The organism is Pseudoduganella violaceinigra DSM 15887, assembly GCF_000425385.1.
Lineage (GTDB): Bacteria > Pseudomonadota > Gammaproteobacteria > Burkholderiales > Burkholderiaceae_D > Rugamonas > Rugamonas violaceinigra.
This window is the reverse complement of record NZ_AUDI01000009.1, coordinates 114,255-171,153: the sequence shown is the minus strand read 5'-3', so window position 1 is coordinate 171,153 and position 56,899 is coordinate 114,255. Positions and strand designations below refer to the sequence as shown.

Below are 56,899 nucleotides of genomic sequence, written 5' to 3'. Positions count from 1 at the left end.
TGACGATCGTTTCCCTTTTCCGCCACCGCCGCCGCATCCTTGCCGTACTTGCCGCCACCGTGGCCCTGCATTTGGTGACGATCAACTGGGTCAGCGGCCGCATTGGCGTGGCCGAAGGTGAACGCGCGGACGCGAAAAACGTCATCACGGCGGAATTGCGCCTGGCGCCGCCGGCACCGGCTTCAGTGCCGCCGCCGGCGCCGCCGAAACCCAAAGCGCGCAAGCCCAAGCCAGCCCCGCCGGCGGAGGAGGCGCCGCCCGCCGCCCCGGCGCCGGCGGCATCGGCACCGCTCGCCGCGGACGGGACGCAAGTCCCCGCAGCCGATCAACGCAGCCAAACGGACGCGCCCACCACGCCGGCCGGCGTAGAATCTGCCCAGGCCGAACCCGCCCCGCCGGCGCCGGCGCCGGCGCCCGCCAGCCTGCCGCAATGGAAAGTCGCACTGCCGCCATCGGCCAGGTTCGAGTTCGATGTCAAACGCAAGGATGCCAATGGCAGCAACTGGAGCGGTTCGGCCACGATCGGCTGGCAGCTGGACGGCGCCAGCTATAAGGCGACGCAGGAAGTGAGCGTGAGCCTGCTGATAGCGAGTGTGAACGTGATGACGGTGAGCAGCGAAGGGACGGTGGGCGAATTCGGCATTGCGCCGGCGACCTTCAACCAGAAGCTGCGCAACCGCTCCGCCACCGCCACCCACTTCAACCAGCAGGAGCAAAAGATCACCTTCTCCGCCAGCGAACGCACGGTGCCGCTGGTCGCGGGCGCCCAGGACCGCGCCACGCTGCTGTTCCAGCTGGCGGGCATCGGGCGCGCCGACGTCAACCAGTACGGCCAGTCCATCGAGATGCTGGTTGGCGAAGACCGCAACGCCCAGGTCTACACCTTCCAACTGGTGGGGGAGGAAGAAGTGGACACCAAAATGGGCAAGCTGCTGACCTGGCACCTGGCCCGCCCGCCGAAGCCGGGCAGCTACAACGCCCGCCTGGATATCTGGCTGGCGCCGAACCTGGACTGGTATCCGGTGCAGATCAGGAATACCGAGGCCAACGGCGCCATCACCACCCAAACAGTCACCCGCATTATCAAGTAAGGAAGCAAGCATGCGCAGTATCCTGATTTCCCTGGCATTCATGGCCGCCGCCAGCGCCTCCGCGGCCGACTACCCGGTCGCCAAGCGCGCCAGCAGCCTGCCGCCGCAGGCCGACCTGTCCTACAGCGTCAAAGGCAGCAACCACGGCCTCCCGCTGATGGGTACCGGCACCATCAGCTGGCGCCACGGCGACGGCCAGTACGCGCTGCTGACCGAAGCGCGTTCCAGCCTGTTCGGCAAAGTGATCGAGCAGCGCAGCGAAGGCACGCTGGACGACTACGGCCTGGCGCCCGGCCTGTACTATGAAAAACGCATCCGCAAGGACCCGACCACCACCCGTTTCGACCGCGAAGCGCACCGCATCGAGTTCGAAGACGGCAAGAACAGCCACGCCATCCGCGGCGGCGAGCAGGACCGCAGCAGCATCACCTGGCAGCTGACGGTGCTGGCCCGCGCCGCGCCGGACAAGTTCACCCCGGGCAGCGAATGGACCTTCTACGTGGCCGGCCGGCGCGACGGCGCGCCCTGGACCTTCCGCGTGGTGGGCCAGGAAACCATGGAAAGCGGCGGCCTGGGCGACCTCAAGGTGCTGCACTTCGTCCGCAAGCCGGTGGCCGGCAACGACCAGGACGTCGATATCTGGCTGGCGCCGGGCCTTGACTGGTACCCGGCGCGCATCCTGTTCAAGGAAGAGAACGGTGATTCCTTCGAGCAAGTCCTGGAGAAAGTCAACCGAAAATAGCCACACCCGGCCTGTTATACTTGCACCCTCAAAGTCGGGGTCAGCTCTGGCAAACGGACATTTTCATCATGGAAATGTCCGTTTGCCAGAGCTGACCCCGGTTTAATTACTGGAGCGCAATGATTGATTTGATGGCAAGTTCGGCCCAGGCAGCCGACACCAATCCGACTGTGCAAGAGCAGCAGGATGCCCTGCAGGCCCATTTCCAGCCCCATATTTCCGCCGACGAGATCGAGCAGGTCTACCACCTGAAGCGTGCCCAGCCGCTGTTGCAGGTGTTTACCGCCCTGTTCCACGGCGGTTTCGAGGGCGTGCTGGTGCGCCTGCTCGTCCTGCGTGAACTTGCTAATGAGACAACTTCGTCCGCGTTTTCGCGGGCCGATATCAACACGCGCCTGGCCTACCTGCTGCCGGAAAGCCTGGAAACCGTCCTGAACCGCCTGCGCACGAACGGCCTGCTGGCCTGGGATGCGCAGCAAGCCGTCTACCGCGTCACGCCGATGGCGCGCAATGTGCTGGCCTCGATCGACAGCCTGCTGGCCCTGGCCGCGCCCGACGACGATGCGGAAATGGGCTTCCTGCTGTCGCAGGTGGCCGGCGCCCAGGCCGTGGGCGGCGTCACCACCGAGCAGCTGCAGCATTTGCTGGGCCGCCTGGTCGACCTGACCGAGGAATTCCGCGACGCCATCGCCTCCGGTTCCGAATTCCGCCTGCGCGAGTCGCAGGCCAAGTGGCACCAGGCCTGCGACTGGGTCGAGAAGGGCTCGGTCATCCTGCGCGCCATCACCACCGACGAAAATGCGGACAGCGCCACGCACCGCGCCGCGCAAGCGATCGGCCGCGCCCAGTCGCAGCTGCTGAACATGCAGGGCATGTTCTCGCGCGCCTTGAACCAGATCGAGCGCCAGCGCGTGCACCTGGGCCAGTCCGGCCTTTCCACCACCGACATCAAACGCTGGCTGCTGGCCCATGAGGACCTGTCTTCGCTGGCGCACGATGCGATCGACCAACCGGTGAAACCGCTGTTCATCACGCCTGCCGAGATGATCGACGTCGCCGAAACAGAATTAATGACAGAACGTGTGAATAACAATGGGCTCAACAGCCTGCCTGCCGGCCAGGATGCGCCGACCACGATCAACGACAGCCCTGCCATGCAAAAGGAGCTGGACGACTGGCTGGCGCGCCTGTCCGACTTCGCCCTGCTGAACAACTTCCCGTCCTTGGCCGAGGACTCGCCGCGCGAGGTCAAGGTGCACGAGGCGCTGCTGCCGGCCTCCTTTGCGCTGGCCTCCTACCGCGCGTCCATGCTGCCGCTGCTGGGCGATGAGGCCGAGGCGTCGATGCAGGGCACCACCGCCGACCTGGCGCGCCTGCCGGTGCGCTTTGCGCCGCAGGATGAAATGGTGCAGCTGCCCGACCTGGAGGTCGCCGCCATGTCCCTGGCCGCGCTGACCCTTGAATTAGACAAGAAAGAAGAGGGCAAGTCCGATGAGTGACGATTCCCAGATCCTGATTGCGCGCCTGGTGGCGCACCAGACCCTGCGCCGCGACGACAAGATGGTCAAGCGCGCGCTGTCGGACGAGTTGTTCCGCGCCGAAGTCGACGCGCGCCTGGCCGCCTGCGGCATGAAGCTGCTCGATAATGTCTATGCCGACCACGTCACCCTGGCCCTGCAGCGCGCCATCGAGCCCAAGGTGTTCGGTGCCAAGGACATCTGGCAGAACAATAATTTCGGCCTGGCGCGCGATGGCGTGGCCCTGCTGGTGGTGTTGTGGGCGCTGATCATCCTGCCCAAGCGCGAGCGCCAGGAGACGCACCAACAAGCGGACGATGACCAGAACGATATGTTCGGCACTGACAAGCCGGTGCCGCGCGCGGAAGACACCTCGATCGGTATCCCGTACAAGGCACTGCTGGCCGACTTCGGCGACAAGCTGGGCAAGAAGACGCGCATGGACATGAACCTGGGCACCCTGGGCAAGCTCGGTTTCATCGAGCGCCGCAACGACATCATCGTCGAAGGCCCGCTGCTGGACCTGCTGATGGATACCGACCTGCTCAAGGAGCGCATCATCAACGGCGCCCTGGCCGACGTATTCAAGCGCGCCCCGGCGCAGATCGTGCACATTCCGCGCGAAGTGCTGGCCGCCGCCAACGACGCCGAGCCGGAACAGGCCGCGGCTGAAGAAACTCCAACGGAAGAATAAGCGATGTTCCAAATCAAATCCCTTGAGCTGGTCCACTGGGACTACTGGCAGCGCATCAAGAATATTCCGCTGGATGCCAAGATCATCACCATCGCCGGCCAGAACGGCTCCGGCAAGACCACCCTGCTCGATGCGCTGCGCACGCTGTTCGGCCTCGATTGCTCGATGGGCCGCACCTACAAGCACTACGCGCGCCACAGCGGCCAGCAGACCGCCTGGCTGCGCGCCGTGGTGGACAACAAACCGCAGGGCAAGCAGCTGTCCAACCGACCTTTCCGCTCCAGCGGTTTCTTCGCCGAAGACGAAGTGACCCTGTTCTGCCAGGTGCAGAAGAACGGCGGCGACTGGAAGCGCCAGTACCTGATGCGTCCCGGTAACGTGGACATCGAGGAAGTCACCGAAGCGAGCGACTGGCTGGGCGTGGAAAACTACCGCAAGCGCCTGGCCAATGCCGGCCTGTCGCAAGCCATGTCCAAAGTGCTGGCGCTGGAGCAGGGCGAAACCGACAAGCTGTGCGAATACGCGCCGCGCCAGCTGCTGGACCTGGTGTTCCAGGTGTTCGGCGACAAGGAGGTGCTGGACGCCTACGACGAGGCCAAGCGCCACCAGCGCGACACCGAAGAAGAACTGAAGCGCTTCGAAGCCGAACTGGAAGGCTCCAAGACCAACCTGGAAGGCCTGCGCCTGCGCGTGGCCAACTACCACCAGTGGGAAACGCTGCACAAGGAACGCCGCAACCTGCAGGAAGAAGTGCTGCCGTCGCTCGAATACCACGAGGCGCGCGAAAAGGCCGGCAACATCAGCCGCCAGCTGCGCGAAGCGCGCAAGCCGCTGGCCCAGGCCGACCAGGTGCTGGCCGACAAGCGCAACGAGGTGGCGAAACAGGCCAAGGCCCTGCAGGACGCCCAGCAGCAGGAAACCCTGCTGGAGCAGGAGCAGACCGCCCTGACGTCGCGCCTGAACCACATCAACGGCAAACTGAAGCCGCTGGAATCGCTGGCGGAGCAGAAGTCGCGCCTGCAGAAGCTGGCCGCCGAATCCGGCGCCGACGTGGCCGATGCCGCCGCCCAGCTGGAAGGCAAGGAAAGCGAGCTGCAGAAGCTGCGCGCGCAGCGCGACGCCGTGTCCAACCGCATCGCGCAGGACAAGGCCACCATCAATGCGCTGTCGGGCAAGAGCGCCATGCCGGAGCCGGACAATGTGCGCGCCATGCGCCGCGCCCTGAACGACGCCGGCATCGCGCACGCGATGCTGTCGGACATCGTCGAAGTGACCGATCCGAAATGGCAGGGCGCGGTGGAGGGCGTGCTGGGCGGCTACGCGTCCGTGGTGCTGCTGGAGCGCGCTTCCGACGCTTCTTCGGCCTACCGCCTGGCGGAGAAGGAGCGCTATCGCCACTTCATCGTGCCCGACTGCGTCAAGGCGCACGAGCCGAAGAACCAGAGCCTGCTGTCGGTGGTGAAGTTCAGCGGCCTGGCGCCGGAATGGCTGATCGACCAGCTCTCGCGCATCACCCGCGTGGAGTCGGTGGAAGAAGGCGCGAAGCTGGGCAATATCGAAGAATGGATCACGCCCGAGGCCTACCACAAGGAACGCCGCGGCGGCCGCTCGCTGTTCGTGGAAGCCTCGCGCTACCGCTTCGGCTCGGCCGGCAAGACCTCGCGTATGGACGCGATCCAGAAGAACCTGCCGAACCTGGAAGCCGAGGAAGACAAGTACACCCTGCAGATTTCCAAGCTGGCCTCGGAAACCTCGGCCCTGAAAGCCCGCCTGGCCGGCGTCGATGCGGTGAAGGAGCTGTCGGCCCGCACCGAGGAATTCGACGAAGCCGCGCGCTCCGCCGTGCCGCTGCGCGCCGAGCGCCTGGAGGTCGGTTCGCGCCTGGGCGAGCTGCAAGGCCTGATGAAGAACGCCACCGTGGCGCGCACCAAGGCCGACACCGCCTGGCAAAGCGCCCGCATGGCGCTGTCCGAAGCGGAAGCGGGCCTGCGCCTGAACTTCAAGCGCCAGATGGAGCAGCGCTCCGACCACGCGCGCGCCATGCAGGCCATGCGCCGCCAGTGGCGCCACCTGCCGGGCGCATGGCGCCGTCCGGCGCGCCGCCTGGCGCTGGTGCAGCAGCACCAGAACGCGCACCAGGTCGACCTGCGCATCGCCAGCCTGCAATCGTCGCTGGCGCGCGACGACTGGGAACTCGACGCCACCGTGATCGACCAGTACGCCCGCCTGAACGAGCAGCTGTCGAACCGCAAGTCGGAGACCGAAGAGCGCCGCTACCAGAACAACCGCGCCATCGAAGCGACCGCCAATGCGCGCGGCGCCTATATCGAGCGCCTGCGCTACACCATCAAGACCTACTCCGCGAACATCAAGGAACTGGGCGCGCTGGCCAATATCGACGTGCACGTTGAACCGGTCAAGCTGGAGAACGACGACCTGCTGCTGGCGCAAGCCGGCCTGCAGGTGCGCTTCAAGTTCGACGGCAAGGGCCCGATCGGCATGAACGACGGCGAAGCGTCGGGCGGCCAGCAGGTGATGAAATCGCTGGTGCTGCTGATTGGCCTGCTGAAGTCGGAAGACGGCTCCGGCGGCTTCGTCTTCATCGACGAACCGTTCGCCCACCTGGACATCCGCAACATCCAGCTGGTCGGCGAGTTCCTGAAGAACACCGATGCGCAATACCTGATGACGACGCCGCTCACCCACAACACGGACGTCTACGATCCTTCCGACCTGACGCTCATCACGAGCAAGAAGAAGAAGGATACCCAGTGGGCGCAGCCGATCTTCGTACTGCAGCGGCGCCAGGCCGCCGCCGCGTAATGGCGCGAGGTCCTTCGCGCTGGACCAGCGGCGAGGCGCCGGCGCTGCTGATCATGCTATCGCTGCTGTGGTGCCTGGGCCTGGTTGTCACGGGGCTGTACAACCCGGTGCGGCAATGGCTGGACCTGGGCGCAGCGCAAGGCTATGTCGCCGTCCCGGTGGCGTTGCGCCGCCTGGAGCTCGAAGCGTATCCGGTCGGCTCGGAGCAGCACCATCGCCTGCACGTCGATTATGAATACCAGCTGGCGGGCGCCAGTTTCCGCTCGCAGGCCATGTTCCTGGTCGATGGATTTCCGTCTGAGGGGCAGTACGCGGCGCTGTACGAACGGCTGCGCGCAATGCGCGACCAGGGAAAGCCGGTCGTGGCCTGGGCCGATCCGCGGCAGCCGGGACGCGCCGTGCTCGATCGCACGCCGGTCGATTGCGCCGGCAACTACTTCATTGCCGGCGTCGGCATGCTGTTCTTCCTGCTGACGGCGGGCTTCGCCTTCCTGCCGCGCCGCCAGGAAGCGCTGCGCGAGGCATAGCGCCGTCCGATGCCTTAATCGCCGCTGGTCCGGATGCCGACCGCCCGGTACAGGGGGCAATGCTTGACCGTGCCCGTCAGCAGCGGCACGACGCCGATCCAGCCCCAAGGCCCCACCAATCCCAGCAACACGGCGGCGATCAGGCCCATTCCGACGGCAACACGCAAGGCACGGTCCACCGTGCCGATATTTTCAATCATGGTCATCGCTTTCTCCTGTGAACTGGCAGCCAGTATGGGAAAGCCCGGCTCAGCCGGGAATGACCTGGATCAAATTCCTGCGCGGCCTCAGGCGGCTTCTTTGCTGCAGACGCCGAGGATGGCGTCCAGTTCCTTTTTCAGCGCCAGCGCGACCGGCCGGCCGCGCACGCGGTTCACCATCTCGAAGAAGGTGATGCGCATCGCTTTCAAGTCCTCCAGCGTGGCAGCGGCATCGAGCTTGGCTTGGAAGACCTGTCCACGCAAGCCCAGCGTAGGCTCGATGGTGCGCTCGTAGAACGAACGTGCTTGCGCGAATTGCGCGGCGAGTTCCTGTTCGGTAGGCAGTACCGGAGGCGGCGGTGGCGGCGCCACGTACTCGCCTTCCTCGATGAAACCCTGCGCCAGCAGCTCGGACACGGCGCTGGCATCCAGCCCGATTCCGATGACCTTCGGCAACAACTCTTCCATCGGATGGCGGCCATCAATCATCACCAGCAGGGTGCGCATACGCGACTGGAGTCCGTAAGTGCGCGCCGAGATCTCTTCCCGGCCCTTGTCGGTCTTATTGTAAGTCGTCATAAGAAAATTTCCTCACGGCAATCATTTTTGTGTGATTTTAGAATACACGACCTTTAAGGAATTGACATCATTAGATTTATGGTCTTTAATTTCTGTAACAACAGAAAAAAAGGAAAAATAACTTAAAACAATAATTGTTCATTGTGGGAGTAAGCGAACGGGCATGCGGAAGCGACTTCCGGCATGTGTCCCCTCACCTTGTAGCTTGTAGTTTTTTAGCCACACACATAGGAAAAACAGATGAATGCGCTGACCTTGTATTTCGATAGTGCCTGCCCGTTCTGCCGGCACGAAATGGCGCGCCTGGAGCGTTGGGACCGGCATGGGCGGCTGGCCTTTGTTGATATTGCGGCAACTGGCTTCGATCCCTCGCCCCTGGGCGTGAGCTTGGCGGCGATGAACATGGAACTGCACGGCGTGCGCGCCGACGGCGCCATGCTGGTCGGCACCGACGCCATCCTCGCGGCCTATACCCTGGCCGGACGCAGCTGGCTGGTCTGGCCGCTGCGCCTGCGCTTCCTGCGGCCGGTGCTGGCGTGGGCCTACCGCGGCTTCGCCCGCCGGCGCTACGCCATCTCGCGCTGGCTCGGGCTTGGCGGCCCGGGAGGCGCCTGCGACGGCGCCGCCTGCGCCATCTACGTCGGAGACCGGCATGGAACGTAAATGGCTGGTGCGCTGGCTGTACGCCAGCGCCGCCGCCCACCTGCTGGTGGGGCTGCTGCTGCCCTGGGCTGCCGATGCCAGGGCGCTGGACTGGTACCACGCCTGGCTGGGCGGTCCGCTGGCGCGCCCGCGCGACGCCTGGTGGATGGCCCTGTTCGGAGCGACCCTGCAGTGCGTTGGCCTGTGGATGCTGGCGCTGGTGTGGTTCGGCGACCAGCGCCGCGAACGCGCGGCCTGGCTGTGGATCGCGGCCGGCCTGCTGCTGTGGGGGCCGCAGGACATCCTGGTCTCGCTGCGCGGCAGCGTGTGGCCCAACGTATGGGTCGATTGCGCCACCCTGGCCTTGCTGCTGCCGGCCCTCTGGCGCCTGTACCGGATCGACGCCGTCCATGCCGCGCGCGCAGCGGCGCCCGTGGTCGGCGAGGGCGAGCTGTTCCGCAAGATCCTGGGCGCCGAGTGGGGCAAGCTGCATCCGGACATCCAGCAGCGTTTCGCGAAGAACCCGGCGCCCGGCAAACCGCTGCTGTACTACGGCCGGTTGGCGGAACTGTCGTCGTCGCGGCTGGGCAAATTTGTGGGCTTCGTCAGCCGTCCCTTCATCCAGGGCGCCCTGATTCCTTATGACGACGGCGATTTTCCGGTCGACATCCAGGTCTACGGCAAAGAAGGGTCGCCCCATATCTACAAGCAGCGCCTGTACAGGCTGAACGGCCGCCAAGCGGTGCGCTTCACCTCCTACATGGCCGAAAGCGAGCAGGGCGAGGTGCTGGAGTATGTCGGCCTGGGCCTGGGCATGAAACTCAAGCTGCACGTGGCGGACGGCAACCTGCACTTCACCAGCGACGGCTATTTCTGGGACCTCCTGGGCTGGCGCATCCCACTGCCGGACGTCCTCACCCCGGGCAAGACCTTTCTGCGCCACTGCAACGAGGCACCCAACCGATTCAACATCCGTATCGAAATCCGCCATGTGTGGTTCGGGACGACGTTCGTGCAAGCGGGCGTCTTCCAGGAACGGCGCGCGGCGGGCAAGGAGACCGCATGAATACGCATTTACTCGCCCTGCAACTGATGGCCGCCCAAGGCTGCCTGGGCGCATTCGACACCATCTACCACCATGAGCTGACGGAAGCGCTGCCGCAGCGGGCCACGGCGCGGCGCGAACTGGCCATCCATGCGGTGCGCGCGACGATCTATGGCGTATTGTTCGCCGGCCTGTCGGCCTGGAAATGGCAGGGCGCCTGGGCTTGGGCGCTGCTGGCGCTGTTCGGCGTCGAAATCGTTCTCACGCTGTGGGACTTCGTGGTGGAAGACCAGACCCGCCTGCTGCCCGCAAGCGAGCGCGTAACGCATACGGTATTGGCGATCAACGGCGGCGCCTTCATCTGCCTGCTGGTGCTTGGCCTGCCGGAAGCGCTGGCCGCGCCGACCGGATTCCAATACGCGCCGCAAGGCTGGCTCAGCGTCTTCCTCGCCTTATGCGGCGCGGGGGTCTTCGTATCCGGCATGCGTGACGCATTCGCCGCGCGTGCGAAACCCAAGGCCGCATCGGACAAGGTGCACTTTGACGGCGCACCGCAAACAGTGCTGGTCACGGGCGCCACGGGCTTTATCGGCCGCGCGCTGCTGCCCGCGCTGTTGGAGAGCGGCCATCGCGTGATCGTACTGTCGCGCGAACCGAAAAAAGCCGCCTGGGAATTCAACGGCGCCGTCCGGGCGGTGGCCAGCATGGCCGACCTGGCACCGACGGAACACATCGACGTCATCATCAACCTGGCCGGGGCCCGCATCCTCGGCCTGCCCTGGAGCGCGCGCCGCAAGGCCGTGCTGCAAAGCAGCCGCGCCGGGCTGACCCAGGGCGTGGTGGACTGGATCGCCGACGCGGTGCGCAAACCGCGCCTGCTGGTCAACGCCTCCGCCATCGGCTATTACGGCAATCAGCCGCATGGCAGCGAGCAGGTATTGAACGAAGCCAGCCCGCCGCAAGCGATCTTCATGTCACGCCTGTGCCAGGAATGGGAAGCGGCCGCTGTCCGGGCGCGCGAATACGGCGTTCCTGTCGCACTCACACGTTTTGGCCTGGTGTATGGAAACGGCGGCGCGCTGCCCCCGATGCTGATGCCGTTCAGGATGGGATTGGGAGGACGGCTGGGCAGCGGGCGGCAGCGCAGCTCGTGGATCCACCTGCATGACCTGCTGCGCGGGCTGGCGCATGTCTGGCGCCTGGGCGCGCACGCCGACGGCGCCTGGAACTTCACCGCCCCGCAGCACCCGACGCAGCTGGAATTCGCCCAGGCCGCCGCCGCCGAACTGCATCGGCCATGCCTGCTGCCCACGCCGGCCTGGCCGATCCGCCTGCTGCTGGGCGAACAAGCGGACCTGCTGCTGGAAGGCGCCGCCATCGCCCCCGCCCGCCTGCTCGCCACCGGCTTCACCTTCCGCTACCCGACGGTAAAGGAAGCGCTAGTCGATCTCATTTAAAAAGTCAGGGTCAGCCGTGGCTTTAATCCTGCAACTTGTTTGCCTTGCGCCAGCGCAGCAGGCCGATCGAGTAGGCGGCCAGGTAGCCGAGCACCAGGCCGAAGGGGATCACGCTCAGCGGGTCCTGCAGCACTTCCATCTGCTGGATCACGCGCGGGTGTTCGGATTGGCGGTTGATGTAGAACTCGACGCCAATCTGCAGCACGCGCGCGGCGAACAGCATGCAGACCAGGATGGCGGTGCGGCTCGGTGGCGTGAAGTACAGCTTGACGCCCGTGTTTTCGAACCGGGTCTTGCGCAGCGCGAAGAAGGCCAGCCAGGCGCCCGCGATCACGGCCCCGGCCATCATGGACAGCGCGGGCAGGTTGCCCAGCATGGATTGGGCGGCTGCCAGCAACAGGATGGGCAGGCCGGCCGCGCCGATCCCATGCCGCCATGCGACCGATTCCTGGCGGCGGAACACCAGTTTCAGGCGCGAATAGATGCGCCAGACCAGCGTCGGAACGAGGATGAGCAGGACTACGGTCGTGACAGTCAGGTGCATGGAGCGGCGCAATTCATAAAAAAGAAAGATTCTACCCGGAGGCGTAGAATACCCGTTCGTGATCTCGCTTTCCGGAGTCCCAGCCATGGATAAACACCCCATCCACGCCCACCGCGCGCCGGACTTGCCGGTGCCGGTCGATGAATCGCAGCCGCGCCCGGAGCCGGTGCACCCCCACAGCCCGCACAGTCCCGTCCCACAGGACGAGCCGGTGCCCAGCCATAATCCCGAGCTGGGGCCGCCGGGTCAGTCGAACGCCCAGTTATAGAGCACGTCCAGCGCGTTGTTGGTGCCCGTTTGCACCTGCAGCGTGACCCGGTTGTTGATCTTGTAGCGCAGCTTGACCAGGCTGGTGGCGCTTCCCGCGCCCTGTTCGAAACTCAGATAGGCGCGCGAGGACAGCTTCTTGCCGACCGTGACAACGGTGCTTTCCAGCCCCTTGGCCTGGCTCACGCCCAGTTCATCGAGCCCGACCCGGTTCGCCAGGCTTGGGCCGCCGCTGCCGCCCAGCAGGGCGCCGGCGGCCGTGCCGAGCAGGCTCATTTCATTGCCCGCCATGTCGGCGGTGCCGTGGCCGAGCACCATCCAGGCCAGCTTTTCGCTGTCCGGCACCGACGGCGTCGAGACCAGCTTGGCGGCCGGCGCCAGCGCCGTGCCGCGCACTTCGACCCCCGCTTCCACATTGGTTTCGCTCAATTCGTCGCCCTCGGGACGTTTGCGCACGGCGCGGATGTTCAGGCTGGGGTTGTCGTAGGCGCCGGTGAAATTCAGCACGCCCCGTTCGATCGCCAGGCGCTGGCCGTAGGCGGCATAGGTACCGCTGACGACGCGGATGCTGCCATTGACGCGCGGCGGCCGGCGCTCGGCCACGCGCACGCGCACGCTGCCGGCCAGCTGGGCGTCCAGGCCTTTGCCGCGCAGGGTGAAGTCGTCGCCCAGGTCGGCTTCCACATCGATGTTCAGCGGCTGCCCGGTGGCGGGGGCGGTCTTCGGTTTTTCGCGGCCGAGGATCACCACGTCCTCGCTGATGGTCGGGGTGTCGAGCGAAGGCAACTCGATCAGGGCGCGGTTGGCCTTGAATTTGCCATCGAATTCGAAGCGCTTGGCGTCGCGCACCAGGGTGCTGCTGCCGCTCAGGACCAGGGTGCGGTCGGGCCGGTTGAACACTTGCAGCTTGTCGGCGGCCAGCTTGAGGTCCAGCGCCACGTCGCCGCCGGTCAGCCGCAGCCAGCCGTCGGCCTGCACATGGCCGTCGGTACCATCGAAGCGCAGGCGCTGCAGCTGCAGCTGGTCGCCGGCGACCTTGGCCTGCAAGGCGCCGTTGCGCAGGCGGATGCCTTGCTCGGCCCAGTTGATCGACAGGCCGTCGCCCACCACCTCGCCGTCCAGCAGGGGATTGGCGATGGTGCCGCGGCCCGCGGCGCTGGCGCGCAGGGCGCCATCGAGTTCCATGCCCTGCACCCCGAGCAGTGGCGACAGCCAGGCGATGGAGGGCAGGCTGGCGCTGGCGCCGAATTGCAGCGGGCTGTCGGCGGGAATGCGGCCGTCGCGCAGCTGGGCCGTGGCTTCCAGGCGCGCGTTGCCGGCCTTGTCGCCGGCGAGTTCGGCCTGGGCGCGCAGCTGGTCGCCGGCCACGGTGACGTGCGCATCGAGCAGTTTCAGGCCGAGCGGGAGGGGGCGTTCGCCGCCGGTGATGGTGATATCGCCTTTTTCGCGGAACACGTGCACGGTGCCGTCCAATGCGGGCGCGGCGCCTTTCGCCGCCGGCGCCGACAGGTCGAGCGCCCAGTCGCCGCCCAGCGTCATGGTGCTGGCGACGCTGCTGCGCCAGGTGTCGGACAACTGGGCCAGATAAGCGGCGTTGACCCCGGTGGCCGTGCCTTTGCTGCGCCAGTGCAGGCCGTTCTTTTCCAGCGTGTCGATGCGCAGGCTGCCTTCCGGCATGGCGATGGTGGCGCCGCCGAGCGCAAGCTGTTCCGGCTTGGCCAGGCCCGCCATGCCGCCGCCCTCGCGGCCGGCGATGCGCAGGGTGGCCGGCGCCTGCAGCGATAGGGCGAAGCGGCCCTTGTTCTGCAGGGCGTCGATGCTGCCGTTCCAGCTGTCGCCGGCCACGCTGCCGTGCAGCCTGGCGCTGGCGTCGAAGTCCGGGTTGGCGGCGCCGACCTGCACGCTGTGGTTGCCGGCGCTGCCGCTGGCTTGCAGGCGCAGGCGGTCCAGCTGCACGCCCGGCGCATTCAAGCCGCTCAGCGCCAGGTCGGCCTGCAGCGGATCGTCCGGGCCGACGGCGGTGCCGATGGTGGCGCTGCCCTTGATGGTGGCGATTTCGAACTGGCCCGGCAGGCGCAGGGAGGCGCCGTCCAGGCTTGCGCTGAGCGTGGGCATGGCCTTGCCGCCAGCGCCGCCGCTGGCATAGCCGCTGCCGCGCAGGCTGCCCGACCAGCCGCTGCCCAGCACTGCCAGTTGCGGCGCGTCGAGCTTCCAGTCGAAGCGGTCCTGCGGCTTGCCGAAGGCGCCCCTGGCCTGCAGCAGGTTGGGGCCGAGGTGCAGGTCGATGTCGCCGTCCTGCACGCGGCCGGGACTGGCGGCCAGGCGGGCGTGGCCGCTCAGCGCCGCGTTGCCCAGCGTGGACGCGGGCTGCAAGCGGATGTCGGCATGGGCCAGCCAGTCGGCGCTGGCGCGCAGGCTGGCGTCGAAGTCCGCGTTGACGCTGCCGGCCACGGGCGCACCGAAGCTGGCGGGATTGACGCGCGCCGCGCTGCCGGACAGCTTGACGTCCATCGTCCCGGACAGGGCCGCTTCGCCGCTGGCCTTGATCACGCTGTCGGCCTGGGCCGCCGGCGCGCGCTGGCCCGGCGCCAGGAACGCCAGCCCGCGCGCTTCGGCGCTGAAGCTGGTGCGCGGCGCCGCATAGCCGCCGGCCAGGGTGCCGCTGGCGTTTGCGCTGCCCTGCAGCTGCGGGTGGAGCGCGGCCAGCTGCGCCGCCTCGAGCTGCCAATCGAGCTGGTCGCCGGCCGCGCCGAATGCGCCGCGCGCGGTGAAGTTGTTGCGGGCGTAGGCCAGGCTGGCATCGATGCCGGAAAGATGCCTGGCATCGGCGGCCAGCACGGCTTTGCCGGACAGCGGCTGTCCCATCAGCTTACTGGGCTGCAGCAGCAGGCTGACGGCGGCGCGCCAGTCCGGCGCCAGCTTGCCGCTGGCCTGCAGTTCCGCATTCAGGTCGGCCACCGCGAAGGCGCCCAGCGCGGCGGGATCGAAGCGCTTGGCGCTGGCGTTGGCCTTGAAGGCCTGGTCCTCCTTCAGGCTGGCCTGCGCCGTGGCGGTAATGCTGCCCTGGCCGGCCGTGAGGCGGGCTTCGTGCACGGTCAGCAGCAAGTCGCGCAGCGTGGCGTGCGCGTCCAGCCGCAGCTTGCCTTCGCCCAGTGCCGCGCGCAACGTGTGCTGCCGGCCCTTGCTGTCGGCGCTGATATCGCCGGCGATGGCGGTGCGTGCCGCGGCGCTGAACAAGCCGTGCAGGTCGAGCCGGTCGGTATGCAGGCGCAGGGCGGCGCTGTCGATGCCGCCGTCTTGCGGCAGGCGGCGCAGGGTGCCGCCGCCGGTGAATTTGCCGGCGGCGCCGAAGTCGATCAGCAGGCCGCCCAGGCTGGCGTTGTCCAGCGTGCCCCCCAGTTGGGCGAAGGCGCTTTGCAGCGGCAGCTGTTGCTGGTCCAGCGGGCCGAGTGTACCGCGGTTGGTGGCGGCCAGTTTGCCGGACAGTTTGTTGCCCTCGATGGCGGCATCCAGCGCCAGGTCGATGGCGGCCTTGGGCCAGGCCGGATCGAAGCGCGACGGATCGACATCGCGCGCCTGCAGCCGGATGCTGCGCAGGGGCAGGGCGTCGAACGGCGCCAGCAGCAGCGTGCCGTCGCCGTTGGCGTAATGCGATGTGCCTTTGACGTCGAGCTTGAGCTGGGCCAGATCGCCGCTGGCGACCATTTCCAGCTTGGCCGCGCTGCGCCGGACCAGGCCCGGGTCGGGCGCCTTCACTGGCCCGGCCCCCGCTGCCGGCAGCGGCGCCAGGGCCGCCGTCGCGCTCAGCTTATACGGCCGCTGCGTGGACATTTCGGCGCTGGCGGCGATGGCGCCGGCCGGCGTCTCGGCGCTGGCGTCTTTCAGCAGCCAGCGCTGACCGTCGCCTTGCAGCTGCAGCCGGATCGCGTGCAATTCCGTGCGGCTGCCGTCCAGGGCGACGAGGGCCAGGGTCGTCACGCGGCCGTCGCCGAGCTGCAGCCGGAACGGCGGGGCGATCGAGGCCGGCATCGCGGCGGGCTTGGCGGGCCCGGTGGCGCGCGACTCGGCGCGCGCCACGTGCAGTTCGCTGATGGCGACGCCTTCGCTGAAATACTGCAGCGGCGACCAGTTGATCTCGATGTTGTCGAGCGTGAGCACGCTCGATGCGTCGCGGTAGACGAGATGGCCGATGTGCATGCGGCCATACAGCGAGCCGCTGACGCCGCTGACCGAAATCTGGCCGCCGCTGGCGCGGGCGACCTGCGCCAGGATGCCCTGCAAAGTGCTTTCCCGGCCCAGCAGCCAGAGCGCACCGCCCAGGACGGCCAGGGTTGCGCCGCCGCCGAGCAGGGCGCGGCGCAGCCATTTGCGCCGCGGCGCTGGCGGCACGGGCGTGTCAGGAGGAGTAGGCGGCGTATCCATCAGAACGTGAATCCCAGCGAGAAATGTAGGCGCACCTTGCCGGTGGCATGGCCGTAGGCCAGGTCGACGTTGATCGGTCCGACCGGGCTTTTGTAGCGCACCCCGGCCCCGTAGCCGGACTTGGGATGCAGCCCGCCCAGGGAGTTGGCGGCATTGCCGGCGTCGTAGAAGAGCGCCGCGCCCCAGGCCGGCTTGAACCAGTACTGGTACTCCGCGCTGCCGGTCACCAGGTAGCGGCCGCCGACCGTGGCGTCGCCCTGCTGCACGCCCAGCTCCTGGTAGGCGTAGCCGCGCACCGAGTTGTCGCCGCCGGCGCGGAACAGGTAGGTGGTCGGCACGCCGTCCTGGCGCGCCGAGGCGAGCGCGCCGATCTCCGCGCGCAGGATCACGGTCGACGCCGGGCTTAAAGGGCGGTAGGTGATGCCGCGCGCGGTGGCGCGGAGGAATTTCTCGTCCGTCAGCAGCGGAAGCAGCGCCCCGCCCAGCGTGGCATTGATCACATGGCCCTGGGTGGGGAACACCAGGTTGTCCACCTTGCGCCAGGTGGCGGCATAGGTGATGGGCAGCGACTGGCTATGCGATGAGAGCACGCGGTTCACCGTCTTGCTCTCGTTCAGGTACTCGATCGAGATACTGTGTTCCAGCAGCGGCGTGCCCCAGGCCCGCTTGGCGGCGATGGAACCGGTGCGCGTGATCTCGCCCTCGATGTCCTTGCGCTCCAGCGCGGCGCCGAAGCTGTCGTTGTAGCCGTCGGCCGTGGTGGGGAAATAGAAATCGCTGCGCGCCGACTGGCGCTTGGTCTCCAGCGTCAGCGCGCTTTTCATCTTCAGGCCAAACACGTCCAGGTCGTCGTACGTGCCGGACGTGCGGGCGCCGGTATTGGTGCTGAAGCCGATACCCACGCTGGCGGTCTTGCGCCGGTTCTCGACCACCCGCACCAGCAGGGGCAGCGGCGCCATGGCGGCCGGCGGCGGCGTGCCTTCGGCCTTGTCCGCGGCGGCGGCGATCTGTTCGTCCAGCAGCGCGGACAGGTCGGCGCTCACCTCGACGTTGGCGAAATAGCCGGTATCCTGCAGCTTGCCCTGGTAGGCCTGCAGCGCCGCTTCGCTGTAATAGTCGCCCGGCTTGATCGGGTTCAGGTTGCGCACCACCGACGCCGGATAGCGCCGCAGGCCCTCGATTTTCAGTTCGCCGAAGCGCATCTCGGGCCCGCTCTCCAGCGTCACATGCAGCAGGGCGCGCCGGGTTTCCGGATCGACCACGGCTTCGCTGGCCGTCATCTGCGCGCGCGGGTAGCGCGTCTGCACCACCGCGCGCAGGAGATCGCGCTTGGCCTTTTCCCATTCGTCCTGGCGGAACACGGACCCCGCCGGCAGGCCCCAGCCGGCTTTCAGGGCCTGCTGGTCGAAGGGCGCGGCGGCGGTCGACTCGAAACCTGCCAACCGGATGTCGACCTCGCCCACCCGCACCGGTTCGCCCGGCACCACCTCGATCCGCACGGTCGGCGTGCCGCTGTCGTCCAGGCGGATATCGACGGCCGGCGTGTAGTAGCCGGCCGTGGCCGCCAGGGTCTTGATCTGCTCGGGCGCCGCGCGCAGCATGCGCTGCAGCTGGTCGCGGTCCATGCGCGGGCTCTTGCGGTAGCGCACCAGGTCCAGGTTGTCTTCGAGGAGTGACTCCAGTCCGTGCGGCGCGTTGATGCGCACCTCGTAATGCCAGTCCTGCGCGGCGGCCAGCAAGGGCAGCAGGGCGGCGCAGCCCAGGATCAGGCCCTTCAATACTTTTATGCCGGTTTGTGCCAAAATTCGTGATCTGCGCTCTGGAAGTCGAAACCGAATGTTACCGGATCAGCAGAAAAGTGGGCGTACCCCTAAGACTTTTTAAAACCAGAAGCAACCAAGAGAAAGTGAAGCGATGCTGACTAACGACGCCGCACTGGTCCTGTTCAGCGGTGGACAGGACTCGACCACCTGCCTGGCATGGGCCCTCGAGCGCTATCCGCGCGTCGAAACCATCGGCTTCGATTATGGCCAGCGCCATGCCATCGAGCTGGCCGTGCGCCCGCGCGTGCTGGAACAGCTGCGCAGCCTGAAGCCGGAATGGGCGGCCCGCCTGGGCGAGGACCATATGGTCGACCTGGGCCTGATCTCGCAGCTGTCGAAAACGGCCATGACCGAAGACATCGAGATCGAAATGCAGGAAAACGGCCTGCCCAACACCTTCGTCCCCGGCCGCAACCTGCTGTTCATGACCGTGGCCGCCACCGTGGCCTACCGGCGCGGCCTGACCGTGCTGGTGGGCGGCATGTGCGAAACCGATTTTTCCGGCTATCCCGACTGCCGCGATGACACCATGAAGGCGCTGCAGGTGGCCCTCAACCTGGGCATGGATACCCGCAACAAGCTGGAAACGCCGCTGATGTGGCTGGACAAGTCGCAAACCTGGCAGCTGGCCGAACGCCTGGGCGGGCGCCAGCTGGTCGACCTGATCCGCGCCGATACCCACACCTGCTACAAGGGCGAACGCGGCGAGCTGCACGACTGGGGCTACGGCTGCGGCACATGCCCGGCCTGCGAGCTGCGCGCGCGCGGCTACCGCCTGTACCATGCCACTTCCAGTCACAATCGCCCCGCTGGCGCCGATTGACTTTTTCTATAGGGCAATTTCTTTGCCCTAAATAAACTAGTATGCGGGTATGCACAGGCCACCAGCCAGCCCGCTGTCGCAGCGCTTGCTCCAGCCCCGCCTGCTGGCGGGGTTGGTGGCCGCGCTGTGCCTGACGGCCACGGCCAGCGTCTGGTGGGGCGCCCAGGCCGACGCCCGGCGCGACGCCAATGCCGACTTCGAGTACCGCGCGCGCGAACTGGCCAATCATGTCGCCGCGCGCATGCAGGCGTATGTGCAGCTGCTGTATGGCGTGCAGGGCTTGTTCGCCAGCTCCGATTTTGTCGACCGGCGCGAATTCCACACCTATATCGAACGCCTGGAACTGGCCCAGAACTTCCCGGGCCTGCAGGGCATCGGCTATATGCGCCTGGTGCCGGCCGCCCAGCTGGCGCACCATATCGCCCGGGTCCAGGCCGACGGCTTCCCCGACTACGCGGTCACCCCGCCCGGCCAGCGCAGCCAGTACGCGCCGGTGGTCTACCTCGAGCCCTTCACGGGCAGCAACCTGCAAGCTTTCGGCTACGACGGCCTGGCCGAACCGGTGCGCCGCGCCGCCTTCGAGCAGGCGCGCGACAGCGGCCTGCCGGCCATGAGCGGCAAGCTGCTGCTCAAGCAGGACGGCGCCGGCCCGGTGCAGGCCGGCTTTCTAGTGGCGCTGCCCATCTACCAGAACGGCATGGGGCGCGCCACCCAGCGCCAGCGCCGCGCCGCGCTGGCGGGCTGGGTCTACGCGCCGTTTCGCATCGGCGACGTGATGGGGGCGCTGGGCCAGGATGCGCTGCGCGGCCTCGCCGTGGCCATCTACGACGGCGAGGAGCCGAAGCTGGAGAACCGCCTGTTCGACAGCGCGCCGGCGCTCACCGCCAACGGCGACCGCCGCCACACCCTCAAGCCGCTGCACTTGGCCGGGCGGCGCTGGACGCTGCAGGTCAGCGCCCTGCCCAGGCCTGGCGGCGTCCTGTCCGACAAGCCGCACGCCATTGCGCTGGGCGGCCTGCTCATGAGCGCCTTGCTGGCGCTGCTGGCCTATGTGCTGGCGGAAAGCCGCCAGCGCCTGCGCGTGGCGCTGGACCAGAGCAGCCGCATGGGCGACGAATTGCGCGAAGGCCAGGAAACCCTGCTGGCCATGGCCGAACATGCGCAAGCCAGCCAGGCGGTCTTGCGCTGCATCCTCGATTCGACGGTGGACGGCATCCTGGTCGACAACTACCGCGGCGCCGTGCTGAATTCCAACCGCCGCTTCCGCCAGTTGTGGAATGTGCCCGAACAGCTGGACTGGCAGAACGATGGCGCCATCCTGTTGGCCCATATGGCGGCCCAGCTGGAGCAGCCCGAGGCCTTCCGGCAAGCCTGCGCGCGCCAGGACCAGGCGCCGGAGGACAGCCACAGCCAGCTGCCGATGCGCGACGGGCGCGTGCTGGAAGTGGCCACGCGCCCGCTGCACCTGGGCAGCGAGGCGGCGCGCCTCTGGTCCTTCCGCGACATCACCGAGCGCACCCTGAACGAACGGCGCGAAGAAGGGCGCCACCAGGTGCTGGAGCTGCTGGCCGCCGGCGCGCCGCTGCAGCAAGTGCTGGATAGCCTGCTGCGCGGCATCGAAGCGGTCAATCCCGGCATGATCTGCAGCGTCATGCTGCTGGACGAGGAGGGCCGTCACCTGTTCGTGGCCGCCGGCCCCAGCCTGCCGCCCGCGTTCAATCGCGCCATCCACGGCTTGGCGATCGATGCCGGCAACGGCGCATGCGGCAAGGCGGTCCGCAGCAACTGCCGCGTCATCGTCGACGATATCGGCACCGACCCGCTGTGGACGCCTTACCGCGAGCTGGCCCTGGACAATGGGCTGGGGGCCTGCTGGTCGGAACCGGTGCACGGCGCCAACGGCAAGATCCTGGGCTCCTTCGCCATTTACCACCGCGAACCGCAGCGCCCCAGCGTGGCCCATATCGCCCTGCTCGACCAGGCCGCCAGCCTGGCCGGCATCGCCGTGGAGCAGGCGCGCGCCGCCGCCGCCCTGCGTGTCGGCGAAGCGCGCTTTCGCAGCTTGTACGACCACGCGCCGGTGGCCTTGTGGCAGCAGGACTGGTCGGCCGTGCGCGCCGCCTTGCAGGAGCTGGCCGACGCCGGCGTGGACGACCTGGCGCAGTGGCTGCAGGACCATCCCCGCGAGCTGCCGCGCCTGGCGCAGCGGGTGCGCATCACCGACGTCAACGCCGCCGCCCTGGCCCAGGTGGGCGCCGCTGCCGCCGACAAGCAGCCCGGCAGGCTGGGCCTGGCGCAGAACTTCGCGCCGCCGGCGCTGCCGGTGTTCGGCCGCGCGCTGCAGGCGCTGCTGCAGGGCGCCCACCTGTTCCAGGGCGAAGGCAGCTTCCTGCGCCTGGACGGGGTCGAGCGCCAGAATGAATTGACCTTGCTGGTGATGCCGGGCCACGAGCACGCGCTCGATTTCGTGATCGTCTCCACCCTCGACATCACGGAGCGCAAGCGCTTGAACGATGAACTGGTGCAGCTGGCCAGCACCGACTACCTGACCGGCCTGCCGAACCGGCGCGAATTCATGGCGCGCCTGGAAGACGAGCAGGCCCGCCTGCAGCGCGACGTCGGCGGCCGCGCCGCCGTGCTGATGCTCGACATCGACCACTTCAAGCACATCAACGACGAACATGGCCACGACTGGGGCGACGCGGTGCTGCGCCACCTGGCCGGCCTGATGCGCGACTCGCAGCGCAAGATCGACATGCTGGGCCGCGTCGGCGGCGAGGAATTCGCCATCCTGTTGCCGGGCGCCGACCTGGACGCGGCGCGCGCCTTCGCCGAACGCCTGCGCCAGCGCATCGCCGACACGCCGATGGGGCGCGACGGCAGCCAGGTCGCCATCACGGTCAGCATCGGCATCGCCAGCCTGTCGCCATTGGAGCGCAATGGCGACGCCGCCCTGGTGCGCGCCGACCAGGCGCTGTACCGCGCCAAGCGCGGCGGCCGCAACCGCGTGGACGGCTGATTACTCGGGGCGCATGCGCAGCTGGTCGATCTTGTCGCTTTTGCCCAGCGCGAACTCCACCAGCAAGGTCCCGGAGGCATAGTTCAGGCGGTAGCTGTACTTGCGCACTTCGCCGTCGACGCTGCGCGACAGCGCCTCCACCCGGTTCAGCGCACCCCAGTCGCGCAAGTCGTCGGCGACCATGGCGATGAATTCCGGCGACAGCGCAGCGGCCACCTTGTCGCTCACGCCCTCCGGCGGCTTGCCGTCGGCGATGCGGGCGAACATGGCGCGGACGCGCTCGGCCACGGCCGGTTCGGTATCGGCGATGGCCGGCGCCGGCTTGGGCGCCAGCGCCGGCAGGTAGTGGGCGGCGACGATATCGCCCAGCTTGGCGGGGCGGGCGCTGGCGGAATTGGCCAGCACCACCACCGACAGCTTGTCGTCCACGAAGCGGTACAGCTGGGCGCGGAAGCCTTGCCATGCGCCGCCGTGGGCGATGGTTTTGTGGCCGTTGCGCTCGAACAGCTGCCAGCCGTAGCCGTATTCGGTGGCCTTGCCGTCGTTCAGCCGGGCCGGCGTCCAACTGGCCTGGCGCACGCTGGCCGGCAGCACCTGGTCGCCGTACAGCGCCAGATCCCATTTCGCCAGGTCGCGCGCCGTCAGGTACAGGCTGCCGTCCGCCGTGGTGTTCAGGCGCGGCGCCACCCAGGACTGGTTGACCAGCTTGCCGCCCTTGCGCTCATAGCCATGCGCGCGGTGCGGCACGATGTCGGCTTCGCTGATGATGCGCGTGCCCATGTCGAGCGGCGCGAAAATGCGCTCGCGCAGCTGATCGCCGTAGAACTTGCCGCCGGCCTTGTTGCAGATGAAGCCGAGCAGGTGGTAACCCATATTCGAATACGACCATTTCTCGCCCGGCGCGAACAGCATGGGGATTTGCGCCTCCAGCGCGATCAGCTCCTCTTCCGTGTAATCCTTGGTCAGGTCGAGCTTGGCGTACGGGTCGCCCAGGCCGGATGTGTGGGTCAGCAGGTGGCGGATGGTGATGCCTTCCCAGGCCTTGGGGGTGTTGGCCAGGTATTTCGAGACCGGATCGGCCAGCGCCAGTTTGCCGTCCTGCACCAGCAGCATCACCAGCGCCGCGGTGAAGGTCTTGCCGACCGAACCGGACTGGAACACGGTGTCCGGCGTGACCTTGACGTTGTTCTCGATGTCGGCCAGGCCATAGCCTTGCTCGCGGATGATCTTGCCGTCCTTCACGACGGCGATCGACACGCCGGGAATATGGCTGCGGCTCATCTCCGCCAGGATGGCGTCGTCAAGCGGGTCGGCGTGGGCGGGCAGGGACAGCGAGAGGGCGAGGGGGAGCAGCAGGAGGGTTGGGCGCATGGATGCAATTCCGGTGGTTGCCAAAATTGCATTCTAGCACCCGGTGCGGGCCATCAGGCCGGGGTATGTCCCAGGCTGGGCGCGGCGGCCTGTTGGCGGCCCTTGCGCTTCATCAGCCAGTAGATGGCGAACGGCAGCAGCAGCGGCAGGAACAGGGGCGACATGGCCGCCACTGCCACCACCACGCCCAAGGCCAGGCCGCACAGCATCAGCACGCCGACCCCGGCCATCACCACCCCGACCAGTACCGCCACGACGGTCAGTACCACCGCCACGATGGCAAACACGCCGCCGGCGATCGCCGTGCCCAGCAGGGCGCCCAGCGGGCCATCGATATCGCGGTCGCCGAAGCTGACCACCATATCGTTGCTGTCGATCAGCGTCCACGCCGCCAGCATGGCGACGACGAAGGCGAGCAGGGAGAAGGCAAGGAACTTTTTCATGATGGGCCTCGTGGCGTTGAACATGGTGTCACTCTAGGCCGCGCCCCGCGGCCCAGCCACTGGATTGCGACGAACGGTGGAATTCCGATGATGAATGGAAAAACAGCGGCATCCCTGCTTGAATTGATTAACTCTTTGCCTATACTGAATATCCGATCTCTGAGATGGAGGGAAATATGGCTTGGCTAGGAAGAGACGGGAGCCAATCGTTGCTCCTGGGAATCGACAGCGAACCGCGCCAGCGCAGCGCCACGTCATGCTTCGGCGGCGGCCCCAAAGGCCCGCCCTCGGCGCCACCGACGATCCCACCGATTATCATCAATCCCTTTAAATACCAGACGCCGGATCCGGCCATCGACCCGCGCATCACGCCGCTCGGTCCGCCCATCCTGCCGCCGCAACGGCCGGCCATCTCCCTGCATTGACCTGCCGCAAACCGATCGCGCCCGCGGTGCACGCGGGCCTGGTTTTCCGCTGGCTAGCCCGCGTCCCGCCTGCTATATTGCCCTGACGCATCTAACCATGGGAAGACAATGGAAAGCCGCCTGCGCCGCCTGGAAGCCGTCCAGGAAATCCTGCTGGAGATCGGGCAACTGTCCAACAGCTGCACCGACATCACCGTGTTCCTGCAATCGGTGCACGCGGCCCTGGGCCGCATCATGTACGCGGCCAATTTCTACGTTGCCCTGAGCGAGCGCGACGCCCCCGGCAACGCGGTGCGTTTCGTCTATTTCGTCGACGAAGCCGACGAGCCGCCCAGCAAGGCGCAACTGGTGCAGCTGGCCACGCCCGACCAGTCGCCCACCGCATGGGTCATCCTCAACCGGCAGCGCCTGGTGATGACGGGCGACGAGCAGCGCGCGCGCGAAGAGCACGACGCCTTCGGCCTGGGCACCGTGGCCGAGCACTGGATCGGCTGCCCGCTGCTGGACCAGGACCACGCCGTCCTGGGCGCCATGGTGATCCAGAGCTACGACCAGGAGCACACCTACAGCGAAGAAGACCAGGCCCTGTTCGCGCAAATCGCCAACCACGTCTCGAGCGCCCTGCAAGGCCTGCAAAGCATGGACCGGCTCGAACGCGCCGTACGCCAGCGCACCCTGGAGCTGGAGCGCGAAGTGGCCGAACGCAGCAAGGCCGAACGCCTGCAGCGCGCCCTGTATGGCATCGCCAGCCTGTCCGCCTCCGCCTCGGCCGAATCGGACGCCGGCGTCCTGTATGCCCGCCTGCATGGCATTGTCGGCAGCCTGATCCCGGCGCGCAACTTCCTCGTCGCCCTTTACCACCCCAAACGCGGCGACATCTCGATTCCCTATTTCGCCGACGAAAAGGACGCGCAGGCGCCGCGCCCGCGCTTTGCTTATGGCATCGGCATGAGCTCCTACGTGCTGAAGAAGCGCCAGCCCATGCTGCTCGACGGGCCGGCCTTCGCCGCGTTGCTGGCCAGGGGCGAGGTCCGCGAGCCGCTCGGCAACCAGGCCATCGCCAGCTGGATCGGCGTGCCGATGCTGGTGGGCGAACAGGCGCTGGGCGTGATCATCGTGCAAAGCTACGACGCCACGGTGACCTACACCCAGGCCGATCTCGACATCCTGGCCTATGTGGCCAGCCACACGGCCGCCGCCATCGCCCGCACCCGCGCCGACCTCGCCATGCGGCGCGCCAAGGCCGCCCTGGAAGAACAGAACAGCGCCCTGGCCAGCGCCCTGGCGCAGCTGCAGGCCGCGCAGACGGAACTGGTGCGCCAGGAAAAGCTCGCCTCCCTGGGCCGCCTGGTGGCCGGCGTCGCCCATGAAATCAATACCCCGCTCGGCATCTGCGTCACCGCCACCAGCCACCTGGTGGAAGAACTGCGGCTGTGCCGCCTCGACCTGGCCGAAGGCACCCTCGACGAAGATGGCCTGCACCAGTTCTTCAGCACCGCCGACCAGTCGCTGAAAATCATGACCACCAACACCCAGCGCGCCGCCGCGCTGGTGCGCAGCTTCAAGCAGGTGGCGGTCGACCAATCCTCGGAAAACATCCGCCACTTCAACCTGCGCAAATACCTGGACGAAGTGTTGCTGTCGCTGCAGCCCAAGCTCAAAGGCAAGCCGATCACCGTCGCGATCGACTGCCCGCCCGACATCGACTGCGAAAGCTTTCCCGGCGCCGTCTCGCAGATCGTCACGAATATGGTGGTGAATTCCCTGGTGCACGGCTTTGCGGAAGGGCGGCCAGGCACGATCCGCATCAGCGGCAAGCGGGACGGCGAGCACATCCTGTTCGACTACAGCGACGACGGCGTCGGCATGGACGCGGCCACGCTGCAGCAATTATTCGACCCCTTCTTCACCACCAAGCGCGGCAACGGCGGCAGCGGCCTGGGGGCGCACATCCTGTTCAACCTGGTGACGGGCCCGCTGGGCGGCACGGTCCACGTGACCAGCGCGCCCGGCATGGGTCTGCACTACCGCCTGCGCTTCCCCCGCGACCAGCGTAGCAAATAAAAAGTCGGGGTCAGAAAGTCGGGGTCAGGTCTGTCATTTGGACAGCCGCCGCGCACCTTTGATCCCTATCAAAGCGCGCCCCATCGGCAAGAATGGCGTGTTTTGATTATCTGCGAAAAGCGAGATATTGAGCGAGATCAAACGAACGTGCTGCCTGTCCAAATGACAGACCTGACCCCGACTTTAATCCGGCAAGCGTGCGTTGATGGCCAGCGCTTGGTCGATGTGCTGCACCATCAGTTCCACATACTTCGGGTCCAGATGCTGGCCGGCGACTTCCCGCAGGTGGGCCACCACTTGTTCGACCGGCCAGGCGTCTTTGTAGCAGCGCTTGTGCAGCAGGGCGTCGAACACGTCGGCGACCGCGACGATGCGGGCGTATTCGTGGATGGCCTCGCCGCGCAGGCCTTGCGGGTAGCCGCTGCCGTCGAATTTTTCGTGGTGCTGGTGGGCGATCACGGCGGCCGCTTTCAGGATCGGCCGCTGCGAGCCGTCCAGGATCGATAGGCCCACCACCGGGTGCTGCTTCATGATTTCCCATTCGGCCGCGTCGAGTTTGCCCGGCTTGAGCAGCACCGCGTCCGGTGTGGCGATCTTGCCGATGTCGTGCATCGGGGCGGCGTGCTTGAGCACGGCGGTTTCCTCGTCCGACATGCCGGCGGCACGCGCCAGCAGCTGGCACAATTCGGCGATCCGCCGGACGTGGTTGCCCGCTTCATTCGAGCGCGATTCGACCACGTCGCCCAGGCGCATGATCAGCTCGGCCTGCGTGTCGGTGATCTCCTGCGTCAGCAGGATGTTGTCGAAGGCGATCGCCACGCCGCTGCAGAAGATTTCCAGCAGCTGCTGGTCGAGCTCGGAGATTTCTTCCACGCCCTGCAGCACCAGCAGCGAGGCTTTGCCGCTGCTGTTCGGGAAGTAGCCGACGAAGGTGTCGCCGGTCAGGCGCGAGATCCGGTTGCGCTCGGCGTCCTTGAGCTGGGCCAGCAGTTGCGGCGTCAGCAGGCTGCCTTCGTCGCGCCCGATCTGGGCCAGGATTTCATAATCGGTCTGGCCGCTGACGGCGCTGGCGCCGCGCAGGCGCAGCAGCATGCTGTGTTCCAGGCGCAGCAGGGCCACCACTTGCTGCAGCAAGCCGCCGGCGAAGTCTTTCAGGTTGCGCTGCTGGAAGAGGTGGGCCGAGGCGGCGAGCACGCGCTCCAGGCCTTCGCGGTAGTGCAGCTGCTGCCGGCGCGCGGCGTCCACCTTCATGATGTCGCGGTAGGCGCGCAGGGCGGCGAAGGTGGTGGTGAACAGCTTGGTGCGGTCGAGCTCGGTCTTTTCCTTGTAGTCGTTGATGTCGTAGTCGACAATCACGCGCTCTTCCGGCGCCTGGCCCGGCTGGCCGGTGCGCAGCACGATGCGGGTGAACTGGTTGCCCAGGTCCTGGCGCAGCCAGCGCGCCACTTCCAGGCCGGCGTCTTCCTGTTCCATCACGACGTCGAGAAAGACCAGGGCGATGTCCGCTTCCGCCGCCAGCACTTGCTTGGCTTGGGCGCCGCTGTAGGCATGCAGGAATTCCAGGCCGCGCCCGTCCAGGCGGAAACGGCGCAGCGTCAGCTGGGTGATGTCGTGGATGTCCGGCTCGTCGTCGACCAGCAGGATGCGCCAGGGCGCGGCGTTGGGGGCGGCGGGCGACAGGAAAGCCATAGGGTAACTTCCTAATGTGACAGGCGGTCTGGGCGAGGCGCCGGTGTGCGCTGCCTCGGGCCGATTGTAGTCCGGACGATTGTTCTTAACAACAAGCAAGGCGCGCGCCGTGCCGCCTTCACCCGTCGGCGCCATACCGCTTTTGGCAGTGCCCGCACCAGAAGCTGCGGCGCTGGCTCAGTCCCAGGTGGGCACGCTGCAGCGTGCGCTGGCAGCGCGGGCAGATGCTGCGGTTGTGCACTTGCCAGTGCTGTTTCAGGACGAAGGCCAGCTTCCAGGCCTTGAAGTCGAAACTGTATTGGCGCGCCTGCTGCACCAGGGCGCGCAATTTTCCCTGCGGTAATGCGCCGACCAGCGACAGCGGATGCAGGCGCAAGCGGAACAGGACTTCGTTCTTGATGATATTGCCGACACCAGCAAAGATGTCCTGGTCGAGCAGGGCGTCGCACACCAGGCGCGCGGGCTGCGCGCGCAGTTTCTTCAGCGCCAGGCGGGCGCTCCAGTGCGGCGACATGACGTCGGCGCGCCAGTCGTACGCCTGGGCCAGGTCGCCTTCCACCAGCTTGACCGAGCAGGCGTAGAAGTTCAGCTCGCCGCCTTCCTCGAAGTGCAGGGCCAGGCGCGGCGCCGCGCCGTCCTTGCGCTCGTCGATGCGGTAGCTGCCGAACAGCAGGAAGTGGATGCGCAGCGTGTACAGCGGCAGTTCGAGCAGGAAATGCTTGCCCCAGCTGCGCAGCGATAGCAGCGGCTGGCCGGGCAGCTCGGCAAACGGCACGGCCTTGCTGTTGCCGCTGGCGGCGGCGATGGTGCGGCCGGCGAAGGCCTGCGCCTGTTCGGTGAGGATGACGATCGACGGGCCTTCGGGCATGGGCTCCTCCTTGCCGGCCAGTGTCGCCGCGGCGCGCCTGCCGCGCTGTGCGCGCCCGCACCTTTGCTGGCGCGTGGCAGTTGTCAGAAATTGTTTCAAGCGCGGCGCGGCGGCGCCGCAGGAGTACTATGGAAGCTCTCGCATGAAAGGACCGCCATCATGAAACGCCTCACTCGCTACTGGATTGCCGCCGCCTTGCTGCTGGCCGCCGCCGGCGCCGCCTCGGCGGGCACGGTGACCGTGACCTTCCAGGAACCGGAAAAATTCGCCGACGTACCGTTCTGGGAGCAGGAGCGCACCCAATTGCTGAAAGAGCTGGGCGAGCACTTCCAGCATCTGGGCCAGCAGCTGCCCGCCAATCAGCAGCTGCGCATCACGGTGACCGACCTGGACCTGGCCGGCCGGGTCGAGCCGCGCCGCCACTTGATTCACGATATCCGGGTGCTGCGCGGCGGCGCCGACTGGCCCACCATGACGCTGCAGTACAGCCTGGAACAAGACGGCAAGGTGCTGGCCAGCGGCCAGGAGCATTTGAAGAACATGATGTACCTGGACGGCTTGAACCGCTATGCCAGCGGCGACGCGCTGCGCTATGAGAAGCCGATGGTCGATGCGTGGTTCCGCGCCACCTTCGGCAGCCCCACGCAGCTGAGCAGGAAGTAGGCCAGCTCAGTCGACCCAGTTCACGCGGCTGAACTTGGCGCGGAAGTCGTCCGGCATCGGCACCACCTGGCCGTGGCCGTAGTGGTAAAACACGAAGCCCTGCTTGGCCATCGCCACCAGGGTGGCGTCGGCCGGGCGGGTGATGCGGAAGATCACGTCGCCGCCATACTTGTTGAAGTCCATCACGCCCACCTCGAACAGCAGCTGGTCGCGCGCATGGGCTTCGGCGCGGTAGGTGGTGGCCAGGTCGGTGACGATGATGCCGGTCCCGTCGCCTTCGCTCTCGCGCACGCCGAACTCGAACAGGAAGCGCGCCCGCGCTTCCGAGATCATGGAAATCATCGAGTCGTTGCCCAGGTGGCGGGCGCCGTTGATATCGGTGACGCGCACCGTCATCGGGGTTGAAAAGCAGAATTGCTCGTCCGGGAAGCTCAGCGTCAATCGGGCCATGGCGTGCGGGGCGGGTGGGAAAGCGTCCATTGTAGCGGGCCCGCCCGCCGGCGCCTATTTGCGCACGATCTGGTACACCTTGCCGCCTTCGCTCAGCATGTACAGCTCGCCGGCCGCATCCTGGCCGAAGCCGGGCACCTTGCCGATGTCGCCCACCGCCCAGTCCTTGGTTTCGCTCAGGGCGCCATTGGCGTACAGGAAGCTCTTCAGGAAACCCTTGCAGTAGTCCGAATACAGGTAGCGCCCGGCCAGCTCGGGCAGCGCCGCGCCGCGGTAGACGAAGCCGCCCGTGATCGAGCAGCCGTTGGCGTTGGCGGCGCCGTGCAGGTAGTCGACGACCGGCAGGGTCAGGCCCTGGGTGGAACAGTTGCCGCCGTTGAAGCAGCCGCTGCCCTCCATCAGGTTCCAGCCATAGTTGGCGGCCTTGAGCGCGGCCGGCACCACATTGACTTCCTCGCGCACCTCCTGGCCGACGTCGGCGAGATACAGGGCGGCGCCGGCGGCGTCGAAGGCGAAGCGCCAGGGATTGCGCAGGCCGTAGGCCCAGATCTCGCCGCGCTTGCCGGGCTGGCCGACAAAGGGATTGTCGGCCGGGATGTTGTACAGCGGCGGCTGCGGGTCGTCCACCTTCAGGCGCAGCAGCTTGCCCAGCAGCGAGCCGAGGTTTTGCGCGTTGCCGTTCGGGTCGCCGGCCCCGCCGCCGTCGCCGGTGCCGGCATACAGGTAGCCGTCGGCGCCGAAGGCCAGCATGCCGCCGTAGTGGTTGGTATAGCCGGGGTGGGGGATGGTGATCACGCGCTTGAGCGAATTGGCGTCGGCCAGGTCGGCGCTGGCGGCCGAGGCCCGGCCTTCGTCGATGGCGATATTGCCGAACTTGTCGGTGTAGTAGATGTAGAACTTGCCGTTGGCCGCATAGCCGGGATGGAAGGCCAGCGACAGCAGGCCGCCCTCGCCGTCCGTGCTGATCAGGCCGGTCAGGTCGAGGAAGGGCGCGCTGCGCAGGCTGCCGTCCGCGGCCAGGATGCGGAGGCGGCCGGCCCGCTCGACGATGAAGCGGCGCGCATCGCCGGGCGGGGCGTTCAGCAACACCGGCTGCGCCAGCCCGCTGGCCACTTCGCGCAGGGCCAGGACCAGCGGCGCCGCCGGGGTCGGCACGGGCGTTTCCGGCTGCGTGACCGGCGCGCTGCCGCCGCCACCGCCGCCACCGCAGGCGGCCAGGGTGGCGGCCAGGGTGGCGGCCAAGGCGGTGGCCAAGACAGTGGCGGCCAGGGAGGCGGCCGGGGACACAGCGGCGGCCGCAGACGCGGGCCGGGAATTCAGGTCATCAGCCATCATTTCCTCCGTAGGGTCAGAAGGTCGAGCTTACGAGCCCACGGCCGGGGCATCTGTGCGGGAACGCACGCACTGGGCGGCGCCCAGGCGGGGCCGGCAATGGCCAGCTGCCGCGGCGCCAGGGCGCGCGCGGCAGGCCCGGGCAGCGCCGCGACCGTCCAGGCCGCTGGCGGGCGGCGCCGCCTAGCGCGCTACCTGGCCGAACGGCTCGCCCGCGCGCCAGCGCGGCATGGCGCGGCCGTTGGCCAGGGCATAGCCCAGGTTGAGGGTGAACTGGGCCTGCTGCAGCATGCCGGCCAAGTCCCAGGCCGCGTGGTAAGTGTCGCGCGGGGTGTGGTAGTCGCCCTTGAAGGCGGCGATCTGCGCGGCGGCGGCCTCCTGCGCCTGGACGAATGCGAAGTGGCCGTCGCCGGAGAACACGGCCGCACCGACATTGAAGGCCGGTACGCCGGCGCGCGCGAACTGGACGTGGTCGGCGCGGAAGTAGGCGCCCGACAGGTCGGGCACGGCCGGCGCCAGCGTCAGGCCCATCTGCCGCGCCACCTTGGCGGCGCTGGCGTACAGGGTGCTGCGCTCGGCGCCGGCGACGCCGATATCGCGCGTGCGGCCGGCGAAATTCATGGAATCGAGATTGAGGTCGGCCAGCGTGTCCTTGAGCGGGAAGGCCGGCTGGGCCACATAGGCGGCGGCGCCGTGCATGCCCACTTCCTCGGCGGCCGTCCACAGGAAGACCTGGGCGCGGCGCGCCGGCCGGCGCACGGCGGCGCTGGCCATGGCCAGCAGGGCGGCGCTGCCGGAAGCGTTGTCGATGGCGCCGTTGAAGATGCGCGGCGCGCCGCCGGCCGGGTCGTCGGCCCGGCCCAGGTGGTCCCAGTGGGCCGAATACACGAGGGCCTGGTGCTGCAGCCGCGGGTCGCTGCCGGGCACGATGCCGACCACGTTGAACTGCTCGAGCTGGCGCACATGTGAGTGCAGCTCGGCGCGCGCGCCGATGTTCAGCGCCAGCGGGCGGAAGTCGCGCCGCTCGGCGGCCGCGCGCAGCGCGTCCAGCGACCAGCCGGCCTCCTGCAGCAGCAGGCGGGCGTAGTCTTCCGACAGCCAGCCTTCGAGCTGGTTGCCGGCGCCGCGCGCATGGAAGCGCTCCAGCGCGAAGCTGGTGGCCGGCACGTGCCAGCCGTAGGCGGCCGAGGCGTCCGTGTGGATCAGCAGGGCGCCGGCGGCGCCGCGCCGCGCCGCCTGCTCGAACTTGTAGGTCCAGCGCCCGTAATAGGTGTAGGCCTGGCCGGCGAAGCGCTGCGGCTCGTCGGCGGTGGGCGGCGGGTCGTTGACCAGCATCAGCAGGAGCTTGCCGCGCACGTCGGCGTCCTTGTAGTCGTCCCAGCGCTCCTCGGGCGCGCTGACGCCGTAGCCGACAAACAGCAGCGGCGCCTCCAGCACCAGCTCCGGGCGGCCGCTGGCCGTGCCGATCAGCACATCCTGGCCCAGGCGCGGCGCCAGCGTGGCCGGGCCGGCGCTAAAGCGGATCGAACTGCCGGGCAGCAGGCGCGTGCCCTGGAAGGTGACCGGCTGGCGGTACTGGCCGTTGGCCAGCGGCTGCAGGCCGAGGGCGGCGGCCTGGGTTTCCAGGTAGCGCACGGCCAGCTCGCCGCCGCGCTGGCCGGTGCCGCGCCCCTCCAGCAGGTCGTCGGCCAGGAAGGCCAGGTGGGCGCGCAGCGGCGCCTCCTGGACGGCGGGGGCTTGCTGCGCGCTGGCGCAGGCGGCCGCCAGCAGCAGGGCGGCGGCGATCGGGGACGTGGTTTGCATGGCGGCGATCTTACTCCATAATGGGGCGCACAAAGGAGAGGCCAATGGAAGTGATCATCATCACCGGCGCGTCGGACGGCATCGGCGCGGAAATGGCGCGCCAGCTGGCGCGCGCGCGCGGCAACGCGGTGGCGCTGGTGCTGGCCGCGCGCAACGAGGCGGCGCTGCAGGCGGTGGCGGCCGACTGCGCGGCGGCCGGGGCGGCCACCCTGGTGGTGCCGACCGACGTGGCGCAGCAGGCGCAGTGCCGGGCGCTGGTGGCGGCGGCGCTGCAGCGCTTCGGCCGCATCGACAGCCTGGTCAACAACGCCGGGCGTTCGGCGCACGCGCTGTTCGAGGAGGTGGCGGACCTGGGCTGGTACGAGGAGCTGATGAAAGTCAACCTGTGGGGCGCGATCTGGTGCACCCACGCCGCGCTGCCGCACCTGAAAGCGGCGCGCGGGCGCATCGTGGCGGTGTCCTCGCTGGCCGGGCTGGTGGGGGTGCCGGGGCGCACCGCCTACGGCGCCAGCAAGTTCGCCATGGCCGGCTTTTTCGAGGCGCTGCGGGCCGAGCTCAAGCCGCATGGGGTGAGCGTCACCACCGCCTACCCGGGCGTGGTCGATACCCGCATCCGCCACCGCGGCTACAACGCGGCGGGCGGAGAGCTGGGCAAGAGCAGCCTGCGCGAGGAGGGGGCGATGCCGGTGGCCGACTGCGCGCGCCTGATCCTGGGCGCCATGCGGGCGCGCCGGCGCGAGGTGGTGATGACGGCCAAGGGACGCCTGGGGCGCTGGCTCAAGTTGCTGGCGCCGGGGCTGATCGAGAAAATCGCCATGAAAGCGCTGAAGGAGGAGGCCCGGCCGCACGCCTGAAAGCGGGAAGGCGGTGTCCGACCTGCGGGGGCAGACAGCGCGGCGCGACCGCCGCCGGCCCGGCTGATCGGCTGGTTTACCGGCTGAAGGTGCGCCAAAGCGGTAAAATAGCGGCTTCCGTCGCATCAAGGCGATACAACAATAACCTTACGAGTGCCGCCATGTCTGACACCCTGTTTACCGATTTGAACCTCAGCGCCCCCATTTTGAAGGCGCTGAAAGAAGTGGGCTACGAGAGCCCGTCCCCGATCCAGGCTTCCACCATCCCCCATTTGCTGGCCAACCGCGACGTGCTGGGCACCGCGCAGACCGGCACCGGCAAGACCGCCGCCTTTGCCCTGCCGATCCTGTCGCGCATCGACATCAAGCAGATGGCGCCGCAGGCGCTGGTGCTGGCGCCGACGCGCGAGCTGGCGATCCAAGTGGCCGAGGCCTTCCAGCGCTACGCCGCCCATATCCCGAAATTCCATGTGCTGCCGATCTACGGCGGCCAGTCCTACGGCCCGCAGCTGCAAGCGCTGCGCCGCGGCGTGCACGTGGTGGTGGGCACCCCGGGCCGCGTCATCGACCACCTGGAAAAAGGCTCGCTCGACCTGTCGCAGCTGAAAACCCTGGTGCTGGACGAGGCCGACGAGATGCTGCGCATGGGCTTCATCGAAGACGTCGAGCGCATCCTGCAAGAGACGCCCAAGACGCGCCAGACCGCGCTGTTCTCGGCCACCATGCCGGCCCAGGTGAAACGCATCGCCACCACCTACCTGAACGACCCGGCCGAAGTGCTGGTGGCGGCCAAGACCACCACCAACACGAATATCCGCCAGCGCTACTGGCTGGTGTCCGGCATGCACAAGCTCGATGCGCTGACCCGCATCCTGGAAGCGGAGCCGTTCGACGGCATGATCATCTTCTCGCGCACCAAGATCGGCACTGAAGAATTGGCCGAGCGATTGCAGGCGCGCGGCTTCTCGGCCGGCGCCATCAACGGCGACATGCAGCAGGCGGCGCGCGAACGCATGATCAGCCAGCTCAAGGACGGCAAGATCGACATCCTGGTCGCCACCGACGTGGCGGCGCGCGGCCTGGACGTGGAGCGCATCAGCCACGTGGTCAACTACGACGTGCCGTACGACCCGGAAAGCTACACCCACCGTATCGGCCGCACCGGCCGCGCCGGCCGCAGCGGCGAAGCGATCCTGTTCATCACGCCGCGCGAGCGCAACCTGCTGAAGCTGATCGAGCGCACCACGCGCCAGCCGGTCACGCCGATGACGCTGCCGACCTTGCAGGCCGTCAACGACGTGCGGGTGCAGCGTTTCAAGGACCAGATCACCGACGCCCTGGCGCAGGAAGGCCTGGCCTTCTACGAAACGCTGGTCAGCGAATACGAGGCCGAGCACAATATCCCGGCCGTGGAAATCGCCGCCGCACTGGCGCTGATGGCCAGCGGCGGCAAGCCGCTGCTGCTCGACAAGTCGCGCGAGAAGGGCTGGCATGAAGACGGCGCGCCGCGCCAGGAACGCGAAGGCCGCGAACCACGTGAACCGCGCGAAGCGCGTGAGCCACGTGAGCCGCGCGAGCCGCGTCCGAAGAAGGAGCGCATCGAGCGCGAGGCCGAGCCGGGCAAGGCGACCTACCGCGTGGAAGTGGGTTACCAGCACGGCGTCAAACCGGGCAATATCGTGGGCGCCATCGCCAACGAGGGCGGCATCGATTCCAAGTTCATCGGCCGTATCGAGATCTACGACGATTACTCCCTGCTCGACATGCCGGACGACCTGGCGCCGGACGCCCTGGAAGTCTTGGCCGCCCTGCGCGTCGCCGGCCAGCCGCTGCGCCTGCACCGCGATGGCGAAAGCGCACCGCCGGCGCCGGCCGCCAAGCCGCCGCGCGCCGCCAAGCCGGAACGCGCCGCCAAGCCGGAACACGACGCGCTGCCGCTGTCGGCGCGCGATGACGACGACGAGCCGATGTTCGAGGAAGCGCCCAAGCGCAAGAAGAAAGACCGCGACAACGGCGCCGCACCGATGCCGATGCGCGCCTACCGCGTCGAAGTGGGGGCGCAGGACGGTGTCAATGCGGGCAACCTGGTTGGCGCCATCGCCAACGAAAGCGGCCTCGAGTCGCGCTTCATCGGCCGTATCGAGATCCTGGGCGACCATGCCTTCGTCGAAATGCCCGATGGTATGCCGGACGATATCTTCAAGCACTTGCGCAAGGTATGGGTTGGCGGCAAGCAGCTGAATATGTCGCTGGCCGACGCCATGCCGCCGATGTCCGGCAAACACACGCCGCCAAGGAAACCGCTGCCCGGCAAGAAGGGCAAGTAAACCGCCGCTGCCCCTCGCGGAAATTTTCTGAAAAGGGGAACTAGAACGTTCTGATTTGGTCTGAAACAGTCTGGAATTTGCTTTTTGGCCCCAATTTTCCTAGGCCTAAGCGATTCCAGACGTTTTCAGACGATTCCAGATCATTCTAGAAAGGGAAAATAGTATGTTTTCTCGAGCGTCCCTGGCGGTTTCCCCCGACACCCTGTCCTCCCTACTACTTTACCTGCGCACGCACCGCAGGCTCGACGAGCTCGACGAGATCGCCGACCAAGCGGTGCTCGCCTGGCTCGACAAAGCAAAAGCGGACGGTTTCCGTCATCGCGCGGCGACCGTGCACGGCTATCGCTGGAAGAACCTTTTCCTGCCCGACGGCACGCGGCTGCGTTCAGACAATTATTCGGAATGTCGCTACGCTGTCGTCGACGGCGATGTGGTCATCTTTAACGGCCAGGCGGTTTCGCCCAACCGGTTCAATACCCTGGCCCCGGGCATGGTACGCAATGCCTGGCGCGACATCTACCTGCTTTTCCCCGGCGAACGCAAATGGAAGCGAGCAATCGATTGCCGCCGAGAATTGGCCGCGGCCGCGCCCAAGCCTTTCCCTCAGCCACCTTCGCCCGCCGCCTTGCCTAGCATGCAGCCTTGGAGCGGCAACGAGCGCCGCCAAGGCTACCGCCGCAGCGAAGATTTGTTGCTGGATTAGCCAGCCCCGCGCTATCCTGCTGGCTATTCCAGACAGCGCAGGGAACACCATGCACAAACTGATCCGCCATTCCCTGTGCGCCGCCGCCGGCGCCGCCGCCGTGGCCGCCGCGGCCGCGCCGCCCGACGCCGTCGTGCGCCAGCCGCTGGCGCTGGACGGCTACCTGGCGCTGAGCGGCCCCGCCCCCGGCAAGCGCATTGCCTACGGCGCTGCGCCCAGCCAGTTCGTCGAACTGTTCACGCCCGCCGGGCCGGGCCCGCACCCGGTCGTGGTCTTGATCCACGGCGGCTGCTGGACGGTGCAATTCGGCGGCATCGGGCAGATGCGCAATATGGCCGGCGCGCTGACCGCGCAAGGCATCGCCGTGTGGAACGTGGAATACCGGCGCTACGACGAGCCGGGCGGCGGCTATCCCGGCATGTACCAGGACGTCGCTAGCGCCGTCGACTTGTTGCGGCAGGAGGCGGCCAGCAGTGCGCTGGATCTGGAGCGCATCGTGGCGGTCGGCCATTCCGCCGGCGGCCACCTTGCGCAGTGGGCCGTCTCGCGCCACAAGCTGCCCGCATGGAGCCCCGCCTGGGTGCCGCAGCCGCTGAAGATCGGGACCGTGATCAGCCTGGGCGGCTTGGCCGATCTGCGCAACGAAGCGGCCCTGATCCGCCGCACCTGCGATCGGGAAACCGCGCAGATTGCCGGCACGCCGAGCGCCCTGCGGCCCGATGTCTTCTCCGACACGTCCCCGGCCGAAATGCTGCCGGCCGGCGTGCGCACCATCCTGATCCACGGCGAGCATGACGACATCTCGCCCACCGTGACGGGCGAGAACTACGCGCGCCGCGCGCGGGCCGCCGGCGACGCCGCCGAAGTGCTGGTACTGCCCGGCGGCAGCCATTACGATGAAGTCTCGGCCGATTCGAAATCCTGGGTCATCGTCGGCGCCCAGATCAGGAAGGCGCTCGGCATCTGAATGGAGGCAGTCATCTTCGTCGGCATCCAGGCTTCGGGCAAGTCGACCTTCTACAAGGAGCACTTCTTCAATTCCCACGTGCGCATCAGCAACGACCTGCTGAAGACAAAGCACCGGGAGCAGCGCATGTTCGAACTTTGCTTCGACACCGGCATGCCGCTGGTGATCGATAACACCAATGCCGGCAGGGAGGTGCGCGCGCGCTACGTCAAGCTGCTGCGCGAGCACGGCTACCGGATCCGGTGCTTCTACTTCCGCAGCGACCTGGAACGCAGCCTGCAGTGGAACCGGCAGCGCCAGGGCCGGGAATGCATCCCCGATGTCGGCATCTTCGCCACGCATAAGCGCCTGGAGATCCCCGGCATGGATGAAGGTTTTGATGAATTGCTGTACGTCGACTGGGTCGATGGCCAGCGTATTGTGAAAGCATGGAATCATGAAGTTTGATGAACTCGACGCGTCGATGCGCGTGTACGAAACCGCGCATGACCATTGCGTGCTGCCCGGGATCTACATGGTGGCGCGGATTGACGGCCGCAGTTTCACCCGGCTGACCAAGGAGAGCGCCGGTTTCGACGCGCCGTTCGACGTGCGTTTCCGCGACCTGATGGTCGACACCACCCGGCACCTGATGAACTGCGGCTTCAAGGTCGTTTACGGCTATACCGAGAGCGACGAGATTTCCCTGCTGTTCGACGCGGACATCGACGTCTTCGGCCGCAAGACCCGCAAATACAATTCCATCCTGGCCGGCGAGGCATCGGCCAAATTCAGCCTGATGCTGGGCGCATTGGCCGCCTTCGATTGCCGCATCTCTGAGCTGCCCAGCAAGCGCCTGGTGGTCGACTACTTCAGGTGGCGCAACGAGGACGCCCACCGCAATGCCATGAACGCGCACTGCTACTGGATGCTGCGCAAGGAAGGCGCGACCCCGGACAGCGCCGCCGCCGCCATCGCCGGCAAGTCGCTGGCCGACAAGAATGAACTGCTGTTTAGCCGCGGCATTAATTTCAACGCGCTGCCGAACTGGCAGAAGCGCGGCGTCGGCCTGTATTGGGGCCTGGAGGAGAAGGTCGGCTTCAACCCGAAGGACAATGTCGCCGTCGTCTCGCAGCGGCGCGCCATCGTCACCGACATGGAGCTGCCGATGCGCGACGCGTACAGCGCCTTCGTCGGCCAATTCCTGAACGGCGCTTGAAGCGGGGGCGGGATGCGGCAAGACCTGCTTGAAAAAATGGAAGACCTCCTCCATGACGGGGCCATGAATTACGCGGTCTTCCTGCGCACTTACTCGATCGCCGGCGGTAGCGGCGATTCCGTGGACGACATCGCAACGAAGTTGATCGGGCGCGCGGTGGCCACCGAACAGTTGCGCGCGGCCTCGCCGCGCGACCTCGAGACCCACCTGCGCCATTGCCTGGGCTATACCGGCGACCACGGCGCCGGTCCGGAAGCGGGGATTACGCGCTTCGTCCCATTTCTCGCCTTGCTGGACGAGATTTGCAGGGATGCGGCGGCGGCAAGCATGCGGGCCATCGCCCTGTAGTCCTTCCGCTTCAGGACGGGCCATCCTGCCTATCCGGTGTGCTGGGATTTCGCCTATGCCTTCATCCCTGCAGACGGCTGGGATCTGCTGGTCTGCTCGACCTCGGACTGAACGCTACGGCGCGCAGCCTGCCTCAGCCCTTTGAGGGCGGATATTTGACGGCATTTAGCTGGATTTTCTCCAGCGCCGCCGCGTGCAGGTCGACTTCGAGCTGGTCGGCCAGCTGCACCAGGTAGAGCAGCACGTCGGCCAGCTCGTGGCGGATGGCGGCCTGCTGGCCCGGCGCCAGTTCGGCGGCGCGGCCGCTGGGCAGCCACTGGAAATGCTCGGCCAGTTCCGCCACTTCCACCGACAGCGCCATCGCCAGGTTCTTCGGCGTGTGGTACGGCGCCCAGTCGCGCGCGGCGGCGAAGGCGCGCGTGCGCTGGCGCAGATCGTGCAGGGCGTCCGTCATGCCGCCTTCTCCATGAAGACGCTCAAGGGATCGGCGCCATAGTCGCCATACGGTCCGCGCACGCGGTAGCCCAGGCGCTGATACAAGCCGATGGCAGCCGCCTGCGCCGGTCCGGTCTCCAGCATGAACTGGCGGCAGCCGCGCGCCTGCGCTTGCGTTTCCAGCAGGCCTAGCAGGCGCTGCGCCACGCCCTGGCCGCGCGCGTCCGGGTGCACGAACATGCGTTTGACTTCGCCGTACTGCGGCGTCAGCAGCATGGCGCCGCAGCCCACCGCCGCACCCTGCGCATTGCGCGCCACGGCGAACAGCACGTTGGGCTGGAGCAGCGCTTGCATGTCGAGCGCATACACGCTCTCCGGCGGATACAGCGACAGCTGGTAGGCGTCCAGCTGGTCGATCAGGGCCACGACGTCGGGCTGGTTGGGGGTCTCGAGTTGGATGTCCATGTCGGAATGGTATCATCCTCCGCGCCACCTGACCGGGGCCGGTCCGGGGCGAGACATGTACAAGGATAACCATGACATTGCTAGTTCCTCACGCCATTGCATTGGCAGTCAGCGCCCTCGTCGCCACCAGCGGCATCGCGGCCGATCACAGCGCCGCCACCGCGCGCGCGGAAAACGCCTACCTGAGCCAGGCCGACGCCGCCGCCCGTTCGGCGCGCGTGTCCAATGTGGCCTATGTGCTGGACTTCACCCTGAGCGGCCAGGAAACCTTCCGCAACACCACCAGCGTCAGCTTCGACCTGCAGGACAACGCCCAGCCCCTGACCCTGGACCTGGACCAGGCCAGCATCAAGCGCCTGGTGGTCAATGGCAAGACGATCGCTGCACCGCAATACAACAACTGGTTCATCACCCTGGCCGCCGCCGACCTGCAGGCGGGCCGCAACACGGTGACGGTTGAATTCGAGCGCAAGCACAGCACCAATGGCGAGGGCCTGCACCGCATGGTCGATCCGGTCGATGGCCGCGTGTATACCTATTCCCATTTCGAGCCCGCCGCCGCGCACCAGATGTTCGCGCTGTTCGACCAGCCGGACCTGAAGGCCACCTACCAGGTCAATGTGACCGCCCCTGCCGACTGGACCGTGGTGTCCACCACCCGCGAAAGCCAGGTGGAAGCGGTGGCGGGCGCGCCGGTCAAGCGCTGGACCTTCCCGGCATCGAAGGTCTTGAGCCCCTACAACTTCTCGCTGCACGCCGGCCCGTACAAAGTGTGGGAAGACAACACGTCCGCCAAGTACCCGATGCGCCTGTTCGCGCGCCAGTCGGTGGCCGACCAGGTCGACGCCGCCGCATGGTTCACCTACACGGCGCAGGGCCTGGCCTGGTTCGACGGCTACTTCGGCGTGCCTTACCAGTACGGCAAATACGACCAGCTGCTGGTGCCGGACTTCCTGTACGGCGCCATGGAGAACGCCGGCGCCGTGACCTTCGCCGAACGTGCCTTCCTGCACAAGGAAAGCATGACGGGCGAGGAAAAGCACGAACTGGCCAGCGTGATCATGCACGAAATGGCGCACCAGTGGTTCGGCGACCTGGTCACCATGCAGTGGTGGAACGGCCTGTGGCTGAACGAGAGCTTCGCGTCCTTCATGGGCACCCTGGCCACCGCCGAAGCCACCGAATTCAAGGACTCGGCCTGGCAGTACTTCTACGCGCAAGGCAAAGCGGGCGCCTATGTGCAGGACCAGCGCGTCACCACCCACCCGATCGAAACCCCGGTGCCGTCGACCGCCAACGCTTTCGACAATATCGACGCCATCACGTATGCGAAGGGCGCCTCCACCCTGAAGCAGCTGCGCCACCTGCTGGGCGAAGAGACCTTCCGCCAGGGCGTGCACAACTACCTGGTCCAGTACCAGTTCAAGAACGCCAAGCTGGACGACTTCATCGGCAGCCTGGCCGCGGCGGCCGGCCGCGACCTGGGCCAGTGGACCCAGGACTGGCTGTACCAGCCGGGCGTGAACACCATCACCGCCAACTACCGCTGCAAGGCCGGCAAGATCGCCGCCTTCAGCCTGCAGCAGAGCGCGGTGGCGCAATTCCCCACCCTGCGCGAGCAGCGCGTGCAGCTGGCCCTGATGCAGAAGAAGGGCCCGCAGCTGCGGGTGGCCAAGGTGCTGCCGGTGACCTACAAGGGCGCCAGCACCGAGGTGGCGGAACTGCAGGGCGCCGCCTGCCCCGACCTGGTCTACCCGAACTACCAGGACTGGGGCTTCGTGAAAGCCAAGCTCGATGCGCGCTCCGCCGCCACCGCGCGCAAGGACGTCAGCAAGGTGGCCGACAAGCTGCTGCGCACCATGCTGTGGCATAGCATGTGGGACAATGTGCGCGACGGCGACCTGCCGCTCAACGAGTTCCTCGACACCGTGCTGGCCAATGCGCCGGCGGAAAACGATTACGTGCTGCTGGGCGATGTGCTGGGCAAGACGCAGGGCGCGCTGAAATACCTGCGCACCATGTCGGCCGACGCCCCGTACACCCGCGCCAGCGCGGAGCGCATCGCCAGCATGGCCTGGGCGCGCACCAACGCCACCACGGGCGACTTCCAGCGCCGCTGGTTCAACACCTATCTGGCGGCGGCCGGCAGCCCGGCATCGCTGGCGCGCCTGGGCGCCCTGCTGGACGGGCGCAGCCAGGTCAAGGGCCTGACCCTGGGCCAGGAACTGCGCTGGGACATCATCGCCGTCTTGAACCGTTATGCGGCGCCGGGCGCCCAGGCGCGCATCGCGGCCGAACAGGCGCGCGACAAGTCCGATAGCGGCGAACTGGCGGCCGTGGCGGCCCAGGTGGCGCGTCCGGAGGCGCAGGTCAAGCAGGAATGGCTGGCCAAGATCGGCGACCAGCAAAGCAAGCTGCCGTTCTCGCGCCTGCGCACCGCGATGCACGGCCTGTACCCGTCGAGCCAGGTGGCGCTGAACGAGCAGAGCGCCGCCGCGCGCCTGGCGCAGTTGCCCCTGCTGGACAAGTCCGCCGGTCCGGTCTTCATGCGCGATTACGCCGGCGCCATGATCCCGGCCACCTGCACCGCCGCCAGCGTGCAGCGCCTGGCCGAGGCGGCCGCCGCCTATCCCGAGCTGAGCGCCGGCACCCGCCGCGCCCTGCTGGTGGCGCACCAGGAAGACCAGCGCTGCCTGGCGATCCGCAAGGCGCTGACCGTGCCGTTCGGCTAAGGCGGGCGGGCGGCGCGGTGCGGCTGCAGCGCCGCCTGCGCCGTCAGCAGGTCCAGCAGCGCCGCCAGCGGCGCCGGCCGGCCCAGCAGGTAGCCTTGCAGCGCATGGCAGCCGTGCGCCGCCAGGAAGTCGGCCTGGGCCTGCGTTTCCACCCCTTCCGCCACCACCCGCAAGCCCATCTGGCTGGCCATGGCCAGGATGGTTTGCACGATCACCATGTCGCTCGGGTTGTCCGGCATGTCCAGGATGAAGCTGCGGTCGATCTTCAGCTCGTACAGCGGCATGCGCTTCAGGTAGGCCAGGCTGGAATAGCCGGTGCCGAAATCGTCGATGGAAAAGCGCACCCCGAGCGCCGCCAGCTCCTGCATGCGCGCCACGATGTCCTCGAGCCGGTCCACCAGCAAGCCTTCCGTCACTTCCAGGATCAGCAGCGCCGGCGCGACGCCGTGCGCCTGCAGCAGGGCGCGCACCTGCGCCACGAAGTCGCTCTGGCTGAACTGGCGCGGGCTGACATTGACCGACAGCGGCAGCGCCAGGCCCAGCGCCGCCATGCGCTGCTGCGCCAGGCAGGCTTGCCGCAGCGCCCACAGGCCGAGCGGCACGATCAGGTCCGCTTCCTCGGCCAGCGGGATGAAGATGGCCGGCGCCACCATGGCGCCGTCGGCGCGCTGCCAGCGCGCCAGCAGCTCGGCGCCGTGCAGCCGGCCCTGGCAGTCGAACTGCGGCTGGAACGCCGCGTGCAGGCGCTCCTCGGCGATGGCCTGCGCCAGTTCGCGCTCCAAGGTCAGGCGCCGTTCCACCTCGGCCTGCATGGCCGCTTCAAAGAAGGCCACGCCGTCGCGCCCGGCATGCTTGGCGCGGTACATCGCCGTGTCGGCTTCGCGCAGCAGGTCGTCGGCGTGGCGCCCGTAGCGCGGCAGCAGGGTCACGCCGATGCTGGCCGAGCAGCCGTAGCGCTGGCCGTCGATTTCCGCCTCCTGCCCCAGCGCCTGGCGGATCTTCTCGGCCACCCCTTGCGCCGCGGCGCCGGCCGCCGCCAGGTCGGGCGCCAGGTGCGCCAGCAGCACCACGAATTCGTCGCCGCCGATGCGCGCCACGGTGTCGCTCTTGCGCACCAGCGCCGCCAGGCGTCCGGCGGCCAGGCGCAGCAGGTGGTCGCCGGTGGCGTGGCCGCGCGCATCGTTGATGGTCTTGAAGCGGTCCAGGTCGACGAACATGACGGCGCTGAACAGCTGCTGGCGCGCCGAGCTGGCCAGCAGGCTGCCCAGCCGGTCCAGCAGCAGGCGCCGGTTCGGCAAGCCGGTCAAGGGGTCGTAGAAGGCCAGTTGCTCGCCCTCGGCCAGCGAGCGCGCCAGGTGGCGCAGCAGCACGCCGCAGCTCAAGGTCAGGATGCCGGCGATGAACAGGTAATTGAGCGCCACGATGGCCGCGCGCAGCACGGCGTCGTCGGCCGGGCCGGCGGCCGGCGGCGCCGGCGCGTAGCCGGTCAGGACGATGGCCACGGCGCCGGCCAGCAGCAGCCAGATGGCCGGCTGCAGTCCCACCAGCAGGGCCGCCAGGCAGGGCACGGCCAGCAGGTAGGTGTGGGCCACCGGCCCCACCTGCAGCATCAGGGCCACCCCGACCGCGAAGGCGATCAGCAGGAACTGCATGGCGCGCGCCCGCAAGGACAGCCGCTGTTGCAGGCGCCACAGGGCCGTCAGCCAGGACAGCGCGATGGCGTCGACCACCACCACGCCCCACAGCCCCTCGCGCAGCGATTGCAGCATGCTGGGAATGGCGGTGGCCAGGCCCAGCACCAGCACGATCTGCACCAGTCGGGCAAAGATCATTTCGCGCCAGTGGGTGATCTGGTCGGGGGCTGCCATGGGCTCGTTTCCTTGCTCTTGGGAACCTTCATGGTACGCCCAATGGACCGCCCTGTCACCGCTGCCGGCCGCGGCACGCGGCGCTGGCGTCACAGCGTGGCCAGCGCCGCGCCCGGCCGCCCGGGCGCCGCCCGCTCAGGCATACGCCTGCCGGGCCGGAATCGACAGGCGCACCGCGACGCCGCCCTGCGCGCCGGCCGCGATGTCGAACTGGCCGCCCAGGCGGACGATGCGCTCGCGCATGCCGGGAATGCCCCAATGGCCTGGCTTGCCGTGCCGGGCGATGGCGCCATCCATGCCCGCGCCATCATCGCTGGCCTCGGCCAGCAAGGCGTCGTCCTCGAACGTCAGGCGCACGGCGATCTGCCGGGCGCCGGAATGGAGCACGCTATTGAGCACGGCTTCGCGCAGCACGCTGGACAGTTCGGCGCAGCAGTCCGCGCGCAGGTAGCGCGGCTGGCCCGACACCGTAAAGCTCAGGCGCTGCTCGGCGCCGGCGCCGGCGCCGGCCTGCGCGGCCGCGTGGCGCAGCGCCGCGAATAATTCGTCGGCGTCCTGCGGCCGGCGCAATGCCATCACCTCGTCGCGCGTGCTGGCCACCAGCGTTTCGGCGTAATCGAGCGCGCTGCCCACCATCTGCTGCAACTCCGGCTGCTGCGCCAGCTTCTGCTCCACCAAATGGAAACGCAGCAGCAGCGCCTGCACCGCCTGCAGCAGGTTGTCGTGCAGCGAGCGCGCAATGCGGCTGCGTTCCTGCAGCGTTGCATCGAGGCGCAGGATGGCGTGGTGGGCGGCGCGCTGTTCGATCACCGCGACGCGCCAGCGGTACAGCAGGACGGACAGGGCCAGCGCGGCCAGCGCGCCCAGGGTCCGGAACCAGTCGGTCTGCCAAAACGCGGGCGGGATGGCGAACGTGAGCTGGGCGCCGTCGTGATTCCAGGCGCCGTCCTCGTTGGCGGCCCTGACCTGGAAGCGGTAATGGCCGGGCGCCAGGTTGGTGTATTGCGCGCGCCGTTCCAGGCCGGCGTCGCGCCAGTCGCGGTCCACGCCCGACAGCCGGAATTGCATGCGTACCCGTTCCGGGATCGACAGGGCCGTTGCCGTGAAGGCCAGCTCGATGGCGCTGGTCTGCTGCGGCAGTACCAGCTGGTCGACCGGCGCATAGTCCTTTTCCGGCGTGCGCAGCGTCTGCAGCAGCACGTTCGGCGGACGGAGATTGCGGCTGATGCCGGCGGGATCGATCCAGCCCACTTGCGAAACGGTGGCGTAATACAGCCGTCCGCCCACCTGCGCCAGCGAGGGCAGGGGCCGTCCGCCCGCCGCGACGCCGCCGACGCCGTCTTCGAAGTTGAACAGCTCCGCCTGCAGCGGCAGCGCGGGCGTTTTCCAGAACTGCGCCAGCGCCGCCGCGTCGAAGCGGTGCAGCCCGTCGTTGCTATGGACCCACAGGCTGCCCTGGCCGTCGAGCACCATGCCGCTGACGTGCTGGAAGCGCTCGGCATGTTCCGGCCGCAGCGCATGCGCCTGGCCGCCGTCGATCCAGGCGGCGCCGAGATCGCCGCCCACCAGCAGCTTGCCGCCGATGTCCAGCAGGCACAGGACATTGCCCACCTGCAGGCCGGCGCTGGCCGGCAGCGGGTGCGCCTGGCCGGCGGCCAGTTCGACCAGCCGCCCGCCGGCGAAGCCCAGCCATGTCTTGCCCCGGGCGTCGGTCAGCATGGCCACCGGCACCGGATCGACCACGCCGCGCAGGCGCTCGTCCTGCTGCCATTGGCCGTGGGCGAAGCGCCACAAGCCGTTGCGCACAATGGACACCAGCAGGCCGCCGTCGGCCTCCGCCGCCAGGGCCTGGATTTCCCCCTCTTTTCCCGCTTGCGCCGGCAAGGCCCAGCGGCGCTGCGTGCCGCCGTGGAATTCCCACAGGGCGTTGCCGCCGACCCAGACATGGTCGGCGGCGGTGCGCAACAGGGCGTTGAAATTGCGGATCTCGGTGGCCTCGGTGGTGCCGTCGGGTTTGCGCCGCAGCAGCGGCGTATTGATCGCCCCGAACCAGAGTTCGTCGCCCAGACCGCGCTGCGCCAGCCAGAAGAAGGTGTTCAACTGCGTGTCCAGCCGATGGAAGCGGTGGCGCCGCAAGCGTTCGACGCCGCTCGGCGTGAGCAGCCAGAGATTGTCTTCGCGGTCGATGGTGGAACGGCTGATGACTTCCTCCCGTCCCGATCCGCTGGCGAACAGTTCCACCGCCCGCAGCACGCCGTCCTCGCCGGGCGCCAGCCGCACCAGGCCGTCGCCGCGATAGGCCCATTGCGTGCCGTGCGGGCCCTTGATCGGTACGTTCTTGTACAGCTCCGGGTGGTCAAGCCGCTCCGGCGGCGGCGTCGCGACGATGTCGAGCCGCTGGATGTCTTTGCCGGCGGGCTTGGCATACAGGCCGTCGGTGCGGATGGTGGTCCTTGAATCGGGTGGCACCGGCACTGGCACGAAGTCTTCGCGTCCGATGGGACGCACGAAGTAGTCCTTGCCGATGAAGGCCCACAGCCGGCCGGATTGGTCGATCTTGACCCAGTTGGCCCGTCCCTGGGGCAGCGAAGACTGGCCTTCCGGCTGCCATTTGCCATCGCGCAGGACCGCCAGGCCGCTGCTGGTGGCGCAATGCATCACCCCATCCTTGCCCACTGCGATGTCCATGACGGACCCGCGCGGAAAGTCGCGCCCGGGCACGTAGTGGGTGACCGAACCGGGCATGAAGATGCTTAAGCCGCCAAAGTAATAGCCGACCGCGAGCCCGCCTTGCACCTTGCGCGCAATGGAGATGTTGGACGACGACAGCGCATGGCCGTACACCTTATCCACGCGCCGGAAGCGCAGCCCGTCAAAGCTGTGCAATCCCGATGGCCCGGCAAACCACAACATGCCATCGTCGGTCTGGGTCACGGTCATGGCAAACTGCGGCGCACCGTCCGCCTGCGACCAGCGCCGCCGCTCGAAACTTTGTCCATCCGGGTGCACTTCCTGCGCCCGCGCCGTTAGCGCTAACAGCCCACCCAGCAGCAGCGCCGCCCAGCGTTTGTTCCTCATGCTTGTACCTGGATTGTGAGAGTGGGGCGTATGTTACTTGGAAACCCGGGCGCGCGTAGGCCGACGGCCTGCCGCGCGCCGGCTCAGGCAAACCAGGGGCCCCGGTCCGTGCTGGGGGACCGGGCCAAAGGCGGAATCAAAGACGGAATCAAAGGCGGAATCAAAGGCGGAATCAAAGGCGGAATCAAAGACGTGACAGCGCCGGGCCCGCGTTCGGGCCCAGCCAGGTGGCGGCAAGGCGCTTGCGGGCCGCCGCCGCCGCGGCCTTGTCGCCGCGCTTGTCGTACACCTCGGCCAGGCCGCGCAGGGCCCAGCCGTTGCTGGGGGTCTTGGCGAACGAGGCGCGGAACGCCGCTTCCGCCTCATCGAGCTTGCCCGCTTTCAGCAGCGCCGCGCCCAGCGACTGGCGCACCGGATAGTACCAGTAGGGCGGCTCGATATACGGCAGTTTGTCCTGCGCCGCCACCGCTTCCGTGAAGCTGGCGATGGCGGCCGGCAGATCGCCCTTGGCTTCGGCCAGCTTGCCGGCCGCCACCAGGCGCGCGGTGCGCACGATATCGGCGCCCGGCACGCCCCGTTCGTCGAGCGGCTTGAAGTCGGCCTTCTGTTCGATGGCGGCGATGCTGTCCACTTCGCGCTGGCCCTCGGCCCACAGGCCCTTGCGCGCGAACCCGACGGAGCGCGCGTAATGCCACATGGCGCGCAGCAGCACGAATTCCTCGGCCGGTGCGGGCAGGGCCACCAGGGTGTCCGGGCTGCTGAACTGCACATGGGCGAAGTAGGGGGCGGCGCGCACCGGCTGCAGGGGCGGGATGGCGCGCAGCAGCTCCGGGCTGAGCGCCTGTTCCAGCCGCTGCGTCGCCTGCAGCGTCGCCTTGCCGTCCCCGCCCATCAGCGCCGACACCATGGCGAAGTGGATGTTGTGCGGGTAGTAGGCGCCCTTGTACACGGCGTCGCTGGCGGCGCTGCGGAAGTATTTTTCATCGACCGCCATGGCGTCGATATTCGCTTGCAGCGCATCCTTGTACAGGCCGGCGCGGTAGTAGATGTGCGAGGGCATGTGCACGATATGGCCGGCGCCGGGGATCTGCCGGGCCAGCTGGCGCGCATAGGGCAGGGCCTTGTCCGGGTGGCTCGAGGCTTCCACGGCGTGGATGTAGTAGTGGATGGCGCCCGGGTGGCTCGGGTTGCGCTCCAGCACGCGCTCCAGCGCGTCCACCAGTTCCTGCGTGCGTCCTTTCGGGCTGGCGCCGCCGGCTTCCCAGTAATTCCATGGCGACAGGTCCATCAGCGACTCCGCGAACAGCACCTGGACCGTGTCGTCGTTGGGGAAGCTGTGCGCGGCCTCGGTCATGGCGGCGGCGTAGGCCTGGTCCAGGGCCGCGCGGTCGGCGGGCGGCTGGGCGGCATAGCGTTGCTGGACGGCGCGCACCAGGGCTTGCTCCACCGGGCTGGCGCTGGCGGCCGCGGCGGCGGCCCGTTCCGCGGCGGCAAAGGCGGGCGCCACCGCTTCCGGGAACATCGGCGCATTGATATTCGGTCCCAGCACCAGGGCCTCGCCCCAGTGGCACATGGCGCATTGCGGGTCGGCCTGCTGCGCGGCGCGGAAGGCGCGCGCGGCTTCGGCGTGGTTGAAGGAAAACAGCAGGCGCAGCCCCTGGTCGAAATAGGCCTGGGCGCGCGGGCTGCGCGTACTGACCGCCAGGTGCAGTTTGCCGAGGTCCTTGTACAGCGGCGGCGGCCCCGCTTCGCCGGGCTGGCGCGATTGCAGGGCCGCTTTGAATGGCGCGGTTTCCGCCTGCGCCGCCATGGCCTGCAGCAGCGGCCGCCCGGTGCCGGGACTGGCGCACAGGGCGCCATCGAGCAGCGGGTCAAAGGCCGGTGCGCGCACGGCTTGCGAAGGACCGGTACTGAACATGGCCGCCAGCATGGTGCCGGCGGCGGCGCTGCGTTTGACCCGGGTGTGCATTGTTGTTCTCCTCAGGATGGCATTGCCTCAAACCTAACATAGTCCGTCGCCGCGTCAAACAGAGTGCTGCAGTTGCCAGTGCAACTTGCATAGGGTAATGTTGCAGTTTTGGTAATCGTGATCGCCGCCATGCGCCTGCCCCGCCTCGCTTTCTCCCTGCTTGCCGCCGGCGCGGCCCTGCAGGCTGCCGCCGCGCCCGATGCGGCCGCATATTTCCGCGACCCGGCCCTGCACGATGCCGCCATGGCACCGGACGGGCGCCATGTCGGCATGCTGCTGACCAATGAATCCGGGCGCACCATGGTGGGCGTGATGGCGGCGCAGTCGCAGAAGCTGGCGCCGGCCTTCAGCTATAGCAATGCCGACGTGGTGGGCGCCAGCTGGATCAACAGCAATCGTCTCCTGCTCACCGTGGCGAACGTGAACAACAGCGGCAATCCGGTGCCGAAAGGCATTATCGCCCTCGACCGCGACGGCAGCGGCTATGCCGAAGTGGCGCCGCTGGTGCCGCACAGCGAACGGTTCGCCCAGCCGGGCCGCCATCTGTTCAGTGGCAGTACCGATAGCGATGGCTGGCTGCGCAGCAGCCTTGGCGCCCACGATATTTTTGTCACGAGCGTGTACGAGAACGGCGCCAGGGTGCTGTCGCGGCTCGATACGCGCGGCGGCAACATGACGTTGCTGTTCGCACCGTTCGAGCGCCTCAGCGGCGATGCCGACAGCGGGCGCAACTATACCTTGGACCGCTTGGTCGACGAGAAAGGCAGGCTCAGCGTCGCCCTGATCCAGCGCGATGGCCGCCATCTCTTGCAGCAGCAGGATGGCGGCGGCGACTGGCTGCCGCTGGCCAATTTCGCGCCGGGCGCGGCCGACGCCATCGCGCCCCTGCTGCACCTGAACGGCAAACTGTATGTCGCCGCCCGCAATGGGCAGGATACGACGGGCATTTACCGCTTCGACCCGGCCCAGCGCAAACTGGGCGCCGAGCCGCTGATCAGTATTCCCGGCAACGATGCCGAGGGGCAGTTCATCGTCGGTGGCGGGCGTATCCTGGGCTTTCGCACCAGCGCCGGCCCGCGCACCACGATCTGGTATGACGCCGCCCTGCGCGCGGCACAGCAGCAGGTCGACGCGGCCCTGCCCAATACCGTCAACACGCTGCTGCCCGCCGCCAGGGCGGAGCTGCCGTACCTGCTGCTGTCCGCGGAGTCCTACCGCGAACCGGCGAGCTATTACCTGTATCACAGCGTGAGCGGCAAACTGGTGCGCATCGGCGACAGCCTGCCGGGCATCGATCCGAAGACGGCGCCGGAACGCATCGCCGGCAGCGTCAAGCTGGCCGGCGGCATGGACATGCCGGTCTGGCTCAGCGTGCCTGCGGCCAGGGCCGGCAAGACCCTGCCGCTGGTGCTGCTGCTGGGCGAGAAGGCCTGGCAGCGCGCCCAGCCCGAATCATGGAACGCGGCGGAATCGTTCCTGACGGCGCAAGGCTTCGCCGTGCTGCAGCTCGATCCGCGCGGCACTTACGGCTATGGTGCGCGCTACTTCGAGGCCGGCTGGCAGCAATGGGGGAAAGGGTTGCAGGACGACCTGGCCGCCGCGGTGAAATGGGCCGCCGCGCAGGGCGTGGCCGACCCGGAGCGCGTGTGCGCGGCGGGCACCGGCTTTGGTGGCTATGCCGCCGTCCTGGCCACCGCGCTGCAGCCGGACATGTTCAAGTGCGCGCTGAGCTGGTCGCCGCAGGTCGACCCGGCCATGCTGCAGCAGCGTGAAGACCGCTGCGACTGCCAGCCGCCGCTGCACACGCCGCTGGGCCAGATCGGCGGCGCCAGCCAGCCCGCGCTGCTGGACCCGCAGCGCAAGTATGCGCGCCCGGTGCTGCTGGCCTATGGCAAGGACGATGGCGCCGCGCTGGCCCGCTACGCCCCGCAGCTGGCCCAGCTGCTGAAAGCCGGCAATGCGCAGTCCGACGTGCTCGCGTATGAACAGCCTGGCCGCCAGACGGCGCTGGCGGCCAATCGCATCGATTTCTGGAACAAGGCCGCCGCTTTCCTGGCGCGCCAGATCGGCGGCCCGCTGCAGCCTTGATGGCGCTCGCCAGCGCCTAGTGGTGCAGGGCGTTGCCGGCAGGTTTGCCGGCGCTGGCCGGCTGCAGGGCGTGTTCCAGCTTGCTGGTGTCGTAGTAGACGCGCAGGGCGGCGATTTTGCCGCCCTGGACCTTGAACACGTGGACGAAGGGGTTGTCGTAGGGGACGCCGGTGCTGCGGGCGATCCAGCTCGATTCGCCGGTCACCACCAGCGTGTCGCCTTCCTGCACCATGGTCTTGGTCTCCAGCGCCGTGCACTGGGTGGTTTCATTGAGCTTCATGAAAAATTCGGCGATTTCCTTGGTGCCGTGATAGCTGCCCCCTATGGGCAGGTAGTCCGAATCGGGATTGATCATTTCCGCATCGTCGTTGAAGCGTGCAAGCAGGCCTTGCAGGTCGCCCGCCGCGAATAGCCGATAGCCTTCGCTGATGAATTTCTTGGTGTCCATGGCATCCCCCAAAGTACCGGTGCCTGCGACGGCATGCCGCAGGGCTGCCGGTCAGATTAGCCTAGTCCGCGGGGGGCGGAAGTCAAGCTCAGCGCGCGCTACCGAAGACCTGGGTCCAGTAGGCCGTCGGGTGCTTGCCGGGCCGGATGGCGAGGCCGGCGCCCATCTCGCCCAGCTGCGGATTCATCAGGTTGCGACAATGGCCCGGGCTGTCGATCCAGCCCGCCACGGCTTCCTGCGCGCTGTTCTGGCCGCGCGCAATGTTTTCCGCGATCTGGCGCCAGCGGTAGCCTTGCGCTTCGGCGCGCTGCGCCGCCTGCTGGCCCTGCGGGTTGCTGTGGGTGAAGTAGCCCTGCTGCGCCATGTCGCGGCTGTGCGCCAGCGCCGCCGCGGCCAGCTGGCCGTTCCAGGTGAGGGGCGGCGCCGCTTCCATCCAGCTGTCGCCGCAGCGCCGGCCCGCGGCGCGCGCGGCGTTGGTCGCTTGCAGGACTTGCTGCGCGGCTGCGCCGGGGTCCGGCAGCAGCACGCTTGGATTGGGCGTGGGCACCGCCAGCACGATGGTCCAGCTGTTACCGTCCTGGTGCGCGCCGATATGGCGGTAGCGCGGGTCGCCCAGCATGGCGCAATACGACTGGCGCAGCGCGTCGAAAGCACTGCGCGCATCGGCCGGGCCGGCCACCTGCACCGCGTCGGCCAGTTGCGCGTCATAGCCGGCCTGGTCCAGCGCTGCCAGCACGATGGTGCCGGGCCGCAGCGCGACGCGCGCCAGCACGGCCTGCGGCGCCAGCGCGGGCACGGCCGGCCGCTGCTGCCCCTGGCACAGGGCCGGCGCGGTGCGCCAGGCATTGACCAGGGCGGCCAGTTGCGGCGCTTCAGCGGCGCCGGCGCAGGGGAGGGGCGCCGCCAGGGCGCCGGCGAGAAGGAGGTGCCGTTGCATGAGGGCGACTATACGCCCTCTGTTAAACTGTGGGCAACAAAGGAGTGTGACATGGTTTCATTGCAAGAACAATTGATGAAGGCCGGCCTGGTCGACAAGAAAAAGGTCAACAAGGCGCTGCAAGACAAGTCCAAGCAGCACAAGGAAGAGCTGCGCAGCGGCACCAAGGCGTCCGACCAGTCGCGCGAAGCGGCGCAGGCGCTGCAGCGCAAGAACGCCGAGCGGGCGCGCGAACTGAATGCGCAGCGCGACGCGGCCGCTGGCCAGAAGGCGATCCTGGCGCAGGTGGTGCAGATGGTACAGCAGCACCGCCAGCCCAAGGGCAACGGCGACGTGGCCTATAACTTCACCCTGGGCAGCAAGATCGACCGCATCTATGTGTCGGACAAGGTGCAGCAACACCTGGTCAACGGCCGCCTGGCCATCGTGGTGCTGGACGGCGTGGCCGAACTGGTGCCGAAGGTGGTGGCCGAGAAGATTGCCGAGCGCGCGCCGGAAGTGGTGGTGGCGGTGAAAAAGCCGGCCAGCGGGCAGCCGGCGGAAGACGATCCGTACGCCGACTACCAGATCCCGGACGACTTTACCTGGTAAGCAGCACGCCCTGCACGGCGGACGCGGTGTCGCTCACCGTCGCGCCGCCGTCGCCGGCCCAGTTGCCCAAATCAACGCTGCCGCGGCCGGCCAGGCGCGGCGCCAGCACATGCAGGTAATGCGCCTCAATGGCGGTGGAAGCGCCCGGCCATTCCACGCCCGACCCCCCGCAGGAATTAAGCGTGTGCCGGAATTTTCAGCCCGCGCACAACGGCCGGCCGGTCGAGGAAGGCGCCCAGCACGCGGCGCACATTGCTGAACTTGTCAAAGCCCACCAGCTCGCCGGCGCCGTAGTAGTCGACCAGGTTGCGCACCCACGGGAAGATCGCGATATCGGCGATGCTGAATTCCTCGCCCATCACCCATTTGCGGCCGGCCAGGCGCTGCTCGAGCACCGCCAGCAGGCGCGCCGATTCGGCGATGTAGCGGTCGCGCGGGCGCTTGTCGGCGTATTCTTTGCCGGCAAATTTGTGGAAGAAGCCGACCTGGCCGAACATCGGGCCGATGCCGCCCATCTGGAACATCAGCCACTGGATGGTTTCATAGCGCGCCGCCGGGTCCTGCGGCAGCAGCTTGCCGGTCTTTTCCGCCAGGTAGAGCAGGATCGCGCCCGATTCGAACAGCGGCAGCGCTTGGCCGCCCGGACCGTCCGGGTCGATGATGGCCGGGATCTTGTTGTTCGGGTTGAGCGACAGGAATTCCGGCGACATCTGGTCGTTGCTCTCGAAGCTGACCAGATGCGGCTCGTAGGCCAGGCCAGTCTCCTCCAGCATGATCGACACCTTCACGCCGTTCGGCGTGGGCAGGGAATACAGCTGCAGGCGTTCCGGGTGCCGGGCCGGCCATTTGGCGTGGATGGGGAAGTCGGTGATTCCAGTCATGCGCAAACTCTCTCGGTTGGACAATGAACCGCGATTATGCGGCATTCCGGTTGTTCACGCTGCGCGCGGGTTATTATTATCAAGTAGTTAAGTTTGATCATGCTGAAAACTAGGAGAAAAGATGCGACAAAGTTTTTTATCCCGTGTTCTGGCTTTCATTCCCTGCGCCGTGCTGGCGGCGTGCAGCGGCAGCAGCGGCGCCGCCCCGGCCGGTCCCGCGGCGGCGCCCATCTCCGGCACCAATTACGTCGCCTCGATCCGCTACACTTCCTACGGCGTGCCGCACGTCAAAGCCGACAGCTTCAAGGGCGCCGGCTACGGCTACGGCTACGCTTTTGCCAAGGAGAATGTCTGCCTGTATGCGGAAGAGCTGGTGACCCTGCACGGCGAGCGCGCCCGGCATTTCGGCGGCGCCGGCGGCTACCTGGGCCAGTTGGGCGACACCTTCCCCAATATCGATTCCGACTTCTTCTATAAACTGACGTTCACGCCGGCGCTGGCGGCGAACATCAAGGCCGCGTCCAGCCAGGATGCGCAAGACCTGACCGCCGGCTTCGTGGCCGGCTATAACCGCTACCTGAAAGAGACCCCGGCCGCCAGCCTGCCCGCGGCCTGCAGCGGCATGGCCTGGGTGCAGCCGATGACCGAGGACGACGCCTACCTGCGCTTCGCCCAGGCCTCGATGGCGGGCAGCTCGCTGGCCTTCATCAAGCAGATCGGTTCGGCGCAGCCGCCGAAGACGGCCGGCGCCGCCCTGCGCACGGGCGGCAAGACGCGCCTGCTGGCCGCCGCCGGGTACACCCGTTCCTCCATCTTCCAAGGGATGCAGGCGCTGCACGAGCATGCCATCGGCTCGAACGGCTTCGGCCTGGGGCGCGACGTGACCCAGTCCGGCAAGGGCCTGGTGTTCGGCAACCCGCACTTCCCGTGGTGGGGCGCGCTGCGCCTGAACCAGCTGCACCTGACCGTCACCGGCAAGGGCTACGATGTGTACGGCGCCACCCTGCTGGGCGTGCCGCTGCCGCTGATCGGCTTTAACGACAAGGTCGCCTGGACCCACACTTTCTCGACCGATAACCGCTTCACCCTGCGCTACCTGGTGCTCGACCCGAGCAACCCGACGCGCTACATCAAGGACGGCAAGCCGGTGGTCATGACGGCCGTGCCGCTGACGATCAGCGTCAAGGGCGCCGATGGCGCCGTGACGCAGCTGTCGCGTACCCTGTACACCACCGAGTTCGGGCCGATGCTGATGGACAGCTCCTTCGCCTGGGGCACGGCGTCGGCCTTCGCCATCCAGGACGCCAACCTGGCCAACTACAAGCTGATCGACCAGGTCATCCTGAACGGGAAATCGAGCAGCGTCGACAGCCTGCGCCAGGCGGCCCTGACCCATGTAGCCATGCCGTGGGTGAACACCATGGCCGCCGACAGCGCCGGCGACACGCTGTACGGTAATTTCTCGGTGGCGGCCAATGTCGCCGACGCCCAGCTGGCCGGCTGCGTGCCCGGCGCCGCGCAAGGGGCGCCGTTCCAGGACATCATGGCCAGCACCGGCGTGGTGGTCATGGCCGGCACCAGCTCGGCCTGCGACTGGTCGGGCGCGGTGAGCGCCGCGCGCCGGCCCTGGATCAAGCGCAGCGACTATATCCTGAATGCGAACGACAGCCACTGGTGGCCCTCGGCC

47 protein-coding genes (2 of these 47 only partly in view) are annotated in these 56,899 nt (G+C 67.8%); 26 read left to right on the top strand and 21 right to left on the bottom strand.

What is annotated here, in order from left to right:
- From H597_RS0107045 to H597_RS0107020, 6 genes are all read left to right on the top strand, one after another.
- A protein-coding gene (locus H597_RS0107045) for a DUF3108 domain-containing protein (protein WP_028101508.1) crosses the window boundary here: on the top strand, positions 1-1,091 show its 3' portion. The gene continues 1 nt to the left of window position 1, outside the view; 1,091 of the gene's 1,092 nt are visible here — the last part of the coding sequence; its start codon straddles the left edge of the window (only 2 of its three bases are visible, at positions 1-2); the stop codon is at positions 1,089-1,091.
- A gap of 10 nt (positions 1,092-1,101) precedes the next feature.
- A complete protein-coding gene (locus tag H597_RS0107040) occupies positions 1,102-1,833 on the top strand; it encodes a DUF3108 domain-containing protein (protein ID WP_028101507.1) in 732 nt (243 codons plus the stop codon).
- A gap of 119 nt (positions 1,834-1,952) precedes the next feature.
- On the top strand, positions 1,953-3,332 hold the full coding sequence (locus H597_RS0107035; RefSeq protein WP_028101506.1) for a hypothetical protein: 1,380 nt from the start codon (positions 1,953-1,955) through the stop codon (positions 3,330-3,332).
- Entirely contained in the window at positions 3,325-4,044 is a 720-nt protein-coding gene (locus tag H597_RS0107030) for a hypothetical protein (protein ID WP_028101505.1), read from the top strand. Before H597_RS0107035 ends, H597_RS0107030 begins: the two co-directional genes overlap by 8 nt.
- A 3-nt stretch (positions 4,045-4,047) precedes the next feature.
- The gene (locus H597_RS0107025; RefSeq protein WP_028101504.1) at positions 4,048-6,867 is read left to right on the top strand and encodes an ATP-binding protein; all 2,820 of its coding nucleotides are present in this window, start codon (positions 4,048-4,050) and stop codon (positions 6,865-6,867) included.
- Positions 6,867-7,394, top strand: coding sequence for a DUF3592 domain-containing protein (locus tag H597_RS0107020; RefSeq protein WP_028101503.1), 528 nt, complete (start codon positions 6,867-6,869; stop codon positions 7,392-7,394). The genes H597_RS0107025 and H597_RS0107020 overlap by 1 nt, the downstream gene beginning before the upstream one ends.
- 14 nt (positions 7,395-7,408) lie before the next feature.
- On the opposite strand, the gene H597_RS0107015 is transcribed toward H597_RS0107020, so the two are convergent.
- Together H597_RS0107015 and H597_RS33145 are read right to left on the bottom strand one after the other, a co-directional pair.
- On the bottom strand, positions 7,409-7,600 hold the full coding sequence (locus tag H597_RS0107015) for a YgaP family membrane protein (protein ID WP_307578939.1): 192 nt from the start codon (positions 7,598-7,600) through the stop codon (positions 7,409-7,411).
- An 81-nt stretch (positions 7,601-7,681) separates the two neighbouring features.
- On the bottom strand, positions 7,682-8,173 hold the full coding sequence (locus H597_RS33145) for a hypothetical protein (RefSeq protein ID WP_028101501.1): 492 nt from the start codon (positions 8,171-8,173) through the stop codon (positions 7,682-7,684).
- Between the two features lie 240 nt (positions 8,174-8,413).
- On the opposite strand from H597_RS33145, the gene H597_RS35840 reads away from it, so the two are divergent.
- From H597_RS35840 to H597_RS0106995, 3 genes are read left to right on the top strand one after another with little or no spacing between them, the layout of a single operon-like run.
- Positions 8,414-8,836 carry a thiol-disulfide oxidoreductase DCC family protein gene (locus H597_RS35840; protein WP_083940988.1) on the top strand — a complete coding sequence of 141 codons (423 nt, stop codon included), beginning with the start codon at positions 8,414-8,416 and terminating at the stop codon, positions 8,834-8,836.
- A complete protein-coding gene (locus H597_RS36165) occupies positions 8,826-9,881 on the top strand; it encodes a DUF4166 domain-containing protein (RefSeq protein ID WP_083940987.1) in 1,056 nt (351 codons plus the stop codon). Before H597_RS35840 ends, H597_RS36165 begins: the two co-directional genes overlap by 11 nt.
- A complete protein-coding gene (locus H597_RS0106995; protein ID WP_028101500.1) occupies positions 9,878-11,317 on the top strand; it encodes a TIGR01777 family oxidoreductase in 1,440 nt (479 codons plus the stop codon). Before H597_RS36165 ends, H597_RS0106995 begins: the two co-directional genes overlap by 4 nt.
- A 22-nt stretch (positions 11,318-11,339) precedes the next feature.
- Here the strand turns inward: H597_RS0106995 and H597_RS0106990 are convergent, their stop codons facing one another.
- Entirely contained in the window at positions 11,340-11,861 is a 522-nt protein-coding gene (locus tag H597_RS0106990; RefSeq protein ID WP_035373373.1) for a CcdC protein domain-containing protein, read from the bottom strand.
- A gap of 85 nt (positions 11,862-11,946) precedes the next feature.
- Between H597_RS0106990 and H597_RS33985 the strand changes: the two genes are divergently transcribed.
- A complete protein-coding gene (locus tag H597_RS33985; protein ID WP_083940986.1) occupies positions 11,947-12,129 on the top strand; it encodes a hypothetical protein in 183 nt (60 codons plus the stop codon).
- On the opposite strand, the gene H597_RS0106985 is transcribed toward H597_RS33985, so the two are convergent.
- Both H597_RS0106985 and H597_RS0106980 read right to left on the bottom strand, forming a co-directional pair.
- Positions 12,108-16,550, bottom strand: coding sequence for a translocation/assembly module TamB domain-containing protein (locus H597_RS0106985; protein WP_035373370.1), 4,443 nt, complete (start codon positions 16,548-16,550; stop codon positions 12,108-12,110). The two genes, H597_RS33985 and H597_RS0106985, sit on opposite strands and share 22 nt — an antisense overlap.
- Complete coding sequence (locus H597_RS0106980) at positions 16,550-18,328, bottom strand: autotransporter assembly complex protein TamA (protein ID WP_307578927.1); 1,779 nt, start codon at positions 18,326-18,328, stop codon at positions 16,550-16,552. Before H597_RS0106980 ends, H597_RS0106985 begins: the two co-directional genes overlap by 1 nt.
- A 136-nt stretch (positions 18,329-18,464) precedes the next feature.
- Between H597_RS0106980 and queC the strand changes: the two genes are divergently transcribed.
- Both queC and H597_RS0106970 read left to right on the top strand, forming a co-directional pair.
- Positions 18,465-19,196 carry a 7-cyano-7-deazaguanine synthase QueC gene (gene queC, locus H597_RS0106975; RefSeq protein WP_028101496.1) on the top strand — a complete coding sequence of 244 codons (732 nt, stop codon included), beginning with the start codon at positions 18,465-18,467 and terminating at the stop codon, positions 19,194-19,196.
- Positions 19,197-19,245: 49 nt separating this feature from the next.
- Complete coding sequence (locus H597_RS0106970; RefSeq protein WP_035373365.1) at positions 19,246-22,215, top strand: CHASE domain-containing protein; 2,970 nt, start codon at positions 19,246-19,248, stop codon at positions 22,213-22,215.
- Here the strand turns inward: H597_RS0106970 and H597_RS0106965 are convergent, their stop codons facing one another.
- Both H597_RS0106965 and H597_RS0106960 read right to left on the bottom strand, forming a co-directional pair.
- Positions 22,216-23,586, bottom strand: coding sequence for a serine hydrolase domain-containing protein (locus H597_RS0106965; RefSeq protein WP_035373362.1), 1,371 nt, complete (start codon positions 23,584-23,586; stop codon positions 22,216-22,218).
- A gap of 53 nt (positions 23,587-23,639) precedes the next feature.
- The gene (locus tag H597_RS0106960; protein WP_028101493.1) at positions 23,640-24,029 is read right to left on the bottom strand and encodes a hypothetical protein; all 390 of its coding nucleotides are present in this window, start codon (positions 24,027-24,029) and stop codon (positions 23,640-23,642) included.
- 209 nt (positions 24,030-24,238) lie between these two features.
- Between H597_RS0106960 and H597_RS0106955 the strand changes: the two genes are divergently transcribed.
- Both H597_RS0106955 and H597_RS0106950 read left to right on the top strand, forming a co-directional pair.
- Complete coding sequence (locus tag H597_RS0106955; protein ID WP_028101492.1) at positions 24,239-24,454, top strand: hypothetical protein; 216 nt, start codon at positions 24,239-24,241, stop codon at positions 24,452-24,454.
- A gap of 108 nt (positions 24,455-24,562) precedes the next feature.
- Positions 24,563-26,518: a sensor histidine kinase gene (locus H597_RS0106950; protein ID WP_028101491.1), complete on the top strand. Its 1,956-nt coding sequence runs from the start codon at positions 24,563-24,565 to the stop codon at positions 26,516-26,518.
- Between the two features lie 183 nt (positions 26,519-26,701).
- Here H597_RS0106950 and H597_RS0106945 read toward each other — a convergent pair whose 3' ends face one another.
- Positions 26,702-28,207 carry a response regulator gene (locus H597_RS0106945; RefSeq protein ID WP_028101490.1) on the bottom strand — a complete coding sequence of 502 codons (1,506 nt, stop codon included), beginning with the start codon at positions 28,205-28,207 and terminating at the stop codon, positions 26,702-26,704.
- Positions 28,208-28,325: 118 nt separating this feature from the next.
- Positions 28,326-29,075, bottom strand: a complete 750-nt coding sequence (locus H597_RS0106940) for a DNA-formamidopyrimidine glycosylase family protein (RefSeq protein ID WP_028101489.1) — start codon at positions 29,073-29,075, stop codon at positions 28,326-28,328.
- Between the two features lie 159 nt (positions 29,076-29,234).
- On the opposite strand from H597_RS0106940, the gene H597_RS0106935 reads away from it, so the two are divergent.
- Positions 29,235-29,738, top strand: coding sequence for a DUF3016 domain-containing protein (locus H597_RS0106935; protein ID WP_028101488.1), 504 nt, complete (start codon positions 29,235-29,237; stop codon positions 29,736-29,738).
- Between the two features lie 6 nt (positions 29,739-29,744).
- Here the strand turns inward: H597_RS0106935 and H597_RS0106930 are convergent, their stop codons facing one another.
- The 3 genes from H597_RS0106930 to H597_RS0106920 form a co-directional block, all read right to left on the bottom strand.
- Positions 29,745-30,188, bottom strand: a complete 444-nt coding sequence (locus H597_RS0106930) for a thioesterase family protein (protein ID WP_028101487.1) — start codon at positions 30,186-30,188, stop codon at positions 29,745-29,747.
- 54 nt (positions 30,189-30,242) lie between these two features.
- On the bottom strand, positions 30,243-31,523 hold the full coding sequence (locus H597_RS30050) for a PQQ-dependent sugar dehydrogenase (RefSeq protein ID WP_083940985.1): 1,281 nt from the start codon (positions 31,521-31,523) through the stop codon (positions 30,243-30,245).
- A gap of 180 nt (positions 31,524-31,703) precedes the next feature.
- Positions 31,704-33,323, bottom strand: coding sequence for a M28 family peptidase (locus H597_RS0106920; RefSeq protein WP_028101486.1), 1,620 nt, complete (start codon positions 33,321-33,323; stop codon positions 31,704-31,706).
- A gap of 44 nt (positions 33,324-33,367) precedes the next feature.
- On the opposite strand from H597_RS0106920, the gene H597_RS0106915 reads away from it, so the two are divergent.
- From H597_RS0106915 to H597_RS0106885, 7 genes are all read left to right on the top strand, one after another.
- Positions 33,368-34,177 (top strand): SDR family oxidoreductase, encoded by an 810-nt coding sequence (locus H597_RS0106915; protein WP_028101485.1) that lies wholly within the window; start codon positions 33,368-33,370, stop codon positions 34,175-34,177.
- A 161-nt stretch (positions 34,178-34,338) separates the two neighbouring features.
- Positions 34,339-36,504, top strand: coding sequence for a DEAD/DEAH box helicase (locus H597_RS0106910; RefSeq protein WP_028101484.1), 2,166 nt, complete (start codon positions 34,339-34,341; stop codon positions 36,502-36,504).
- Positions 36,505-36,667: 163 nt separating this feature from the next.
- Positions 36,668-37,207 carry a hypothetical protein gene (locus H597_RS30045; RefSeq protein ID WP_051293600.1) on the top strand — a complete coding sequence of 180 codons (540 nt, stop codon included), beginning with the start codon at positions 36,668-36,670 and terminating at the stop codon, positions 37,205-37,207.
- Positions 37,208-37,256: 49 nt separating this feature from the next.
- Positions 37,257-38,174, top strand: a complete 918-nt coding sequence (locus H597_RS0106900; RefSeq protein ID WP_083940984.1) for an alpha/beta hydrolase family protein — start codon at positions 37,257-37,259, stop codon at positions 38,172-38,174.
- Positions 38,175-38,621, top strand: coding sequence for an AAA family ATPase (locus H597_RS0106895; protein ID WP_028101482.1), 447 nt, complete (start codon positions 38,175-38,177; stop codon positions 38,619-38,621). It begins immediately after the preceding gene.
- The gene (locus H597_RS0106890) at positions 38,611-39,372 is read left to right on the top strand and encodes a tRNA(His) guanylyltransferase Thg1 family protein (RefSeq protein WP_028101481.1); all 762 of its coding nucleotides are present in this window, start codon (positions 38,611-38,613) and stop codon (positions 39,370-39,372) included. Before H597_RS0106895 ends, H597_RS0106890 begins: the two co-directional genes overlap by 11 nt.
- A 36-nt stretch (positions 39,373-39,408) precedes the next feature.
- On the top strand, positions 39,409-39,720 hold the full coding sequence (locus H597_RS0106885; protein WP_154668000.1) for a hypothetical protein: 312 nt from the start codon (positions 39,409-39,411) through the stop codon (positions 39,718-39,720).
- Between the two features lie 133 nt (positions 39,721-39,853).
- Here the strand turns inward: H597_RS0106885 and H597_RS0106880 are convergent, their stop codons facing one another.
- Complete coding sequence (locus tag H597_RS0106880) at positions 39,854-40,174, bottom strand: nucleotide pyrophosphohydrolase (protein WP_028101479.1); 321 nt, start codon at positions 40,172-40,174, stop codon at positions 39,854-39,856.
- Complete coding sequence (locus tag H597_RS0106875; protein ID WP_028101478.1) at positions 40,171-40,620, bottom strand: GNAT family N-acetyltransferase; 450 nt, start codon at positions 40,618-40,620, stop codon at positions 40,171-40,173. Before H597_RS0106875 ends, H597_RS0106880 begins: the two co-directional genes overlap by 4 nt.
- A 71-nt stretch (positions 40,621-40,691) precedes the next feature.
- Here H597_RS0106875 and pepN point away from each other — a divergent pair, with 71 nt between their 5' ends.
- Positions 40,692-43,352: an aminopeptidase N gene (gene pepN, locus H597_RS0106870; protein ID WP_028101477.1), complete on the top strand. Its 2,661-nt coding sequence runs from the start codon at positions 40,692-40,694 to the stop codon at positions 43,350-43,352.
- On the opposite strand, the gene H597_RS0106865 is transcribed toward pepN, so the two are convergent.
- From H597_RS0106865 to H597_RS30040, 3 genes are all read right to left on the bottom strand, one after another.
- On the bottom strand, positions 43,349-45,220 hold the full coding sequence (locus H597_RS0106865; protein WP_028101476.1) for a putative bifunctional diguanylate cyclase/phosphodiesterase: 1,872 nt from the start codon (positions 45,218-45,220) through the stop codon (positions 43,349-43,351). The genes pepN and H597_RS0106865 overlap by 4 nt on opposite strands.
- Positions 45,221-45,355: 135 nt before the next feature.
- Entirely contained in the window at positions 45,356-48,298 is a 2,943-nt protein-coding gene (locus H597_RS0106860; protein ID WP_028101475.1) for a sensor histidine kinase, read from the bottom strand.
- A gap of 184 nt (positions 48,299-48,482) precedes the next feature.
- Positions 48,483-50,267 (bottom strand): tetratricopeptide repeat protein, encoded by a 1,785-nt coding sequence (locus tag H597_RS30040; protein WP_154667999.1) that lies wholly within the window; start codon positions 50,265-50,267, stop codon positions 48,483-48,485.
- Positions 50,268-50,396: 129 nt separating this feature from the next.
- Here H597_RS30040 and H597_RS0106850 point away from each other — a divergent pair, with 129 nt between their 5' ends.
- Complete coding sequence (locus tag H597_RS0106850) at positions 50,397-52,355, top strand: alpha/beta hydrolase family protein (protein WP_154667998.1); 1,959 nt, start codon at positions 50,397-50,399, stop codon at positions 52,353-52,355.
- Between the two features lie 16 nt (positions 52,356-52,371).
- On the opposite strand, the gene H597_RS0106845 is transcribed toward H597_RS0106850, so the two are convergent.
- Positions 52,372-52,803, bottom strand: a complete 432-nt coding sequence (locus H597_RS0106845) for a nuclear transport factor 2 family protein (protein ID WP_028101473.1) — start codon at positions 52,801-52,803, stop codon at positions 52,372-52,374.
- A gap of 88 nt (positions 52,804-52,891) precedes the next feature.
- Positions 52,892-53,740 (bottom strand): CAP domain-containing protein, encoded by an 849-nt coding sequence (locus tag H597_RS0106840; protein WP_035373359.1) that lies wholly within the window; start codon positions 53,738-53,740, stop codon positions 52,892-52,894.
- Between the two features lie 51 nt (positions 53,741-53,791).
- Between H597_RS0106840 and H597_RS0106835 the strand changes: the two genes are divergently transcribed.
- Entirely contained in the window at positions 53,792-54,331 is a 540-nt protein-coding gene (locus H597_RS0106835; RefSeq protein WP_028101471.1) for a DUF2058 domain-containing protein, read from the top strand.
- Here H597_RS0106835 and H597_RS34715 read toward each other — a convergent pair.
- Both H597_RS34715 and H597_RS0106825 read right to left on the bottom strand, forming a co-directional pair.
- On the bottom strand, positions 54,321-54,488 hold the full coding sequence (locus H597_RS34715; RefSeq protein WP_154667997.1) for a hypothetical protein: 168 nt from the start codon (positions 54,486-54,488) through the stop codon (positions 54,321-54,323). The genes H597_RS0106835 and H597_RS34715 overlap by 11 nt on opposite strands.
- Before the next feature lie 19 nt (positions 54,489-54,507).
- Positions 54,508-55,212: a glutathione S-transferase N-terminal domain-containing protein gene (locus tag H597_RS0106825; protein ID WP_028101470.1), complete on the bottom strand. Its 705-nt coding sequence runs from the start codon at positions 55,210-55,212 to the stop codon at positions 54,508-54,510.
- Between the two features lie 121 nt (positions 55,213-55,333).
- Here H597_RS0106825 and H597_RS0106820 point away from each other — a divergent pair, with 121 nt between their 5' ends.
- Positions 55,334-56,899, top strand: partial view of a penicillin acylase family protein gene (locus H597_RS0106820; RefSeq protein WP_028101469.1) — the 5' portion only. The gene runs 873 nt beyond the window's last position; 1,566 of the gene's 2,439 nt are visible here — the first part of the coding sequence; the start codon lies at positions 55,334-55,336; its stop codon lies off the right edge, out of view.

What these genes read in the sequence shown, in the direction of transcription:
- H597_RS0107040 (WP_028101507.1), top strand. Translation starts at nt 1,102, where the DNA reads ATGCGCAGTATCCTGATTTCCCTGGCATTCATGGCCGCCGCCAGCGCC.
- H597_RS0107035 (WP_028101506.1), top strand. Translation starts at nt 1,953, where the DNA reads ATGATTGATTTGATGGCAAGTTCGGCCCAGGCAGCCGACACCAATCCG.
- H597_RS0107030 (WP_028101505.1), top strand. Translation starts at nt 3,325, where the DNA reads ATGAGTGACGATTCCCAGATCCTGATTGCGCGCCTGGTGGCGCACCAG.
- H597_RS0107025 (WP_028101504.1), top strand. Translation starts at nt 4,048, where the DNA reads ATGTTCCAAATCAAATCCCTTGAGCTGGTCCACTGGGACTACTGGCAG.
- H597_RS0107020 (WP_028101503.1), top strand. Translation starts at nt 6,867, where the DNA reads ATGGCGCGAGGTCCTTCGCGCTGGACCAGCGGCGAGGCGCCGGCGCTG.
- H597_RS0107015 (WP_307578939.1), bottom strand. Translation starts at nt 7,600, where the DNA reads ATGACCATGATTGAAAATATCGGCACGGTGGACCGTGCCTTGCGTGTT.
- H597_RS33145 (WP_028101501.1), bottom strand. Translation starts at nt 8,173, where the DNA reads ATGACGACTTACAATAAGACCGACAAGGGCCGGGAAGAGATCTCGGCG.
- H597_RS35840 (WP_083940988.1), top strand. Translation starts at nt 8,414, where the DNA reads ATGAATGCGCTGACCTTGTATTTCGATAGTGCCTGCCCGTTCTGCCGG.
- H597_RS36165 (WP_083940987.1), top strand. Translation starts at nt 8,826, where the DNA reads ATGGAACGTAAATGGCTGGTGCGCTGGCTGTACGCCAGCGCCGCCGCC.
- H597_RS0106995 (WP_028101500.1), top strand. Translation starts at nt 9,878, where the DNA reads ATGAATACGCATTTACTCGCCCTGCAACTGATGGCCGCCCAAGGCTGC.
- H597_RS0106990 (WP_035373373.1), bottom strand. Translation starts at nt 11,861, where the DNA reads ATGCACCTGACTGTCACGACCGTAGTCCTGCTCATCCTCGTTCCGACG.
- H597_RS33985 (WP_083940986.1), top strand. Translation starts at nt 11,947, where the DNA reads ATGGATAAACACCCCATCCACGCCCACCGCGCGCCGGACTTGCCGGTG.
- H597_RS0106985 (WP_035373370.1), bottom strand. Translation starts at nt 16,550, where the DNA reads ATGGATACGCCGCCTACTCCTCCTGACACGCCCGTGCCGCCAGCGCCG.
- queC (WP_028101496.1), top strand. Translation starts at nt 18,465, where the DNA reads ATGCTGACTAACGACGCCGCACTGGTCCTGTTCAGCGGTGGACAGGAC.
- H597_RS0106970 (WP_035373365.1), top strand. Translation starts at nt 19,246, where the DNA reads ATGCACAGGCCACCAGCCAGCCCGCTGTCGCAGCGCTTGCTCCAGCCC.
- H597_RS0106965 (WP_035373362.1), bottom strand. Translation starts at nt 23,586, where the DNA reads ATGCGCCCAACCCTCCTGCTGCTCCCCCTCGCCCTCTCGCTGTCCCTG.
- H597_RS0106960 (WP_028101493.1), bottom strand. Translation starts at nt 24,029, where the DNA reads ATGAAAAAGTTCCTTGCCTTCTCCCTGCTCGCCTTCGTCGTCGCCATG.
- H597_RS0106950 (WP_028101491.1), top strand. Translation starts at nt 24,563, where the DNA reads ATGGAAAGCCGCCTGCGCCGCCTGGAAGCCGTCCAGGAAATCCTGCTG.
- H597_RS0106945 (WP_028101490.1), bottom strand. Translation starts at nt 28,207, where the DNA reads ATGGCTTTCCTGTCGCCCGCCGCCCCCAACGCCGCGCCCTGGCGCATC.
- H597_RS0106940 (WP_028101489.1), bottom strand. Translation starts at nt 29,075, where the DNA reads ATGCCCGAAGGCCCGTCGATCGTCATCCTCACCGAACAGGCGCAGGCC.
- H597_RS0106935 (WP_028101488.1), top strand. Translation starts at nt 29,235, where the DNA reads ATGAAACGCCTCACTCGCTACTGGATTGCCGCCGCCTTGCTGCTGGCC.
- H597_RS0106930 (WP_028101487.1), bottom strand. Translation starts at nt 30,188, where the DNA reads ATGGCCCGATTGACGCTGAGCTTCCCGGACGAGCAATTCTGCTTTTCA.
- H597_RS30050 (WP_083940985.1), bottom strand. Translation starts at nt 31,523, where the DNA reads ATGATGGCTGATGACCTGAATTCCCGGCCCGCGTCTGCGGCCGCCGCT.
- H597_RS0106920 (WP_028101486.1), bottom strand. Translation starts at nt 33,323, where the DNA reads ATGCAAACCACGTCCCCGATCGCCGCCGCCCTGCTGCTGGCGGCCGCC.
- H597_RS0106915 (WP_028101485.1), top strand. Translation starts at nt 33,368, where the DNA reads ATGGAAGTGATCATCATCACCGGCGCGTCGGACGGCATCGGCGCGGAA.
- H597_RS0106910 (WP_028101484.1), top strand. Translation starts at nt 34,339, where the DNA reads ATGTCTGACACCCTGTTTACCGATTTGAACCTCAGCGCCCCCATTTTG.
- H597_RS30045 (WP_051293600.1), top strand. Translation starts at nt 36,668, where the DNA reads ATGTTTTCTCGAGCGTCCCTGGCGGTTTCCCCCGACACCCTGTCCTCC.
- H597_RS0106900 (WP_083940984.1), top strand. Translation starts at nt 37,257, where the DNA reads ATGCACAAACTGATCCGCCATTCCCTGTGCGCCGCCGCCGGCGCCGCC.
- H597_RS0106895 (WP_028101482.1), top strand. Translation starts at nt 38,175, where the DNA reads ATGGAGGCAGTCATCTTCGTCGGCATCCAGGCTTCGGGCAAGTCGACC.
- H597_RS0106890 (WP_028101481.1), top strand. Translation starts at nt 38,611, where the DNA reads ATGAAGTTTGATGAACTCGACGCGTCGATGCGCGTGTACGAAACCGCG.
- H597_RS0106885 (WP_154668000.1), top strand. Translation starts at nt 39,409, where the DNA reads ATGGAAGACCTCCTCCATGACGGGGCCATGAATTACGCGGTCTTCCTG.
- H597_RS0106880 (WP_028101479.1), bottom strand. Translation starts at nt 40,174, where the DNA reads ATGACGGACGCCCTGCACGATCTGCGCCAGCGCACGCGCGCCTTCGCC.
- H597_RS0106875 (WP_028101478.1), bottom strand. Translation starts at nt 40,620, where the DNA reads ATGGACATCCAACTCGAGACCCCCAACCAGCCCGACGTCGTGGCCCTG.
- pepN (WP_028101477.1), top strand. Translation starts at nt 40,692, where the DNA reads ATGACATTGCTAGTTCCTCACGCCATTGCATTGGCAGTCAGCGCCCTC.
- H597_RS0106865 (WP_028101476.1), bottom strand. Translation starts at nt 45,220, where the DNA reads ATGGCAGCCCCCGACCAGATCACCCACTGGCGCGAAATGATCTTTGCC.
- H597_RS0106860 (WP_028101475.1), bottom strand. Translation starts at nt 48,298, where the DNA reads ATGAGGAACAAACGCTGGGCGGCGCTGCTGCTGGGTGGGCTGTTAGCG.
- H597_RS30040 (WP_154667999.1), bottom strand. Translation starts at nt 50,267, where the DNA reads ATGCACACCCGGGTCAAACGCAGCGCCGCCGCCGGCACCATGCTGGCG.
- H597_RS0106850 (WP_154667998.1), top strand. Translation starts at nt 50,397, where the DNA reads ATGCGCCTGCCCCGCCTCGCTTTCTCCCTGCTTGCCGCCGGCGCGGCC.
- H597_RS0106845 (WP_028101473.1), bottom strand. Translation starts at nt 52,803, where the DNA reads ATGGACACCAAGAAATTCATCAGCGAAGGCTATCGGCTATTCGCGGCG.
- H597_RS0106840 (WP_035373359.1), bottom strand. Translation starts at nt 53,740, where the DNA reads ATGCAACGGCACCTCCTTCTCGCCGGCGCCCTGGCGGCGCCCCTCCCC.
- H597_RS0106835 (WP_028101471.1), top strand. Translation starts at nt 53,792, where the DNA reads ATGGTTTCATTGCAAGAACAATTGATGAAGGCCGGCCTGGTCGACAAG.
- H597_RS0106825 (WP_028101470.1), bottom strand. Translation starts at nt 55,212, where the DNA reads ATGACTGGAATCACCGACTTCCCCATCCACGCCAAATGGCCGGCCCGG.